Origin of the sequence: Streptomyces sp. NPDC085900 (genome assembly GCF_044540925.1) — a bacterium.
GTDB classification, from domain to species: Bacteria; Actinomycetota; Actinomycetes; order Streptomycetales; family Streptomycetaceae; genus Streptomyces; species Streptomyces gilvifuscus.
Window position 1 is genome coordinate 958,836 of record NZ_JBITSP010000002.1, and the last position, 45,059, is coordinate 1,003,894.

A 45,059-nucleotide genomic window follows, 5' to 3' on the forward strand; every position below is an offset into this window, starting at 1 on the left:
CTGCGCGAGGACATCCTCGCCGGCCGGCATCCGGCGGGCAGCTATCTGCCGCCGGAACGCCAGTTGGCCGACGGCTACGGCGTCACCCGCACCACCCTCAAGCACGCCTTCGGACGGCTCGTCCAGGCCGGACTCCTGGAGACCCGACACGGTGTCGGCACCAAAGTCCTCGACTACGCCCGGCTGGGCGGCGCGGACCTGCTGCCGATGCTCGTCCGTCACGACCCCAAGTGGGTCCACGAGATCTTCGAGGTACGGCGCTCGATCGGCGCCCTGATCGCCGAGCGGGCCGCCGCGCGAGCGACCCGATCCCAACACGCCGAACTGCGCCGCCTCTTGGAGGCCGTACGCGAAGCGGGCGACGCCGACGCCGTGCAGCTGGCCGACATCGAGGTGCACCGGGCCCTCGCCCGGGCGACCGGCAACCGCGTGTACGCGTTGCTGACCAACACCCTCTTCAAGGCCTACCTCCCCGTCCGAGCCGCCCTGCGCGGGCCCTTCACCGACGCCGAGGCCGCCCACCGTCGTTTCGTCCCGGTGGTGGACGCGGTGGTGTCCGGTGACGGCCGCCGGGCGCACGCCGCCGCCGACGCCTACCTGCGGGACACCGAGCGGATCATGCTGGAGGGACTGGGATGAGGGGCACCACGTTCACCGAGACCATGCTCGGCACGGTCCGGCTCGACGCCACCGAACCCGTCCGCCGTATCCGCCTCGACCTGCGGGCCCGGGCCGATGAGGTCCTGCGCCCCCACCGCACGGTCCGGGCCCGGCTCGACGGACGCGTCCGCGTCACCGGACTGGCCGACGACCCCGACGCCACCGGCGAATTGGAGATCTCCCCGCTCGCCGGCCGCCGCATCCGCTACCGGCTGTCGTTCACCGCGCAGGGCCGCCGCCTCACCCTGGACGGCTGGAAGTCGGTGACCGTCCGTCACCCGGTGCGGTCGATGACGGTCCTGCCGTTCACGCTGTACGAGGACGGCGCACCGGTCGGCCAGGGCACCCTCCGCTTCCCCCTCGGGACCGGCCTCGCGCCCTTCCTCCTCAGCTTCCGCTTCCCCCGGCGGGAGGACGCCGCCGACCACCTGGCACCGCGCTGGGACGGCAGACCCGGCCGCACCGAGGTCTGGTACACGACGCTCACCGACCCGGCCACCGGGACCGGTATCTGGCTGCACCACGAACTGGTCGCGCCCACCGACGGATCCGCGCCCGTGGCGCACGGCTGGGCGGCCGTCTTCCCACCGGAGGGCAAGGTCACCCACGCCCGCTTCGGCCCCCTCCCGTGGAGCGGTCCCGTACGCGGCTTCACGGCCGGTGACGTCGCGGCGGTCCCCGGGCGGCTGAGCGGCAGCGCCGGTGACCTCAGCTGGAACCTCACCGAACTGCCCGCGGCGGAGCCCCTGTTCACCTTTCCCCGCTGGTCCTGGCGGCGCCCCCTGCTCCCCGCCACCCACATGCTCCCGGCGGCCCGGGCCACCTACGACGGCACGTTCGCCGACCAGGACCGGACACTCACCCTGCGGGGCGCTCCCGGAGCCTCCGCCCGCATCAACGGCCACGGCAACGCCCGCCGCTGGGCCTGGCTGCACGCGGACCTGGGCGACGACGGCGTCCTGGAGGTGGTCGCCGCCGTGTCGACCAGACCCCTGCTGCGACGGCTGCCCCCACTGGTCTTCCTGCGCCTGAGGCACCACGGCCGCACCTGGCCGCGCCGGGCGGAGCGCTCCGCGGTGGGCCTGCTCGGCATCGGACGCTTCCGCGCCGACATCGGCCTGCCCCGCTGGACGGTGACCGGCCGCACGCTGCTGCGCCGCATCCGCGTCGACGTCACGCAGCCCGCCGAGCGCACCCTCGCCCTCGACTACCGCGACCCGGACGGAGCCCCGGCGGTGTGCCGCAACAGCGAGAGCGCCGACGCGACCGTCCTGTTGGAACGCTGGTGGGGCCGCTGGCGCACCGAGGCCTCCTGGACGCTGCGCGGCACCGCGCACGCCGAAGTGGGGGACAGGTGACGGCGCCCGGGCTGGTCGCCGCGCTGCTCGCCGACACCGGCGACGAGGAGTGGCCGGGCCGGGTGCCCGGGAGACTGGAGGCGTTCCTGTCCGCACTGCCCGCGCCCGTGCGGACCGCGGTGCGCGCGGGCGCCGGCGTCGTGGACGCCTACGCCGTCCTGCACAGCGGGCGTCGGCTGAACGCCCTGACGCCGGACGAGCGGCAGGCGGTGCTCGACTCGCTCGCCACCCGCCCCCGGCTCCTGCCGGCCCTGGACCTCCTGAAGGTCCCCGTCCTGCTCGCCGCGGCCACCGAGCGCACCCCGGCGCCACGGCCACCCGCCGCCTCCGCCGACCCGCCCCTGGACTGCGTCCCGGCCGACGAATGGCCGACCCGTGCCCGAGCCGACGCCGTCGTCGTGGGATCGGGCGCCGGCGGCGCGATCGCCGCCCGCACCCTCGCACGCGCCGGACTCGACGTCGTCGTCCTCGAGGAGGGCGAGCACCACACCACGGCGTCCTTCGGCGCCCGCGCGCCGCTGGAGCGCTTCACCGACCTGTACCGCGACGGCGGCGCGAGCGCGGCCCTGGGCGACCCGCCCCTCCTGCTGCCGGTCGGACGGGCCGTCGGCGGCACCACCGTCGTCAACTCCGGCACCTGCTACCGCACCCCGGACCACGTCGTCGGCCGCTGGAGCAGCCGCTACGGCTTCCACCTCGCCGACGGACTCCCGGCCCGGCTCGACGAGATCGAACGCACGCTGCGCGTGGCCACCCAGCCCCTCGACGTCCTCGGCGCCAACGGCCTGCTGGCCCTCGCCGGAGCCGAACGGCTCGGCTGGCGGGCCGGACCCCTGCGCCGCAACGCGCCCGGCTGCAAGGGCTCCTGCCAGTGCGTGGTGGGCTGTCCCACCGGCGCGAAGCAGAGCGTCCAGCTGTCCGTGCTGCCCGACGCGTGCGCCGCGGGAGCGCGCATCGTCACCGGCGCCCGCGTGCTGCGCGTCCTCCTCGACCGCGACAGCCCGGGTGGGCCACGGGCGGCGGGCGTCCGGGCGCGCCGGGCCGACGGCAGCGAACTCGAGATCCTCAGCCCCTTGGTCGTCACGGCCGCGGGCGCCCTGCAGACCCCACAGCTGCTGCGCCGCTCGGGTCTGGGACGCCACCCCCGCCTGGGCCGCAACCTCAGCGTGCATCCCGCCACCAGCGTCGCGGGCCGCTTCGGCGAACCGGTCGACTCCTGGACGGGCGTCCTGCAGAGCGTGGGCGTCGAGGAACTGCACGCCCGCGGAATCCTCATCGAGGCGACCGCGAGCCCGCCCGGCATGAGCAGCTTCGTCCTGCCCGGCCTGGGCCGCTCCCTGCGCCGCGAACTGGAAACCTCCGACCGGCTCGCGGTCCTCGGCGCCATGATCGCCGACCGGCCGTCGGGCCGGGTGCACGGTCGCGACCGTACGCTCGTGCGCTACCGCCTCGACCCCCGGGACGGCGCCCGGCTGATCACCGCGGTACGCGAGATGGGACGGCTCCTCTTCTCGGCCGGCGCCCAGGAGGTCCTCACCGGAATCCCACGGGCACCACGCGCCCGCACGTTCGACGGCCTGGACTCCCTGCTCAACACGGTCACCCCCCGCGACCTGCACCTGTCGGCCTTCCATCCGACCGGCACGGTCGCCGCGGGCGGTGATCCGCAGCGGGCCCCGGCCGACTCCGAGGGGCGGCTGCGGGGCGTGCGCGGCGTCCTCGTCGTGGACGCCTCCGTGCTGCCGGGCTGCCCCGAGGTGAACCCCCAGCTGAGCATCATGGCGACCGCGCTGGCCGTCACGGAGAACTACCTGGAACGGGAGGCGAGCACACGGGCCAGCACGGCGGCGTGACTGTGCTCGGGGTCCTTGGCGGAGGTCAGCAGCGTAACCGCCCCCTTCTCCGACAACTCCCGGACATGATCGAGGAGTTCGGCGGCCTCGGGAGCCTCCAGCTCCGCCTCGTACCGGCTGCCGAACTCCTCGTAGGAGCCCTCGCCCGCGTGGTACCAGCGGCGCAGTTCGGTCGACGGGGTCAGGGCCTTGGGCCACTCGTCGACCCGCGCCGCGTCCTTGGACAGGCCGCGCGGCCACAACCGGTCGACCAGGACACGGACGCCGTCCTCCGGCTCGGGCGGTTCGTAGACTCGGCGCAGACGAACGCTCACTTCGGCCTCTTCCTCCGGTGGCGGCGGATGACGTCGAGCGTAATCCGGGAACGCCCGGTGACCCTGTGTGACTTGGCCGAAAGGAGGAGGAAACCGGGCGGCCCGGCACCCTAGCCTGGGGCGGATTTGTCACTCGCCACCCCCCAAGGAGCGCATGTGAGCAAGACCCGACGACAGGCCGTCAGACGTACCTCCGTGACCCTGACGGTCCCCGTCGCCGTCGCGGCCCTGCTGGCCGGAGCCGGCACGGCCGTCGCCGACACCGCCGGCACCTCCGGTGCCGGCGACCCGTACTTCCCGCTCGCCGGCAACGGCGGCTACCACGTCGAGCACTACGACCTGACGCTCCGTTACGACACCGGAAGCCGCCGCCTGGACGGCACCGCGGTCCTCACCGCCCGTGCCACCCAGCGCCTGACCCGCTTCGACCTCGACTTCAAGGGCCTGAAGGTCACCGGCCTGACGGTCGACCGCGCGGCGGCCGGCTTCCGTCGCGACGGCCAGGAACTCGTCGTCACCCCGCGCCGAACCCTCCGACCGGGCCAGGAGTTCCGCGTCAAGGTCACCTACAGCGGCGTCCCCAAGAAGGTCACCGACCCCGACGGATCGGCGGACGGCTGGATCGCCACCGACGACGGCGCCTTCGTCGCCGGGGAGCCGCAGGGCGCGATGACCTGGTTCCCGGCGAACAACCACCCCAAGGACAAGTCGTCGTACGACATCACGATCACCGTCCCCAGGGGCCGCACCGCCGTCTCCAACGGAGCCCTGCTGAGCCGGCGCACCGCGCACGGGCGCACCACGTTCCACTGGCGCCAGACCGAACCCATGGCCGCCTACCTGGCCACCGCGACCGTCGGCAAGTTCAAGGTCGAGCAGTACACCACCCGCGACGGCCTCCACGTCTACAACGCCGTCGATCCGCGCGAGGCGGCCGCCGCCGCACCCGTGCTCAAGCAACTGCCGTCCGTCCTCAAGTGGGAGAGCAAGGTCTTCGGGCCCTACCCGTTCCGCAACGCGGGCTCGATCGTCGACAGGGCGCACGTCGGCTACGCCCTGGAGACCCAGTCGCGTCCCCTCTACGACCAGGCACCCGACCTGGGCACCCTCGTCCACGAGAACGCCCACCAGTGGTTCGGCGACTCCGTCTCCCTGACCTCCTGGAAGGACATCTGGCTCAACGAGGGCTTCGCCACCTACGCCGAATGGCTCTACAGCGAGCAGCACGGCGCCCCCACCGCCCAGAAGATCTTCGACACCCTCTACTCCCGCCCCGCGAGCGACGGCCTGTGGGCCTTCCCGCCCGGTGACCCCGGCAGCGGCAAGAACATCTTCGGCACCCCCGTCTACGCCCGCGGCGCCATGGCCCTGCACGAACTGCGCAAAGCCGTCGGCGATCCGGTCTTCTTCCGCATCCTGCGGGACTGGGCCGGCCGGCACCGAGGCGGGCACGGCACCACGGAGCAGTTCGTGAACCTCGCCCGACAGGAGTCCGGCAAGGAGCTGAACAGCCTGTTCCAGACCTGGCTGTACGCGCCGGGCAAGCCGAACAAGGCGTAGTTCCTGACCAGTTCCTTACATGTCTGCGCCAGGATGCGTTCATGATCACGCGCAGACACCATGTCGTCCTGCTCGCCGCATCCCTTCTGCTGACGGGATGCGGCGGCGGGGCCGTGGCCTCGTCGGGCCACCCCTCCGGCGCGTCCACGCCGGGGACGACATCCCCGGCCATACCGGTCCCCGAGCCCACCGGGACGACCGCCGAGTCCGCCCCGAGCGGGCTGCCCGGCCTGGGACCGAAGACACTGGCCGCGATACCCGCCGACGCCCGCCAGGCCGTCGTGGTCACCGGCAGGGGCCGCAACTCCCCGCTGTCCACACTCGTCCTGTACGAACGCACCGCCACCGGCTGGCGGGCCGACGCCACTTGGCCCGCGCACAACGCCCTGCACGGCTGGAGCGACCACCACATGGCCGGTGACCTGCGCTCACCGATCGGCGTCTACGGCCTCACCGACGCGGGCGGCCTGCGCGCCGACCCCGGCACCCGGCTGCCGTACCACCACTCCTGGGGCTTCACCTCGCCCGGCACCGGGTTCGAGGGGGAGTCGCTCGCGGGCTCCTTCGACTACGTCGTCGCCATCAACTACAACCGCAAACCCGGCACTTCGCCCCTCGACTGGACCCGTCCGCTCGGGGCGAAGCGCGGCGGCGGCGTATGGATCCACGTGGACCACGGCGGCCCCACCCACGGCTGCGTCAGCATCGCCGAGCAGCACATGAAGGAGCTGCTGCGCGCCCTCGACCCCGGCCGCCACCCCGTCGTCGTGATGGGCGACGCGGACGCCCTCGCCCGCTGAGCGCCTAGGATTCCGCCGCGTGTGCGCACATGTGCTGGTCGCCGAGGACGACGAGATGCAGGCCGAACTCATACGCCGCTCCCTGCTGGCCGAGGGACACACGGCCACCGTCGTGCACGACGGTGCGGCGGCGCTGGACGCCGCCCGGCGGCTGAGACCCGACCTGGTCGTCCTGGACCTGATGCTGCCCGTGGTCGACGGCTTCGGGGTGTGCCGGGTGCTGCGCGGCTCCGACCCCGCCGGCGACGGCATCCCGGTGCTGATGCTGACCGCCCGCTCCGAGGAGGACGACGTCCTGCTCGGCCTGGAGCTGGGTGCGGACGACTACATGACCAAGCCCTACAGCCCGCGCGAGTTGATGGCCCGGATCCGCACCGTGCTGCGGCGCAGCGGGCGTGCGGTGGGCGTGCGCGAGGACCCGGTGGTCCGCGCGGCCGGCCTGGCCGTCGACCCGGAGCGGCACGAGGTGCGCTGCGACGGCGAGCCCGTGGAGTGCACCCCGGCCGAGTTCCAGATCCTGCTGGCCATGGCCGCCGAGCCGGAACGGGTCTTCACCCGGCGGCAGTTGCTGCAGGCCACCCGCGGCTTCGACCGGTCCTCCACCGAGCGGGCCGTCGACGTGCACATCATGAACCTGCGCAAGAAGATCGAGGCCGACCCGCGCCGGCCGGTCCGGCTGCTGACGGTGTTCGGAGTCGGCTACAAGCTCAGCGGCGGCCGGCCGTGAAGCCCCGCATACCGCTGCGCAAACGCCTGCTGGTACGGCTGCTGTTCGCCTCCGCCCTCATCGCGGTGTGCTCCGTGGCGGCCACGACCTGGCTCGCGGTGGAGACCACCACGCGCGCGCTGCGCGAGGAACAGGGTCAGGACCTCGCCGACGACATGAAGATCCTGGCCGAGCTCAGCGGGTACGCCGCCACCCATCCCGACTGGAAGGGCGTGCAGTCCCTCGTCGACCGCCTCGCCACCCGGACGGGGCGGCGCATCGCCCTGACCACCACCGACCGCGTCCCCGTCGCCGACTCGGCACGCAAGGGCACCGCCCTGCCGCTCGGCGCCGCCGCCACCGTCGACCCCCTGCACACCGACACCTACACCCAGTCCGGCGCACAGCTCAGGGGCGTCGACCCGCGCGCCGTGGGACCGTACCGGCTGACGGCCCGCGAGCGCGCCCAACTGGACGCGCTGACGCGGAAACTCCGCGTCTGCTTCACCCGGTACGGCGTCGACACGAAGATCGTGCACATCCCGAGCGGCCGTGCGGTGCTGCTCGACCCGGACGGCAAGGACGCGTCCCAGTCGCTGCCGGAGGAGTGCGGCTACGGCCTGAACACCCCCGTGCGCACCGAGCGCAGGGCGCTGGACGCGCTGAACACGGCGGCCCTCGCCTGCCTGCGCGACCACGGCTGGGAGAAGGGTTCACGGCTCTACCTGTTCATCAACCCGACCGGCAGGGACCCCCTGAGCCGCTACGTCATCGGGAAGTACGCCAAGGCGGGCGACGCACCGGAGGCGAAGACCGTACAGACCTGTACCGACAACGCCCTGCGCGCCCAACTCGACCCGTACGTCGCCCCCGTGGCCGACCTGTACCTGGGCGGCGACGAGACGACCCCGCCCCGCTTCGACATGTCCCCGGCCAACAAGGCCAAGATCGTCGGTGTCGTCGGTCTGGTCCTCGCCGTCACCGTCGCGGTCACGGCGGCCGTCGCCACCCGGCTCGTCCGCCCGCTGCGAGCGCTCACGGCGGCCGCCCAGCAGCCCCCGGAGCTCCATGTACGGGTTCCGGTGACGACGCGGGACGAGACCGGCATCCTCGCGGAGGCCTTCAACGACCTCACCGAGCGCCGGGAACGGCTGGAGGAGCAGCGCAAGGCCATGGTCAGCGACATCGCGCACGAACTGCGCAGCCCGCTCACCAACATCCGCGGCTGGCTGGAGGTCACCCGGGACGGCGTCGTCGACCCCGACCCGGCCCTGCTCGGCTCCCTGCACGAGGAGTCGCTGGTGCTCCAGCGCATCATCGACGATCTGCAGGACCTCGCCGCCGCCGACGCGGGCACCCTGCGCCTGCACCGGGAGCCGGTGCGCGCCGAGGATCTGCTCGATCAGGTCGCCGCCGCCCACCGCGTCGCGGCCGTCGCGGCGGACGTCGAGGTGCACACCGACGTGGACGGCGATCCGTGGCTGGACGCCGACCCGGTGCGCATGCGGCAGGCGCTCGGCAACCTGGTCTCCAACGCGCTGCGGCACACCCCGGCCGGCGGCACGGTCACGGTGGTCGCCCGCCGCGACGGCGACGACGTCGTCTTCACCGTCACGGACACCGGCAGCGGCATCGCGGCCGAGGATCTGCCGCATGTCTTCGAGCGGTTCTGGCGCGCGGAGAAGTCACGCAGCAGGCGCACCGGAGGCAGCGGCCTGGGGTTGCCGATCGTCCGCCACCTGGTCGCCGCGCACGGCGGAACGGTCACCGCACAGAGCGAACCCGGCAGGGGAGCCGAATTCGCTCTCCGCCTGCCGGGATCCGAAACGCCCGGGCGCTGAGTACGCCCCTGGTCAGCCGTTGCGCGCGGCCGTCCGCCGACGCCTGCGCTGCAGCGCGCGCCGCTCGTTCTCGCCGGTGCCGCCCCACACACCGAGGATCTCCCCGTGCTCCAGCGCCCACTCCAGGCACTGCTCCTGCACCGGGCAGCGGGCGCACACCGCCTTGGCCTGTGCTGTCTGCATCAACGCGGGGCCGGAGGTGCCGATCGGGAAGAACAGCTCGGGGTCCTCGTCACGGCACGCGGCCTGGTCTCGCCAGTAGTCCATGTAATAGTCACCTGCGATCGAAGTCGTACGTGCCCTCGCGAATGGCTTACTCGTTTTCGGGTCACCTGTCGATGCGCATGTGAAACGAAGGAAGTTGCAGAGAAACCGTGTTCATTGCTCGCGGACGCCCCACGGCGAGCCGTACGCCGTGAGCAGATCCAGGAACGGGCGAGCGGGGAACGCCTCCGGGCCGAGGACTCCCGAGCCGGACCAGGCGCCGTCGGCGAGGAGTTCGAGGGCGACGACCGGGTTCACGGCGGTCTGCCAGACGACGGCCTGGCTGCCGTACTCCTTCATGGACCACTGGTTGTCGACCACGTGGTAGATGTACACCTCGCGGGGTGCGCCGTCCTTCGTGCCCCGGACCCAGGTGCCCGCGCAGGTCTTGCCGTGCATCCGCTCGCCGAGCGTGGCCGGGTCGGGCAGGCACGCGGCGACGACGTCCCGGGGCGACACCGCCACCGGTCCGGCCGGGCCCGGCACGGTCACCGGCGCCGTGCTGTCGAGGCCCAGCAGGTGCAGTGTCCTGAGCGTGTCGATGAACTCCTTGCCCAGGCCGTACTTGAAGGTCACGCGGCCGGCGTCGACCCAGCGCGGGACGAGCAGCACCTCCTCGTGCTCCACGTTCACGCACTCGACGGGACCGATGCCCTCGGGGAAGTCGAAGACCTCCGGCTCGCTGAACGGCTCCGTGGTGAACCAGCCGCGCCCGGCCTCGTACACGACCGGCGGGTTGAGGCACTCCTCGATCGTGGTCCAGATGCTGAAGGACGGGGCGAAGTCGTAGCCGTCGACGGTGAGGTCCGCTCCGTCGCGGACCCCGATCTCCTCGATCTCGTCGAAGAGTTCGTCGGCCGCGTAGCGCGCGAAGACGTCCGACAGACCCGGCTCCACGCCCATGCCGACCAGGGCCAGCGCGCCGGCCTTCTCCCATTCCTCGGCCCGCGCGAACTGGTCGTCGCCGAGCTTGACCCCGCACTCGGCGTACGGGCGCTCGGGGTGCGGGTGCGACAGTGACATCGCCATGTCGACATAGGTGGCGTCGGCGGCGCGGGCCGCCCGGAACAACGGCATCACGAACCGCGGGTCGGTGGCGTTGAGCAGCACGTCGCAGGCGTGCCGGCGCAGCAGTTCCGTCACCGCCGTCTCGTCGCTCGCGTCCACCTGGGCCGCGCCGAACCGGTCGTCGCCGACCGCGGCCACGGCCGCCTCGGCGCGCGCCGGGTCGTAGTCGGCCACGACCATCGCGTCGAAGAAGCGGCGGCGGGCCGCGATCCGGGTGATGGCGGTGCCGACGCCGCCGGCGCCCACGAGCAGTACACGCATGACAAGCACTCCCTGTCGATCGGGGTCGAGATAGGAGGGGCCCCGCGGCAGATACAACGCCCGGCGCTCACGTAAGGTCAATGGCGTTGGCATAAGAGCGGGAGCGAAGGGGAGCGGCGATGCCCAAGGCCGTGGTGCCCGAGGAGAAGCGGCGCAGGCGCCGGCCGACCAAGAGCGGAACCGTGCTGTCGGAGCGGCTGATCGTGGAGACGGCACTGCGGATGCTGCGCGAACACGGCAGCGCGGGCCTGACCGCCCGCCGTCTGGGCCTGGCCCTGGACGCCGACCCGAGCACGCTCTACCGGTACTTCCGCGGCATGGACGACCTCACGCTCGCCATCGGCGACGTCCTCATCGGTCAGGCCCTCGACGGGTGGCGGCCGACGGGGGAGTGGCGGGCGGACCTGCGCGCCGTCGGCCTGCGCATCCACGCCGCCTACGTCGCCCACCCGCAGGCGGCCGTGCTGACCACGAGCCGGGTCACCGGCCGGGCCAACGAACTGGCCGCCGACGAGACGGTCCTGGACATCCTGCGCACCGCGGGCTTCCCGCTCGCCGACACCGTGCGCGTCTACCACGCCTTCATCGACCAGACCCTGGCCTTCGCCGCCCTCGACGCCGCCTCCCTGACCCTGCCGAGCGCCGCGCTGCGCGCCGACGAGAACATGTGGCGCTCCACCTACGCCCGCCTGCCCGCCGCCACCCACCCGCGCATCGCGGAGGCCGCCCCGCTGCTGAGCGCACGGATGGTCGACAGCGCCTATCCGACGGCCCTGGACATGCTGCTGGACAGCGCCGCCGCGCAGCTGGAGGCGCTGCGGGCGAGGCTCACGGACGCAGCGCCTCCGCGGCCGCGGAGGTGACAGCCCCGGCCACCGTCGCGAGCGCGGGGGAGTCGAGTTTCCACTGCTGCCAGTACAGGGGGACGTCCAGCCAGCGCCCCGGCGCGAAGTCCACGAGACGCCCGGCGCGCAGCAGCGGCTCGGCCTGCACCTCGGGCACCAGGCCCCAGCCCAGGCCCGCCGCCACCGACTGCGCGAACCCCTCCGAGGTGGGCACGAAGTGCCGTACCCGACTCGCGCCCTTGGTGCCGCGCCGCAGCCGGCGGACGAAGGCGTCCTGCAGGTCGTCGCTGCGGTCGAAGGACACCGTGGGCGCGGCGGCGAGCACGTCCGGCAGCGGCCCGTCGAGGTGCTCCCGGGCGAAGTCCGGGTTGGCCACCGGCAGGTAGCGCATCCGGCCGAGGGCGCGCACCGAGCATCCCGTGACCGCCTCGGGCGAGGAGGTCACCGCCGCCATCACCAGGCCCTCCCGCAGCAGGGACGCGGTGCGCGTCTCGTCCTCGCGGCGCAGCTCGAAGCAGAGCCGCGGCTCGTGCCGTACCCGGGTGAGCGCCGGCAGCAGCCAGGTGGCCAGTGAGTCGGCGTTCACGGCGATCGACACCCGGGTCGGCTCACCCGCCCCGCTCATGCCCAGCTCGGCGCGGGCGTCGCGCTCCAGCCGGGCCAGCTGCCGGGCGAACCGCACCACGACCTCGCCCGACTCCGTCGGCCGCACCGGTTTCGTGCGCATCAGCAGCACCCGTCCGGTGCGCTGTTCCAGTGCCTTGACCCGCTGGCTGACCGCGGAGGGCGTCACGTGCAGCGCCGAGGCGGCCGCGTCGAAGGTGCCCTCGTCCACCACCGCCAGCAGCGTGCGCACCTGGTCGAGCGGAAGCTCGGTCAGCTCCGTCTTCATGGTGGCTAATGATAGGTAAGAATCTTTAGCTGTACGCCGGGAGATCGCTTCCCTAGCGTCGACGTCATGACCAACGCCCTGACCGCCGCGGCCGCAGGATTCGGTACCGGCCTCTCGCTCATCGTCGCCATCGGCGCTCAGAACGCCTTCGTCCTCAGGCAGGGCATCCGCCGTGACGCCGTTCTCGCCGTGGTGGGCATCTGCGCGCTGTCCGACGCCGCCCTCATCGCCCTGGGCGTCGGGGGCGTCGGCGCGGTCGTGGTGGCGTATCCGCAGGCGCTGACCGCGGTCGGCTGGATCGGCGGCGCCTTCCTGCTCTGCTACGGCGCCCTGGCCGCGCGCCGGGTGTTCAGGCCGCAGGGCGTTCTGCGGACGGAGGGGGAGGCGACCGGCTCCCGCAGGCGGGCCGTGCTCACCTGCCTGGCGCTGACCTGGCTCAACCCGCACGTCTACCTCGACACCGTGTTCCTGCTCGGCTCGATCGCCGCCGACCGTGGCGCGCTGCGCTGGACCTTCGGCCTCGGTGCCGCCTTCGCCAGCCTCTGCTGGTTCGCGGCGCTCGGCTTCGGCGGCCGGCTGCTCGGACGCGTGCTGGCCAGGCCCTCGGCCTGGCGGGTCCTGGACGGACTCGTTGCCGCGACGATGATCGGCATCGGCGGCATGCTCGTCGTCAGGGCCTGACCGTCCGCTCGCTGAGACCGTATGACCGTGTGTCCCGAACTCCCGTCCGGTGCTGCGATAGTGAACCCTGCACCCGATAGATGTAGCGAGCAACCAGGAAGCCCGTGGACACCAGCGAGAGCAGCACCGAACCGCAGACCCCGGACCCGGTCGCGGCCGATCCGCCCCGGCGCGGCTGGCGCCGCTGGGCCATGGACACCCGCCCACTGCGCATCCCGGCATACCGCAGGCTCTGGTCCTCCACGATCGTCACCGCCGTCGGCAGCCAGCTCACTGCGGTCGCCGTCCCGAAGCAGATCTACGACATCACCGGTTCCTCGGCGTGGGTCGGCGCCGCGAGCCTCGCCGGTCTGCTCCCGCTGATCGTGTTCGCGCTGTGGGGCGGCGCCGTCGCCGACAGCATGGACCGCCGCAAGCTGCTGCTGATCACCAACACGGGCATCGCGGTCACCTCGCTGCTGTTCTGGCTCCAGGCCGTCACGGGGCTGGAGTCGGTGGCGGTGCTGATGGCGCTGCTGGCGATGCAGCAGGCCTTCTGGGGGCTCAACGCACCCGCCCGCAACGCCTCCATCGCCCGTCTCGTGCCCGAGGGTCAGCTGCCCGCCGCCAACGCCCTCGGCTCGACCATCATGCAGACCGGCCAGGTCGTCGGCCCCCTGCTCGCCGGCGCCCTGATCCCCGTCATCGGCCTGCCGGAGCTGTACCTGATCGACGCGCTCGCGCTGTGCGTGACCGTGTGGGCGGTCTACCGGCTGCCCTCGCTGCCGCCGCTCGCGGGCGCCACGACCCGGCGTGCCGGCGTGCGCGAGATCGCGGAGGGCTTCCGCTACATCTCCATGCACAAGGTGCTGCTGCTGTCCTTCCTCGCCGACATCATCGCGATGGTCTTCGGCATGCCCCGCGCCCTGTTCCCGCAGCTGGCCGCCGAGACCTACGGCTCCTACGGCGAAGGACTCGCCCTCGGCCTGCTGTTCGCGTCGATCCCCATCGGCGCCGTGCTCGGCGGCCTGTTCTCGGGCACCTTCTCCCGGGCCCGCCGGCACGGCGTGATGGTCATCGGCGCGGTCGTGGCCTGGGGCCTGGCGATCACCGGCTTCGGACTGAGCGGCAACCTGTGGGTCGCGGCCGCCTGCCTCGCCGTGGCCGGCGTCGCCGACATGGTCTCGATGGTCTTCCGCGGCGCGATCCTGCTGTCCGCCGCCACCGACGAGATGCGCGGCCGTATGCAGGGCGTCTTCACGGTCGTCGTGGCGGGCGGACCCCGGCTGGCCGACGTCCTGCACGGCACCGCGGGCTCGGCCTTCGGCCCGCGCGCGGCCGTGGCGGGCGGCGGTCTGCTGGTCGTCGTGGTGATGCTGGCCCTGGCCGCCGCGGTGCCGGCCCTGCGCCGCTACCGCGTCTGAGGCGCTACAGGGCGCGGCGCCGCTGGCTCGTGTACTGCTCCATGAGCTTGCCGCGCGTCATCTCCAGTCGGTGCGCGAGGATCTCGGCCACGCTGCGCACCAGCACGATCCCCAGCTGCGGATCCTCCTCGCACAGCCGCAGTACCTCCGCCGCGTCGAACTCGTAGGCGCGAACGGGGCTGAACGCCTCGGCGCCGAAGTCCCACTCGTGCGGCGGGAACAGCCAGGACCAGCCGAGCAGATCGCCGGAGCCCAGGCTCGCCACGGTCACCCGGTGCAGGGAGTTGACCCGCTGGTCGAGCGAGACCGCGCCCGAGCGGATGACCCAGAACCGGTCGGCCCGGCCCCCGGCCTCGAAGATCCGGGTGTCCTCCGCGAAGGAGACCTCCTTGGCGAGTGACATCAGGCGCTGGCGTTGCGGCGGGGGAAGGGCGTTCAGCAGTTTGATGGCTTTGGTCATGGCGCGGGGCTCCTCGCCGGCGGGGGTCCGGTGTCTGCCTATGCCCATTTCAGCCGCTGCGGGCGGCGAGAGCACCTCGGCGGACGGCGGCTTTCCCGCCGATCGGTCCGAGGGCATGAAAAAGCCCTGGCTGGACGGGGGAGGCCAGCCAGGGCCGTAAGCGGTGATGTCGGAGGACGGTACGGTCCACTCCGTCACCACGTATGAATGAACCGTAAACCATTCACCACGCCTTCGCGTAGCGGAAAGCGGGTCGAGTGACCTGTTTCACTCGACGAAATCCGCGTCCGCCGCAACCACTCTGGTCGTTTTCAGCTCCGGGTCGCTCGGGTCGGGCAGGTTCATGCCAGCCTCCATGCCCGTGGTCAGGTAGCGCAGGGCGGGTTCCGTGTCCCCCGGCAGGATCGCCGGGATGTCCGGGGGATACGGCGTGATCATCTCGGCCGTCACACGGCCCGCGGCGGCCGAGACGGGCACGTCGGTACTCGGCAGGCACGGGCCCGGTCAGCTCTGCCCGTCGTGCTTTCCCGGGGTCAGGATCTCGTCCAGCACCCGTACCACCGTCTCGTACGCCAGCGCCCGCACCACGGCGTCGCGGGCCGGGTCGGGGCCGGCCGCCCCGAGGTCCTCCCGCCGGTCCCGCCACGCTCGCTCCTCCTGCTGGGCGCAGGCCCGGGCGCGCTGGAGGCGGCGCAACAGTTCGTCTGAGTCCACGACATCGGTCATTCGGACCCAGTACCCCCGTCGCGCCGCGCCATGGCCGTCTTGACAGACCCGGCGAAGAGGTTTGGCGGGGCTCATGCAGGTGAGCCGGTAGAGGAGACCCGCGTTGCCCACGCAGCGTGTGAAAGCCCTCCGCGACCGGCGCGAACCCCCCGTGCCGAACGCGGCTGGCCGAACCGGCTGCGTTCTTCACCCATTCAGGAGTCAAATCTCTCAGCCCCCAGGGAGCCAGGCGATGTGCGAGCAGCACACGACCGAATCCGCCCACGAACCGTCGGGTGCTCAGGGCTCCGGGCCGACGCGGCTGTGCCGACCGGCCGAGGCGCGCCGGGCGGTGGAGCGGGCGGTCGCCGAGCGCTGCCGTGCCACGCACACGTCGTGCGACCCGCAGGCCCTCGGCGACGCCCTCCTCGTCGCCTCGGAACTCACCAGCAACGCGATCCTGCACGGCGGCGGGGTCACGGACTTCCACGTCGACGTCGCCGGACCCTGCCTGTGCGTGTCGGTCAGCGACCGCAGCGACGAGGTCCCGGTCGCCAGGCCGCCGGTCGACCCGCGCGGCCGGTTCCGGGTCGGCGGCCGCGGCTGGCCCCTCGTGTGCCGGCTCGCCCGCGACGTGCGCGTGGCCGAGCTGCCCGCGGGCGGTAAGCGCATCACCGCCGTGGTCGCTCTGACCTGAGCCAACCGCGCCGGGCACACGTGCGCTCCGACCTGAGCGAACCGTGTCGGGCACATTTATTCGAGCAGCGGAGTTTGTTCCTCCGAGGGCAGGGCAGACGGAGGTTCGTGCTTCGGACCGGAGGCGCCCAGCGGAGCGGTATGACCGCCCCGGGCCCTCAGCCGGTCCGGGCGGCGACCGTCCCGCGGTAAGTCCCTGAAACCCCTCGTTCAGGAGCCAACCCGCATGCTCATCGACACGTCGACCAGCCGTCCCGGCACGCAGACCCCCAACAGCGCAGCAGCGCGCCGCCACGACGACGCCCCCGACACGGCGGAGCTCTTCGCCCGCCTGGCCGTCCTGGAGGACGGCCCCGAACGGGAGGCCGTACGCGACGAACTCGTCACCGCCTGGCTCCCCATGGCCCACCGCATCGCCGGCCGCTTCCGCGACCGCGGCGAGTCGGTCGAGGACCTGCGCCAGGTCGCGGCCCTCGGGCTCGTCAAGGCCATCGACCGGTTCGACCCGGAGCGCGGAGCCTTCGAGAGCTACGCCGTGCCCACCATCACCGGTGAGGTCAAGCGGCACTTCCGGGATCGGATGTGGGCGCTGCGCGTGCCCCGTCGCGTCCAGGAACTGCGCAACAAGGTCCGCGTGGCCCGCCGCGAGCTCACCCAGACGCCCGGCAGCCCCGAACCCACCGTCGCCGCCCTCGCCGCCCACACCGGGCTCACCGAGGACGAGATCACCTGCGGCCTGGAAGCCCTCGAAAGCTTCAGCACCCTGTCCCTGGACGCCGAACTCTCCGGCGACGACGGCTACAGCCTCGCGGACACCCTGGGCGCCCCCGACGCCTCGTACGACGTCGTGATCGACCGCGAGTCCGCCAAGGAGGGTCTGCGTCGCCTGCCCGAGCGTGAGCGCGCCATCCTCTACATGCGCTTCTTCGAGGACATGACACAAAGCCGGATCGCCGACCAGCTCGGCATCTCCCAGATGCACGTCTCCCGCCTCATCAGCCGCAGCTGCGCCCGGGTCCGCGCCGAAGCCATGGGCAACAGCGGCCGCAAGGGCGGCGGACGCGGGTCGAGCGCGGCCTGAAGCCCGACGCAACAGAGCCCGACGCAACCGAGAAGGAGCGAGAGAAGCATGCTGATCCCTCACCCCGCCCTTTTGCGCAAACTCGTGGACGAGTACGAGGCCCTGCTGGCCGAGGAGGCCGGGACCGGTGGCGGCTGGTCGAGTCCACGGGCGCAGGACCTGGCCTACACGCTGTGCGTGACGACCGGCACGCGTGATGTCAGACGGGCCCTGGAGACCGCCCACCGTCTCCTCGCGGCCGAGTCCATGGCGCCACCCCGCCACCGGTCCACCGCCGCACCCATGGCCGATTGACCAGCGCTCCCCGTCCGCCGGGCGGGGAGCGCAGCAGTCCGCAGCCGCGCCCGTGTGCGCTTCGAACGCGCACACGGGCGCGGCTGCGGTCGCACGACGGCGACCGAAGGGGCGAGTGCGTCCGGGCCGGTGCCGGGCCGGTGACCGGTCCGACCGGCGGGCGCACGGCCGTGGACCTGGAAGGACCGGGTCCGCGCCCCGGACACCAAGGTGCCCGGCCGCACAGGGCGTGGCCGCCCTGCGGCGGGGCATCCGGACGACGGGAGGTACACATGAACGCGAGTGCCATGGCGCGCTCCGGCCGCATCGAGGCCGAGCGGACGGCGCGGGGTTCGATGACGGAGGGCGCCGCACGGGCGGGGCTCAGCGCGAGAGGAGTGATCTATCTACTGGTCGGGGTGATCGCCCTGCAGATCGCCTTCGGCGACTCACACCAGCAGGCCGACCGCGGCGGAGCGGTCGCCGAACTGGCCCGGCAGCCGTTCGGCAAGTTCCTGCTGTGGGCGCTGGGCATCGGGCTCGTCGGCATGGCCCTGTGGCGGCTGTCCGAAGCGGTCTTCGGATCGGCGGGAGCCGACGGACGCAAGGCGCACAAGCGGCTGCTCGCGCTGGGCCGCTGCGTCTTCTACTCGTTCGTCGCCTACTCCGTGCTGTCCTTCGCGGCCGGCCCGCACGGCAGCGGCAGCGGTTCCAGCGACGCCCGGTCCCGGGACGTCACCGCGCGGGTCCTGCACCTGCCCGGCGGCCAGTGGCTCGTCGGCGTGGCCGGGGCCGGCATCGTGGTGGCCGGCATATGGGTGGGCGCGCGAGCCATACGGCGCGACTACCGGCGCAAGCTCAAGCTGGCCCAGATGCCCCGCTGGGCGACCCGGCTGGTCGACATCACCGGCGTCGCGGGCGGCACCGCGCGCGGTCTCGTCTTCGCCGTCGCCGGCGGCTTCGCCGTGCGCGCGGCCGTCGACTACCGGCCGGACCGTGCCAAGGGACTGGACGACACCCTGCGTTCCTTCGCCCACACCCCGCTGGGGCCGTGGCTGCTGGTCTGCGTCGCGGCGGGTTTCGTCCTCTTCGGAGTCTTCTCGTTCGCACTCGCCCGCTGGCGTCGGGTCTGACCCGCGCGATGCGGGGCACACGCACGAGATGAACGAATCCGAGTTCTCACCCGAGCACCGGCCCGTCGACATGTACCTCGGACTCCTGCGCAACCGGATGGACACGGACGACTACCGGCAGTTGCTCGACCTGGTCGAACCCGTCCTGCGGGCCATCGACCAGGAGCAGCTGCCCGCGCTGGACTTCGCGCTCGACGGCGAGCAGGCCGACGGTATGCCCCAGGAGGTCCGCGACGAGGCCGCCCTGGTCATCGCCGCGGCCGTCACCGGCAGGCTGGACAACGAGGTCGTCGAGATCCAGCTGGAGGAGACCGGCCCGGTCCGGGTGGTCACCGACGCGGACACCGCCTCGGACCCGGTACGGCTCGGCGAGATAGCCGACTTCATCCGGGAACGGCACCGTCAGAACGAGGAACTCCGCGGTATCGCCGAGGTCAGCGGCCTGCCCACCGACTTCTGACCGCGCTCACCGCTTCTGCGCCGCCACGGGCACCTTCAGTGGCCGGGCCAGGCCCACCACGGCCTCGTCCAGCCGCTGAAGGTGCCTGAGCACCCGGTCGGTGATCCGCCCGTACCGGGAGACGCCCGGCAGCTCGGACTCCAGCAGGGACGCGATGCTCGCGCCCGTCTCGACCTGTGCCGTGGCCCTCTCGTCCGCGGCGCGCGCGGCGATCGCCGCGATGTTGTCCAGAATGCGCTGCCCGGCCCGGCGCAGCCGCGGGTCCGCCGCGATGGAGGGATGCGTGGGCAGCAGTTCGGCCATCGCGGCCAGGGAACGCGCGTGATACGCGCAGGTCTCCAGCAGGGCGACGACGTACCGGGCGGTGTTGCGGCGGGTCCGCAGCGGCGTGACCGGGTGCGTGAGCGGCTGGGTGGCTGCTCGCAGGTCGGCCAGCGCCTGGTCCAGATCCCGTGCCCGGTCCAGCAGATCGTCGGGCGGCCCGCCGCTGAGCTGGTCGATCGCCGCCTCCGTGACCTCGGCGAGCCGGTCCAGCACGGTGCCCAGCAGGTCGTTGGTACGGCGGTCGGTGTGCACCGGCAGCACGAACGCGGCGGCGATGATCCCGCAGGCCGCCCCCAGTGCCGTCTCCTCCACCCGCAGCACCAGCACCGACAGGCTGTAGGTGTGCAGCAGCGTGTAGAGCACGCCGAGGGCCGCCGTGACGAAGAACGACATCAGCGTGTACGACAGCGGTGCCGTGTAGAACATCGCGAACACGCACAGCAGCACCAGCGCGAACGCCGTCCAGGTGTGATGGCCCACCAGACCGGCCAGGAGCAGCCCGGCCACGACGCCGAGCACCGTGCCCAGCAGTCGCCGGTAGCCCTTGACCAGGATCTCGCCCGTCGAGGCGGTGTTGATGAACACGATCCAGCAGGTCAGCACCGCCCAGTACCAGCGCTGGGCGGACAGGAACTCGCCGCCCACGATCGCCAGGGACGAGCCCACCGCGACCTGCACGGCGGCCCGCGTGGTGGGCCGCTGCCACCCCGAGGCAGGGGCCTCGGCGGCCTCCTCGCCGGCGTCGATCGCCGCGTCCTCGGCGTCCAGTTCCTCGCGTGAACGGGCCGTCGACGGCGAGTCGTCCGACTCGTCCCGCGCTCCGCCTAGCGCGATCCGCAGCCCCAGCACGGCCCGGGCCGCCTCACCGACGCCCCGGAAGACGTCCTGGACGGCGGATGAGGCCTTCGGCAGGTTCTCCTCGTCCCGGTAGCCCAGCAGCCGGTTGCGCACCTGCGCCAGACCGGTCCCGGTGTCGGCCGACACCGGACGCAGCACCAGCATGCGCAGCGCCTCGAGGGCCCGGCGCAGTGTGGTGGTCGCCTCGTCCCGCACCGGCAGCAGACCGCCCTCCGGGGCCGGCGCGCCCGGCAGATGCAGGGTGAGGGTGTCCGCCCGCTCGGCGCTGCGCGCGGTCAGCAGCAGCAGACCCAGGCGTTCGGCGGCGATCTCGGCGTCCGCGATGCGGCGCTGCACCAGCCGGGCCACGGCCTCGTCGTCGGTGCCGTCCTCCAGCCGCCCCTGGATCATCATGGCCGTCTCGTGCAGCCGCGCGGTCCCGTCACGGACGTGCGCGAGAGCCCCGTCGATCTCCTCCGGACCGGCGTCGAGCAGTTCCAGCTGCGCGGTCACCAGCTGTGCGAGCCGGGCCCGGAAGGCCGCGCGCAGCCGGGCCAGGATGCCCGCGGGCGTCTCGGGCACGAGTGCGAAACGCACCAGGGCACTGCTCGCGAACGCCACCGCGACCACCGCGTACAGCTGCGGCAGGGCCGAGACGGTGGCACCGACGAACAGGGACAGGAAGTAGACCTGGAAGCCGATCAGTCCGAGCGCGGTGCCGCGGTCGCCGAACCGGCGGGCGTAGACGGCGCTGAAGATCAGCGCGACGAAGACGACGTCACCGCCCACCCGGGAGTTCAGGAGCGCAGCCAGCGTCAGCGAGGCCAGGGCCACGGGAAGGCCCAGCGCCAGCGTCACGGCCTGCTGCGACCGCTGCTTCTCCCGGATGGCGAAGGTGGAGACCATCGCCGCGATGGCACCGGCCACCAGATGGCGTACGTCGGTTCCCACCAGGCCGAGCACGGCGAGCGTGAGGGCGATGGCCCCGACCGTCCGCAGGCCCGCCGCCAGGCGCAGCAGGCCCGGGTCGTTGGCAGCGACGAGATCGCGCAGACGCGCCCGGACCGACCCCACCGCTGCCCTCACGCCGCCGTACTCACTCCCGCTTCACATCAAGATCCGTATCCAGCATGACACGGCCCCCGGGAAGGCCGGCACCCGCCCTCACAGCTGCTCGCGGCGCGTCCCCTCGACCTGGGCCCGCACCTGCTCCGGACTCAGGTACGCGTCGGTGTACTCGAAGTCCTTGAGCTTGGCGGGCCTGCGGGCCTGGAAGCCGGTACGGACGAAGTCGTCGCCCGCGATGGCGTTGAGCGTCCAGTTGGTCGCCACGCGGACCTTCGCCACGTTGGTGCGCAGCGCCGCCCAGTGGTAGCCGCGGGCCGCGAACTGGGCGGGCAGACCGTGCAGTTCGATGCCGAGCGGCTTGGCGACGGCGTCCGTGCCGCCGAGATCGACGACCAGACCGAGGTCCTTGTGGCGGTACGGCTGCAGCGGCCGGCCCCGCAGGGTGGCGATGATGTTGTCGGCGACCTGCGGGCCCTGCCGCATGGCGTGCTGGGCGGTGGGCGGGCAGATCGCGTCGTCGCCCTGGGCGAGGTCGGGCACCGCGGCGGAGTCGCCGAGCGCGAAGACGCCGTCCTCGCCCGGCAGCTTCATCTCCGCGGTGACCGCGAGCCGCCCGCGAATCGTTTCGGCGCCGAGGGTGGCGATGAGCGGGCTGGCGACGACGCCGGCGGTCCAGATCAGGGTCCGCGTCGGCACCACCCGGCCGTCGGTGAAGGTGACCTCCTCGGGACCGGCCTTCTCGATCGACACACCCAGCGACACGTCGATGCCCCGCCGCGCCAGGATCTTCTGGGCGCTGCGGCCCAGCTTGTCGCCCAGCTCGGGCATCAGCTTCGGCGCGATGTCGATCAGGTGCCACTTGATCAGCGCCGGGTCGATGCGCGGGTAGCGCTTGACGGCGGCGTGCGTGAGCTTCTGCAGACAGGCCGCGGTCTCGGTGCCGGCGTACCCGCCGCCGACGACCACGAACTGCAGCCGGGCGGCGCGCTCGGCCGGGTCCTGGCTGGCGTCGGCCAGGTCGAGCTGCGAGATGACGTGGTCGCGGATGTAGGCGGCCTCGGCGAGGGTCTTCATGCCGAAGGCGTTGTCGGTCAGCCCCGGGATGTCGAAGGTGCGGGTGATGCTGCCGGGTGCCAGCACGATGTAGTCGTACGGCTCGTTGACGATCTGGTCGGTGATGGTGCGGATGACGCACACCTTCGCCTTCAGGTCGACGCCGATCGCGCCGCCCGGGATGATCCGGGTGCGGTAGCGCTTGCTGCGGCGCAGCGAGACGGCGATCGACTGGGGTGTCAGCACCCCGGAGGCGACCTGGGGCAGCAGGGGCAGATACAGCTGGTAGGCGAAGGGCGTCACCAGGGTGACGTCGGCCTCGTCGGGCGCGAGCTTCCGCTCCAGACGGCGCACGCACTCCACGCCGGCGAAACCTGCGCCGACCACCAGGATCCTGGGTCGTGTCACGGTTCTTCATCCCTCTCTGCGGCTCCAGGCGGTCACTTCCAACGCCCTTCGCCTGCCCTGGATCTCCGCTTGCACCACATCGATCCCACCGTGCCTTGAGCCGTACCGCCAGCCGGGCGCGGCAGGCAGACGAACGCGTCGGGACAACCCTGCCCCGACGGGAGCGGAAACGCACCGGGTGAAAAGTGAAGGAAATGGCCGGACCGTGCCTAGACGAAGCCCTCCGTGGTGTGGCACAGCAGCAGGCACACGTCGTCGTCGCGTTCGGAGTCGACCAGCAGGGGGTCGAGGATGCGGTCGGCCGAGCCGTCCAGATCCCGCTCGAGCTCCTCCGGCCGGAAACCGCCGAGCGATGTCGCCAGGCGCGCTATGCCCGGATCGATCCCCGCCGCACGGCGTTCGACCAGCCCGTCCGTGTAGAGCGCCAGCGTCGACCCGGGCGGCAGATCCACGGTGTGGTCGTCGATCCGCTGGTGCAGCGGGATGCCCAGCATGGCGCCCGGTTTGGCGTCCAGCGTGTGCACCTGTCCGTCGGGGGTGCGCAGCAGCGGCGGCGGGTGGCCCGCGGCGGCCCAGGTGAGGGTGGGCCGGCCGGGCTGGAAGCGGGCGATGACGGCGGTGGCGTACAGGTCGGGCTGGAGATGGTGCAGGAACGTGTGCAGCCGCGTCAGCAGGGTGCCGGGGCTGCCGCCGTCCACGGCGTACGCCCGCAGGGCCGTGCGCAGTTGGCTCATCATGACGGCCGCGTGCAGCCCGTGCCCGGTCACGTCCCCTATGACGGCGATCAGCGAGCCGTCGGGCTGGCGGAAGGCGTCGTACCAGTCGCCGCCGATGTTCAGCCCGTGGGTGGCCGGCAGATAGCGGGCGGCCAGGTGGAGGCCCGGTGTGGCGGGCAGGTCCGTGAGCAGGGCCCGCTGGAGCGTCTCGGCGATGTCGCGGTTGCGCTCGAAGCGCCGGGCGTTGTCGATCGCGATGCTGGCGCGGCGGGCGAACTCGATGAGCATGACCGCGTCGTCCGGCTCCCAGCGGTCGCCGGGCGGAGTCAGGGTCAGCACCCCCAGCGGCGCCCGGCGGGTGGGCAACGGCAGGCACAGCAGGGGCCGTTCGGGGTCGAGTGCCGAGGGCGGCTGGTCGTCGACGCCGGGCAGGTCGCCGGGCTCGCGGGCGGCGTACTGGGGGCGCCCGGTGCGCGCCGCCAGTACGGCGACGGCGGGGCGCGGCCCCGGGGGGCGCCGGTCGTCGTCGCCGTCGAAGAGCCAGACTTCGACGCTGCCGGCGTACTCCGGCACGAGCAGTTGTGGAAGGCGGCGCACGATCTCGTCGTGGTTGAGGGAGGAGGTCAGGGCGGCGCTGGCGTTGGCCAGGAAGGTCAGGCGCCGACGGGCGCTCTCTGCCTCCTGGCGGGCCCTTCGCTCCGCGGCGAAGGCCTTCTGCTGGGCCTGACCGGCGGCGTCCAGCTCCGCGTGCAGGGCCAGCACACCCTGGTTGGTCTGGTGCAGTTCCTCCCGGTGGAAGGCGACCAGCTGCTCCTGCTCGGTGAGCTTCTCCAGCAGCAGCGCCGTGTCCTCGTCGGCGCCCATCAGGGACTCGGCCAGATCCGCCGGGGAGCCCGCCGCGACCCCGTCGTCCGCGACCGGCTGCGCGGCGCAGGCGACGGCCGTCTGCCACGGCGCGTGCTCGGCGGGATCCGAGGAGCTGACCGTGACGTGCAGCTGCGCCTGTTCGGCGGGGGCGGCGGTGACGTGCAGCGTGAGCCGCCAGGAGCCGCCCTTGGCCAGGCACTGCCGCAGTCGCGCGCTGAGCGCCGTCGTCAGGCGGGTGCGCTCGAGCGCCGTCAGACCGTACGCCGAGGCCAGGCGGGCGGTGGCGATGCGGGCCCGGGCCGCGTCGGTGACGGTGTCGATCCGCCAGGTGCGCTTCATCGGCCCTCCTGCGGTGCCGGTGACAGGACGGCCACGGTGGTGTCGTCGCGGGGCGGTCGGGCGGCGCTGCCGCTGTCGCGGAGGATGACCGAGGCCATGACGGCCGGGTCGGCCGACAGCAGGTCCGGCGCGGACGGCGGTGTACGGCGGCCGGGGAGGCCGTCGCTGTGCAGGAGCAGCACCCGGTCGCCGCCCCAGGCCCGCGACCGGTCGGTGAAGGTCCTGGGCCGGTGGACGCCGACGATCCCGGGGCGGGACAGCAGGCAGTGCCAGGCACCGTCCTCCCACAGCCAGGCGCTCGCGTTACCGAGCCCGGCGAAGCGGAGCGTCCCGCCGGCGGTGTCGACCTGGGCCACGGCCACGGCCGCGCCCCGGGTGCCGCGCAGGGCCGCGTCGAGGCGGTCCAGGGACTCCGCCGGAGACAGGTGGGCCGACCGCCGCAGCGCCTCGACCGCGGCCGTGGAGGCGTGGGCGGCCTGAGGGCCGTGTCCCAGGCCGTCGGCCAGCATCAGCGTCACCCGGTCACCGGACCGGACGCAGGTCCAGGCGTCGCCGGAGTGCTCGGCCCCGCCGTAGGGGAGGCTCACCCCGCCGGCCCGGACCCCGCAGTCCGCGGCGGGCGCGGTGTCGCGCGTGCCGGGACCGATGTGGGCCACCGCCACGGTGCCCCGGCCCGGTTCGCTGTGCAGGGCGAAGGTGTCGGCGACGCGCCGGCAGGTGCCCAGCCCCGCGCCCAGCGAGCTGGCCGTCGTGAAGCCGTCGTCGAGGGCGGCCGGTACGTCGGCGATGCCGGGGCCGTGATCCAGGGCCGCGATCTGTACGAAGCGGGTCGGGTCGCCGCCCTCCGCCGGTGCCGGGGGAGGGACGACGTCGAGGAGCAGCCGTCCTCCGTCGGCGTGCTTGAGCAGGTTGGTGGCCAGCTCCGTGGCCACCAGCGCGGCGGCCGCCGTCCGGGCCTCGTCGAGCCCGGCCGCGGCCGCGGCCTCCGCCACGGCGAGCCGGGCGTCGCGCAGCCGGGTCGAGTCGTGCACCGGCACGTCCCAGACGCGCGCCATCACGGGCCTCCGTAGGGACGGGGCGGTGGCGTGACCCAGCAGACGACCGTGACCTTCGTGCCCGACCCGGGCGTGCTGTCGACGGCGAACTCGTGCACCAGGCGTCGTGCGCCGCCCAGCCCCATGCCCAGGCCGCCGCCCGAGGTGTAACCGTCGGCCAGGGCCCGATCCAGGTCGGCGATACCGGGTCCTTCGTCGGAGAAGACCAGTCGGAGGCCGCGCGCCTGTCCGCGCGTCACCGCCGCCGATTCCATGTGGCCGCCCCCGCCGTGCACGAGCGTGTTGCGGGCCAGTTCACTGGCGGCGGTGACCAGCTTGGTCTGCGCCACCAGCCCGAAGCCGAGCTGAGCGGCGGCCTGTCGTACATGCTGGCGAACCCAGGCCAGATCCATCTCCGACTGGATCGGCAGGCTCGCCTCGACGGCCGTGGACGAGGGCATCAACCGCGCTCCTGGGGCAACCGGCCGCGGTCGGCCGCCGAGTCGTGGTGCGTCAGCAGTTCCATGGCCGCCTCGGTGGTGAGGGCCGTGCGCAGCCCCGGCAGCGTCAGTCCCAGCTCCACCAGGGTGATCGCGACCGCCGGCCGCATGCCCGCCACCACCGTCCGGGCGGCCAGCAGCGAGGCGTTGGCCGCGATCTCGGCCAGTACCCGGCCGAGGAAGGAGTCGACGATCTCGACGCCGGAGATGTCGATCACCACTCCGGTCACCCCACTGCTCGCGACGGCCTCGCAGATGTCCTGCTGGAGCTGCTGCGCGTCGCTGTCGTGCAGGTCGCCCTGGAGGGTGACCAGGAGGACCTCGCCCAGGCGGAGCACCGGCACATGGCTCGTGACGCCGTGCTGGAGTCGGTCGCTCATCGCGCCCCCGCACCGCCGGCCGCCGGTGCGACGATGGTCACGCCCAGCTCGTGCAGGGCGTAGGCCAGCGCGTCGGCGAGGCCGGCCCGGGTGACCACCGTGCCGAGGTCCAGGCCGAGATGGACGATGGTCTGCGCGATCGCCGGGCGGATGCCCGAGACGACGCACTCCGCGCCCATCAGACGGGCGGCCGCCACCGTCTTCATCAGGTGCTGGGCGACCAGCGAGTCCACCGTCGGCACACCGGTGATGTCGAGGATCGCGAAACGCGCGTGCTGCTCGACGATGGCCTCCAGCAGCGTCTCCATCACCACCTGGCTGCGTGCGCTGTCCAGGGTCCCGATCAGGGGTACGGCCACGATGCCGTCCCACAGCCGGATCACCGGGGTCGCCACCTCCAGCAGTTGGAGCTGCTGCCGCTCTATGAGTGCCTGCCCCTCGGTCAGCGCCGTGTCCAGGACGACCAGCCGCAGCGTGCCCATCAGGACCGTCAGCGCGGTCGCGTACTCCCGGACCTCGTCGGCCGGCAGGTCCGCGCACTCCTCGACGAGCAGACTCGCCACGGGCGGGCGCAGGGCCTCCACCTCGCCCGACACCTGCGCCATCGAGGCCCCGCCGCGCGACCGCGCGGCGGCCATGCGGGCCAGCTGTTCCCGTACGGCGACGAAGCCGACGGCGTCCGTGTCGTGCACGCGCTCCGACTCGGCCACCCGGGCCAGTGCTTCGGCGACTGCCCGGGCCGCTTCCACGGCCTCGTCCCGCGAGACCGTGAACACGCTGCGGAACAGGGGTTCGTCGGCCCACCGTTGGGCGATGCGCTCGCGATGGCGGTTCAGGAACTCCCCGACCTGCCGAGCCGACGTTCCCTGACTTACTGCCGCTTGGTGTTCCGGCACCTGCTCTCTCCTCTTCCGAGTCGTCCGCGTTGCGTGGACCGGGTGGCCGCTGAACGGCCTGGGCGACGCAAACCATTGCCGGGCGACAACTGTAACGAGCCCGTCTCGTTACAGAAGTCCGGGGCTCACGTGCCCGTCGGCTGCTTGCCGAACCAGTCCAGACAGACCACCAACGCGTCGTCGTCCGGCTCCGGACGGCCGCGATGGCCGCTGAGCTCCCGCAGAACCGCGGCCGGCACATCGGCGGCCGGCAGCAGCCGCGTGGCCGTGAGGGCCCGGGCCAAGGCGCGTTCTCCGTACTGCTCACCGCCCGGAGCGGCGACCGCGTGCACCCCGTCGCTGACGAACAGCAGACGGTCGCCCGGCCGCAGCCGGAACTCCTGCGCCGTGTAGTCGGTCTCCTCGAACATGCCGAGCGGGAGCTGCGCGTCGAGCGGCACGGGCGTCACCGCGCCGTCCCGCAGCCGCAGCATCCGCGGCGATCCCGCGTCGACCACCTGCACGCGGCCGGAGGACAGTTCGAGGTCCACCAGCAGGACGGACAGGTGCGCCTCGCCGCGGTACTGGGCGTACACCGCCTGGTCGGCCAGAGCGGCCTGGTCGGCGATGGGGACGCCCGCCCGCCGCGCGTTGCGCAGGGCGTTGATCCCGAGGCTGGTCAGCAGCGCGGCGTCGATGCCCTCGCCCATGCCGTCGGTGACGTACAGCAGCAGCCGGTCGGCCGATGCCGTCCAGTCGAAGTTGTCCCCGAAGATCGCGTAGGCGGGCTCCAGTTGGGCGCCGAGGGCGTACTCCGGACCGACCGAGGAACGGGCCGGAAGCAACTGCCACTGCATCTCCGCGGCGAGCGTGAGCCGCTCCCTGCGCCGGGCCCGGTGGTAGACGTCGGTGTCGCGTTCCGCGACCGACGCCTCGTGCCCCAGGATCTGGGCCACCTCGACCAGTTCCGCCATGTCGGCCTCGGGCCGTGCGCCGGGCGGCAGTGTGACGCTGAGCACGCCCAGCCGGTCACCCCGCACTGTGACGGGCAGGTGCATCCACGCCCGGCCGTCGTCGTCCTCCAGCACGAAGGGCTGCTGCGCCCCGAACGCGCGTCCCGCGGCGCTGCCGTGCACGGGCACCGCCCGCGCGGGGTCCGTCGGCGCGGACACGGGCTGCAACACTTTCAGCCCGTAGTCCACCATGAGGAACTCCGCGTTCTCGGCGCCGTACCGACCGCACAGCACTTCGCGGACGGTCGCCGCCAGTCGGTGCGGAGCCGCGGTGCGCAGGGCGCGACCGGCGGCCACGAGTCTGTTCACGTCGTCGGTCATGCCATTCCGTGCGGGGGCGCGGCGCCGCGGCCGTGCGGACGCGACGCGGTCACCCGTTCCGTGCGGACCGCGTCCGCTCCCGTGCGCCGCGCACCCGGGCGGGCTGACAGCGACGGGCAAGCCTGAGAAGGTGTGCGGGTGACGATCTCGCACCCGCGCCCGGAGCCCCAGGAGGTGGCGCGTGTGACCTCCGAGGCGGCCGAACTTCTGGAGGTCCTGTGGGGCAGGGCCTCGACGGCACCGGTCTCCGCCTCCCAACTGCGTGTCCTGTTCATCCTGGAGCACAACGAAGGCATCAACCTGCGTACGCTCGCGGACGCGCTGGGCTCGACCCCGCCGTCGACCAGCCGGCTGTGCGACCGGCTGCAGGCCGTGGGGTTCGTCGAGCGCAGGGCCGCCAGTGCCAGCCGGCGGGAACTGGAGCTGTACCTCAGCCGCCGCGGCCGGGCCTTCCTGACCGGCCTGCGGGTCCGCCGCGAGAGCGCACTGCAGTCCGTGCTCGAACAGATGCCGACCGCCCAGCGGTCCGCCCTGCTGAAGGGGCTGGAGGCCTTCTGCGCCGCCGCGGCGGCGCAGATCCACGACGACGGCGAGTCCGCCGCCGTCACCGCCTGACCCCTTCCCATCGCCACCTCTCCCGCCCACGTGCGAATTCACTCTCTTGTCTGCGCCCATAGTTGTCAAACGGCAACAGTCGTCAGGACTGCGGCTGGTCGACCAGGGCAAGGGCCTCCTCCGTGCTCTCCGACACGGGGACCGTGATGCTGACTCCGGTGAGGTCGAGAATCCGCCGCACGGCGGGCGTCGGCGAGATGATGTGCACGCTGCCGGGCAGCTCACGGGCCTCCTGGTAGACGCGGAGAATGATGTTCATCCCGGACGAGTCCATGAACGGCACCTCCGAGAGATCGAGCAGGAAGTGCCGGCGGCCGTGATGCAGCTGGTTGGCGAGATGGTGCTGGAACTCGGTCGCGGTGTCGGCGTCCAAGTAACCCTGCACCGTGATCAGGGCCACGTCCTCACGGGGCAGGCTGACCTCGACGGACAGGGGATTCTGGGCAACGGACACGTCTACCTCCAACAACAGCGCGTACTACGGCGAGCGGTGTGCACCGCGGGACGCGGTTACCCCTGAATGCCCACGTCATGCCTCGCATGCTCATGAGCCGTTCGACGCACGGCGCCGTACATGACACGGTGGAGGTGCCCAACGGCCGTCCCGACGGCCACCAACCCCCATAGAGAGGGGGGCCCGAAACAATGGGCACTCGTATTTCACTGAGCCCCGGCGGCCGCACCGCCACCCTGACCGTGGACAGCGACATCGACGACCGTGCGCGGCCCGCCATCGAGAGCGCCGCGGCCGGGCTGCCGCTCTCTGTCCGGTATCTCACACTCGACCTCACCCGCGTCGACTTCGTCGACTCGGCGTTGCTGCACCTCGTGCGCACCGTCGACCGCTCGGTCACCGGACGCGGCGGTCTGCTGCGGATCGCAGGCCTGCGGCCCCAGCCGTCCAGGGTGCTCGCGCTCGCCGCCGACCTGTGGCCCGACGCCCGCTGGGATGCCTACGGGGCCTGCTCCGGGCTGAACTGATCTCGCGGAAGGGGACGCCGGTGGCCGCCACCGGCGTCCCCTTCCGGGTGGTTTACCCGTCGCCCCTTGCCGTCACGGTGTCACTCGGGAGAGAGTTGTCGGAAGGAAACAGTTCCTCGTCCCGGAAGGCGGTGGGCGCGCGCCGCGTGCCTTGTTTGTGGACACATCCCAGCACTCTCTCGCCGGCCCGCGCGAAGCCCCACCGGGCGGGGCCTGGGGTGCCGCGCCCTATCCCGTGCTGGTCGCCGACCCCCAGGGCGGTGTCGTCGGCCTGAATCCGGCCGCCGCCGAACTGCTGCCGGCGGCCGCGATCGGAACGCGCCTCGTGGACGTCGCGCCGGCCTGGATCGCCAGCGCCCATGAGCAACTGACTCCTGGTCCGCCCACCGCGGACGACGCCGCCGGTTCGGCGGCGCACGGCTGCCTCGGCGACCGCGTCTTCCAGGGCCGCCCCACCCGCACGGACGACGGCAACGTGATGTGGTGGCTGGTCGACGACACCGACCGCCGCAAGGCAGAGGTCAGCCTCGACGAGGAGCGCCGGCGCACCGCGTTCCTGGCCGCCGCCTCCGGCGCGCTGCTCTCCTCACTGAACCTGGAACGGTGCATGGAGGTCACCGCCTCCCTCGCCGCCGAGCACCTCGCGGACGCGGCGGTGGTGGTGGCCCCGGCCAGGGGCGGCCGGTTCCCCGTCACCCACTGCGGTGCCGACGGCCGCGTCATGCACCGGCTGGTGGAGGCCGAGCCGGCCGGCGTCCCCGGGCTCGGCGAAGCCCTCCGCGGCTTTCCCCCGGTGCCCTCGCGCTGGATAGACCCCGCCGGCATCCCCGCCTGGCTGGTGCCCGAGGACCTGCCCGGCGTCGGCTCGGCCGTGGTGACCCCGCTGCCGGGACACGGCGTGCCGGCCGGTGCGCTGATCCTCCTGCGCGCCGGCGACCGGCAGGCGTTCTCCGAGAGCGAGGAGATCTTCGCGCGGCTGTTCGCGGCCCGGGCCGGAGCGGCGATGTCCGCGGCCCGCATGTACGCGGAACAGGCGGCCATCACCAGTACCCTGATGCGCGACCTGCAAGGGCCTGGAGGCCGCCGTACTGACCGGGAAGATCCGCAACACGCTGCAGGCCCTGCTGCCGCTCGCCGATGACCACCAGCGGCTGCTGGAGCTTCTCAACGGCGCTCTGATCAACTCCCATCACACCCGGTTCGCCACCATGCTGCTGGCCTCCGTGCGCCGCCTCGGGCGGACGGTGCACCTGCGGGTCACCAGCGGCGGCCACCCGCCGCCGCTGGTCGTCCGCGCCGACGGCCGGGTGGAGCGCGTGGACACGCGCGGCTCACTGGTGGGCGTCTTCTGGAACATCACCTCGACCACCGCACACGTCGAACTCGCCCCGGGGGAGACCTGCCTGATGTTCACGGACGGGGTGACCGAGGCCCGGGGCGGCCCGCTCGGCGACGAGATGTTCGGCCACGAGCGGGTCGAGGACGCGCTCGCCCACTGCGCGGGCATGCCCGCCGAAGCCGTGGTCGACCACGTGCGGATGCTGGCCGAGCAGTGGGTCGGCCGCGGCACGCACGACGACATGGCCCTGGTGGCGGTGACCGCTCCCCGCCACGCCCACCTGAGCGCCGTGGACGGCCACACCCGGGGGAGGTACACGGCATGACCGCCGTGGACGCCACGCGCCCCGACCTCATCGCCGTCCGCGACCGACTGTGGACGGCGGTCCGGGCCGGCGACGAGTACGAGGCGTGCGCCGCCGTCCTCGACGCCGTCGGGTCCGGCCTGGACGCCGAAACGGCACTGCTGGACGTGATCGCCGCCGTCCAGCTGCGCGTGGGCGCGGAATGGGCGGCGAACCGGCTCACCGTGGCCCAGGAACACGCGGCCACGGCCATCCACGAACGGGTCGTGGCGGCCCTCGCCCACCACCCCGAGCACCGCGGCCCCGACCCGACCCGGTCCCGGATCACCGTGGCCTGCGTGGACGGGGAGTGGCACGCACTGCCGGCCAGGCTGCTGGCCGAGGTGCTGCGCCGACGCGGCTGGCGGGTCGACTTCCTCGGCGCGCAGGTGCCCACGCCCCACCTGATCGCCCATCTGCACCAGACGGGCTCCCGGGTCGTGGCCCTGTCCGCCACACTCTCGCCCCACCTGCCCACGGCCCACGCGGCGATCACGGCATGCCAGGCGGTCGGGGTGCCGGTCGTCGCGGGCGGCGCGGCCTTCGGGGCCGACGGGCGCCACGCCCGCGCCCTGGGCGCCGACGCCTGGGCACCGCACGCCCGCGAGGCGGCCCACGTCCTCGAGCAGGGACTCGCCCGGCCCGACCCCCTGGCCGTCCGGCAGACCGTCGACGACCTGCCCCATCTGACCGACCAGGAATACACCATGGTGGCCGGCACCCGGCGGGAGCTGCTCAAGGAGACCCTCGTCGAACTGGAGGACCACTTCCCGCCGATGCGCGCCTACAGCGACCGGCAGCGGCAGCGCACGGCCGAGGACATCGGCCACATCCTCGACCACCTCGCGGCGGCCCTGTACGTGGCCGACGAGGACCTCTTCCGCGACTTCATCGCCTGGACGGCCGACGTCCTGACGGCCCGCGACGTGCCCGCCCACTCGCTGGACCCGGCGCTCGAAGCGCTCGGCCACCGGCTGAAGGACTTCCCCCGCGCCACCCGCATTCTCCGAGCGGCACGCGGCACCCTTGCCACACACCTGCCGGCACCGAGGAAGCCAGGACAGCACGTATGACGAACCCTCACCCACCGCTGTTCGGCCTCGAGGTCGACCATGGACCCGACGGCGTGGTGGTGCGCGTCGCAGGCGACCTCGACTACGAGACGCCCCGCGAACTCGTGGACGCGGTCACGCCGTTGCTCGCCCCCGGCGACCCGGCGCGGCACCGCCCCGCCGGCGTGGTACGCCTGGACTTCGCCGGCCTGCACTGCGTCGACTCCTCCGGCCTCTCCGCCCTGCTGCTGCTTCGGCGCCGCGCCGACGAGGCGGGTGTCCGTCTCCTCCTGGAGGCGCGGCCCGTCGCCTTGGAGCGAGTCCTTGAGATGACCGGCACGCGCGACTATCTCACCGCCCACGAACAGGACTCCGACGGCCAGGGACGTCCGGGGACGGGCTGAGTCCGGCGCCGCCGGGAATTCGTGCCGAATGCGATCGGGCGAGCCGGGTAACTGCTGCTGTGAAGCGAGCGGCAGAGATTCCTCGCCCGTTCGGAAGGAGCAGCGTGAGCGGGAGAGGACGTCGTGTGTCCGACGATCAGAGTCCTGCCGTCGTCCAGCAGCACGTACGAGAGGGAGAACGAGACGTCACCGTCGTGAGTGTGCACGGTGACATCGACGTCGACAGCGCCCCGCGGCTCGCGGAGGCGCTGAGCGCGGCGGAGCGGGCATCGTCCGCGCGCACGGTCGTCGACCTCTCGGCCACCGAGTTCGCCGATTCCGCCATCCTGCATGTGCTGCTGGAGGCACAGCAGGCCCACCTGGCGCGCGGCAGGCCGCTGGTGGTGGCGGGACCGTTGAACGAAAGCATCGAAAGGCTGTTTGAAGTGACAGGCACCGCGAGGTTCTTCGTCCTCGCCCCGGACGTCCGGTCGGCTGTGGAGACGCCCTGGGCAGTGACGGAGCGGTGAGCCGGCCCGACCAGACGGCCGAGGGAAACGGCGGCATGCAGGGCGGGACTCTGGCCGCGCCGCACGTGACGACCGCGGCCGCGGCACGCGACTACGCCCGCTCGGTGGTGCGGCGGCAGTGGGACACGGCATCCCGCACGGCACGCGAAGAGGACGTCGTCGACCTGCTCCTCGTCGTGTCCGAGCTGGTCACCAACGCCATCCGGCACGGCGACGGACTGGCGGCCTTCGAGGTCGCCGTCACCGCCGAGGGGATCCGGCTCGTCGTGCACGACAACAGCGACGAGATTCCGGGGGTCGCCTACGGCTCCGGAGCCCTGCCGGTGGGCCACCACGGACACGGCTACGGCTGGCCGCTCATCATCCGCCTGGCGCGCGAGATCGTCATCGACCGGCGCGGCGGAGGAGGCAAGACGATCAGTGTGCTGGTGCCCCTGCGCGCCCTGCCGTAAGGCCCTCACCAGGGCAGGAAGACGTGGATGTCCTTCCCGGCGTCGTTGGTGACGACGCTGACCTGGCTGCACAGGGCATGGACCAGGTGCCAGCCGACGCCGCCGCTTCCGTCCCGGTGGAAGGGGCGCGGGGCCGGGGGAGTGCTGCTGGTGTCGTGGACGACGAGATGCACCCCGTCGAAGGTCGGGCGCAGCCGGATCTCGATGGGCCCGGGCGCGTACTGAACCGCGTTGGCCGTGAGTTCCGTGACGACCAGCAGTATGTCGTCCCAGTGCTCCGGCGCGGTCGGTGGCGTCACCTGGGCGAGATCGTCGAGGAACTGCTCCGCGTCGAGACGGGCGTCCGTCACATTGTGGAGCTCGCCCGGGTAGCGCGCGACGCGCTCCGGCATGTTGCCGGAGACCGGACTTCCGTGCCAACGGTGATCGGTTGCCATCTCGCCTTCCCGCTCGGCGGTCACGTCACTGCCCCGCCCCTGTGTCCCTGTCGTTACCTGGTTCCCGAGTGCGCGACGGCTACGCGTACCGAAACCGGCGGGCCGTGACGAACACCGTACGTCACAGCCGCTCATCGGAACACGTTGTCGGTCTCGTCCCAGCTCGACAGCTCGTCCGGCACGGTCTGCCGCCCAGGTCGCGAGCGGGCCTGGTACATGGCGTCGATCTCGAAGGCGTAGTGCCGCACGATCGCGTCCCTGCGCAGCTTCATGGACGGGGTCATCAGCCCGTTGGCCATGTCGAACTGGTCCGGCAGCACCCGGAAGACCCGGATCGACTCCGAACGCGAGACGGCACTGTTGGCGGCGGCCACGGCCCGCCCGATCTCCTCCCGCAGCGCGTTCTCCTCGCGGGCCTGGTGGCTCGGCATGTCGCTCTGCAGCGACAGAGAGCCCCGCCAGTACGCCACGAATTTCGGGTCCAGGGTGATCAGCGCTCCGACACAGGGCCGGTTGTCACCGACGACGACGGCCTGGTGGATCAGCGGATGCATCCTCAGCCGCTGCTCCAGGGCGGCCGGCGCGACGTTCTTGCCGCTGCTGGTGACGATGATGTCCTTCTTGCGGCCGGTGATCGTCAGATAACCCTCCGAGTCCAGCCGGCCCAGGTCCCCGGTGGCCAGCCAGCCGCCGCGCAGCACCGACCGGGTCGCCGCCTCGGCGTTGATGTAGCCCTGGAACACCGACGGCCCGCGCACCAGGATCTCGCCGTCGTCGGCGACGATGATGTCGGTGCCCGGCAGGGCCTGCCCGACGGTCCCCGACATCTCCCGGCCCAGCGGCTGCGCGGTGACGCCCCCGGCCGCCTCCGTGAGGCCGTAGCCGTCGTTGACGTAGATGCCGATGCCCTCGTAGAAGAGGGAGAGCTCCCGGCTGAGGGACGAGCCGCCCGACGTCGCCCGCTGCACCCGGCCGCCCAGTGCCGCGCGCAGCTTGCGGTACACGGTCCGCTCGAACAGGGCGTGCTGCAGCCGCAGGTCGAACCCCGGACCGGAACCGCCGCCCAGCCGCTGCCGCTCCAGCGCCGCGGCGAAGTCCCGCGCCGTGTCCGCGGCCCGCTCGAACAGCGCCCCGCGGCCGGCCTCCTGGGCGGCGCGCAGGAAGTTCTTGTAGATCTTCTCCAGCAGGGAGGGGACGGCGCAGAGATACGAGGGCCGGAAGCTGCGCAGCGACGCGGCCAGGGCCTCCTCGCTCATGTCCGGCTCGTGCGCCATCAGCATGCCGCCGCGCACGCACAGCGTCTGCACCAGCAGGCCGTAGACGTGGGAGAAGGGCAGGAAGGCCAGTACCGAAGCCTGCCGTTCGCCCGGCGGGACCACGGTGTGGCCCCAGCCGTTCAGCAGTGTGTCGCAAGCGCTCGCCAGGTTGCGGTGGCTCAGCGCGCAGCCCAGCGCCCGACCCGTGGTGCCGGAGGTGTAGCTGATGGCCGCCGCGGAGTCCGGCAGCACGATGCGACGCAGCGACTCGACCGTGGCCAGCGGGATGAACCGGCCGCGCTCGACCAGGTCGTCCATGGCCCCGGCGTCCAGCTGCCAGACGTGGCGCAGCCGCGGCAGCGCACCGCACACCGAACCGACGGTCATCACCGCCTGCTCGTCCTCCACCACCACGGCCACGCAGTCCGCGTCCCTGAGGACCCACTCCACCTGCTCGCGCGAGGAGGTCGGATACAACGGCACGACCTCGGCGCCCACCGTCCACAGCGCGTGGCTGAGCACCGTCCACTCGTAACGGGTCCGCGCCATGATCGCGACGCGGTGGCCAGGCGAGATCCCGGAGGCCACCAGTCCCTTGGCCAGGTCCACGACCTCGTCGCGCACCTCCACGGCGGTCACCTCCTCCCATGTGCTGGAGGCGGGGTCGGCCCGGCGGGCGAGAAGCGGAAGGGTGGGATCGAGGGCCGCCGTGTCGAAGATGCTGTCGGCCAGCCCGCCGGTCAGGGGGGAAACGGTGGGGGGAGCGATGGCGACGTCGCGCATGCGCTGCTCCTGAGCTGTACGGAGGGTGACCATGCCGACGGGTTCCGTTGTCGGCGGTGCTCGAATCTAGCTCAGGTGCGTGCGGATGGTGACCGGAACGTGCGAAGTTGCGGACCCGTGATGATCTGGTGGCGATCGGGGGACTCGGCGGGCATGAGTTACGTCAATCCCGATCCGGAACCCGAACGCACCACGGGCCTGGAACCCGGCGGGGGAGTGCCGCCCGGTGAGACCCCGCCCGCGGAGAGCAGCATGCCCGAGGCCGGGCCGCGCGAGACGCACAACCCGACCAAGGGCTGGGCGAAGGGACCGCTGACGCTGATCATCGGTCTCGTCGTGCTGGTAGCGGCCTTCTTCCTGGTGTACGCGCTGGTGCTGATCTTCTGAGGCCGCCGCGAGTCCTCACTCCTGGGTGAGACGCGCGCAGCCGGTCACGACCTCCCGCAGACTCCCGGTCCGCTCCAGCAGCTCACGCTGGATCCGCGCACCGGTGCCGCCGTCCAGCAGCGTGTCGCACGCCGCACGGGCCCGCTCGAGGTCGCCGCTCTCCCCGAGCGCCTCCTCCACGTGCTGCAACAGCGCCGCCACCACGGTCTCGGCGGGCAGTCGGCGCATGGTCGACGGGTGCAGCAGTTCCTCGCCGAGACCGGAGCGCGCGGCCCGCCAGGCCGCCAGCCGCAGAAGGCTCACACTGTGATCCATCGGCGGGTGACCGGCCCGCCACTGCCGCGCCGCCGTCTCCACCAGCCCTCGCGCCAGCATGGCGATCAGCAGGGCCGTCTCCGCCCGCAGGCAGACGTCCGCCACCCGGATCTCCACCGTCGGGTACCGCTGGGAGAGCCGGGCGTCGAAGTAGACCATCCCCTCGTCGAGGATCACCCCGCTCGAGACCATGTCCGTCACCCGCCGGTGGTAGCGCTCCGCCGAGCCGAACACCTCCGTCGGCCCGGCCGACGGCCAGCGCGACCACACCCTGCTGCGGTAGCTGTCGTAGCAGGAGTCCTTGCCCTGCCAGAACGGCGAGTTGGCGCTCAGCGCGGCCAGGACCGAGAGCCACGGCCGGATCCGGTCCAGGACCGCGACGCCCTCCTCGTCGGACTCGACCGCCACATGGACGTGACAGCCCAGCACCATCTGTTCCTGTACGGCGATGCCGTACTGCTCCGCCATCCACTGGTAGCGGCTGCCCCGCCCGACGGTCGGGCTGACGGGCAGCGGCGAGGAGGCCAGCGCCGCCACCGTGCACCCGATCTCCCCGGCGTGCCGGGCCGCCTCGCGGCGGCACCGGACGATCTCGTCGCCGAGGTCCTTCATATCGGCCTGCGGATGCGTGGCGAACTCCAGCATCTGGCCGAACAGCTCTTTCTCGAACACGCCCTCGTCCGTGCCGCTCTGCTCGGCACGAGCGAGAACGGCGCCGGACAGCGCCTTGGGTTCACCCGTCTCCGGGTCCACCAGGAGGAGTTCCTCCTCCACTCCGACAGTGCGCACGTGAGCTGCCTCCGGGACATCGCGGGGTCTACGACGTCCCCGGGTACCCCCTGACGGTCACCCCAAGGGGGCCAGCCAGACCGTCGCCAGCGGCGGCAGGGTGAGGGTGATCCTTCCGTCCTCCGGCTTGAGGTCGTCGGCGTTCACGACGTCGCCGCCGCCGTAGCACGCGGCGTCGGTGTTGAGGACCTCGCGCCAGACGGGCACGTCGTCGGGGACGCCCAGCGTGTACTCGTGCCGGACGACCGGCGAGAAGTTGGACACGGCCAGCAGGGGGCCGCCGTCGGCGGCGAACCGCAGGAACGCGAAGACGTTGTCCTCGGCCGCGTCGCCCAGCACCCACCGGAAGCCCGCCGGGTCGGTGTCCCGCTGCCACAGGGCCGGCGTGCGCCGGTAGAGGTGGTTGAGGTCGCGGACCAGGTCCCGCACCCCGCGGTGGTCGCCCTCGGCCACATAGTCCGAGTCGAGCAGCCACCACTCGGGCCCGTGCGCCTCCGACCACTCCGCGCCCTGCGCGAACTCCTGCCCCATGAACAGCAGTTGCTTGCCCGGGTGGGCCCACATGAAGCCCAGGTAGGCACGGTGGTTGGCGCGCCGCTGCCACCAGTCGCCGGGCATCTTCGACACCAGTGCCTGCTTGCCGTGGACGACCTCGTCGTGCGAGATCGGCAGCACGTAGTTCTCGCTGTAGGCGTACACCATCGAGAACGTCATCTCGTTGTGGTGGTACTTGCGATGCACCGGCTCTTTGGTCATGTACTGCAGAGAATCGTGCATCCAGCCCATGTTCCACTTCAGGCCGAACCCCAGGCCGCCGCTGTCGGTCGGCCGCGTCACGCCGTCCCAGGCGGTCGACTCCTCCGCGATGGTCACGACCCCGGGGTTGCGCCGGTAGACGGTGGCGTTCATCTCCCGCAGGAAGTCCGCCGCGGCCAGATCCTCCCGGCCGCCGAACACGTTCGGCTCCCACTGGCCGGAGTCACGCGAGTAGTCCAGGTAGAGCATGGAGGCGACGGCGTCCACCCGCAGGCCGTCGACATGGAACTCCTCGCACCAGTAAGTGGCGTTGGCGACGAGGAAGTTGCGCACCTCGGTGCGCGCGTAGTCGAACTCGTACGTCCCCCAGTCCGGGTGCTCGGCCCGCCGCGCGTCCCCGGGCTCGTACAGCGGGTCCCCGTCGAAGCGCGCCAACGCCCAGTCGTCCTTGGGGAAATGGGCCGGCACCCAGTCCACGATCACTCCGATGCCGGCCTGGTGCAAAGCGTCCACCAGGTACTTGAAGTCGTCGGGCGTACCCAGCCGAGAGGTCGGCGCGTAGAACCCGGTGACCTGATAACCCCAGGAACCGGCGAACGGGTGCTGGGCCACCGGCATGAACTCGACATGCGTGAAACCGAGATCCCTGACGTACGACGGCAGTTCCTCGGCCAGTTGACGGTAGGTCAGCCCCGGTCGCCAGGAGGGGAGGTGGACCTCGTACACCGAGAAGGGCGCCTCGTGCACCGGGACGTCACCGCGGTGCGTCATCCACTCCGCGTCGCCCCATTGATGGTGCGAGGCGTGCACGATCGACGCCGTGTCCGGCGGTACCTCCGCGCACCGCGCCATCGGATCGGCCTTGAGGAAGCGGTGGCCGTAACGGGAGGTGATCTCGAACTTGTAGCGCGCGCCCTCACCGATGCCGGGCACGAACAGCTCCCAGACACCGGAGGAACCCAGCGAGCGCATCGGCAGGGCCGTGCCGTCCCAGCAGGTGAACTCCCCGGCGACGCGCACCCCCTGGGCGTTCGGGGCCCACACCGTGAACCGGGTGCCGGCCACGCCCTCGTGGGTCATCGGCTCGGCGCCCAGCGCCTTCCACAACTGCTCGTGCCGGCCCTCGGCGATCAGATGGAGGTCGAGTTCGCCGAGGGCGGGCAGGAAGCGGTACGGATCGGCCGTCTGGTGCTCCCCGTCCTCGTACGCCACCGCCAGCTTGTACCGGCGCGGGATCGACTTGAGGGGGAGCACACCGGAGAACAGGCCGTCGCCCTCGGACGTCAGCCGGTGCCGCTTCCTGCCGATCACGACACTCACCGCGCGGGCGTACGGCCGCAGGGTCCGGAAGGCGATGCCGCCCGGGACCTTGTGGGCGCCCAGCAGCGCGTGCGGATCGTGGTGGCGGCCGGACAGCAGGCGCTCACGATCGCCGTCGTCCATGGGTGGGGCGGCCCCGGACAGGGCAGGGCCGGAGGGCTCGGGAAGTGAGGTCTCGCGCAGAGCCATGGTGTCAGCCTCCTCTTACGGCGAGACGCTCGATCGCCGCCATCGGTACGGGTAGCCAGTCGGGTCGGTGCCGGGCCTCGTAGAGGACCTCGTACACCGCCCGGTCCGTCTCATAGGCACGCAGCAGTCCGTGCTTCTTGCGCGGGTCCCAGCCGGCCCGGTCGGCATAGCCCGCGCAGTACGCCTCCCGGCAGCGGCGCGCCCACTCCGGGCGCCAGGGGCGGCGCTGCCGTGCCGCGTAGTCGAAGGAGCGCAGCATCCCCGCGATGTCCCGCACCGGGGACTGGGTGCCGCGCCGCTCGGCGAGCGGCCGGGACGGCTCGCCCTCGAAGTCGATGACGAACCAGTCCCGGCCGGCCCGCAGGACCTGACCGAGATGCAGGTCGCCGTGGACGCGCTGGGCGGGCGGCCCGGGGTCGCACGAGACCAGGGCGCCGAACGCGGTGCGCAGCCCCGGGACGTACGGGCGCAGCGCGGGGACGGCCTGGGCGGCGGCGTCCAGGCGCTCGGCCATCGCCGCCGCGGTGCGGGCCCCCTCGTCATGGGTGCCGGTGGGAAAGGCGGCACCCAGCGCGAGGTGCACCTCCGCCGTGGCCCGGCCCAGCTCACGGGCCTGCGCTGCGAAGTCGTCGCCCGTGGCCAGCGCGCGCAGCGCCAGCGTCCAGCCGTCGGAGGCACCCCGCAGGAAGGGCTGCAGCACCCCGAGCGTCGCCTCGTGCGGATACGTCGTCCGGAACCAGGCCACCGGCGCCGGCACCCGCCGGCAGCCCTCCCCGGCCAGCGCGCCCGGCACCTCCAGGTCGGGATTGACGCCCGGCTGGATGCGCCGGAAGACCTTCAGGATGAACTCCTCGCCGTACACCAGCGACGAGTTGGACTGTTCGGCCTCCAGGACACGCGGGACCAGCCCGGCGGGCACCGCCATGGAGGGCGCCGCCTCGAAGAGCAGCGGTCCCGACCTGCCGGGGCACCTCAGCCGCTCCAGCAGCAGCTGGGCCGATCGGGGGTCCTGCAGCGCGTCGTACACCGTCAGGCCGGCCAGCGGGCCGGTCTCGGCCCTGCCGATCAACGCCCGGCCCAGGCGCGGCGAGACGTGCTCCCGCACACCGAGCAGCAGCTGGTAGCAGTCCGGTCCGGCCTGCACCAGCAGATGCAGACAGCCCGGGAACACCTCGGTCAGGGACAGCAGGCGAAGTTCCGTGACCGGCCGGTCCTTGCCCGCGAACCAGCGCTGCCTGGGCAGCCACTCGCGCAGCAGCCCGTCGAGCGAGGCCATGGGATCGGCGACGACGGCCTGTCTCGGACTCAGTGATGCGGTCTTCGGCATGGTGACGCGTCCTTTCCTCGGCACACGTTCAAAGGCGTCGGCCGATGCGGGATGCGACTCGGGAGAGCCGGAACCAGTAGAAGCCGTGGCCTGCGAGGGTCAGCAGGTAGGGGAGTTCGCCGATGGCCGGGAAGCGCACGCCGCCGATGAGCTCCACCGGATGCCGGCCGTCGAACTCGCGCAGGTCGAGCTCGGTGGGCTGGGCGAACCGGGAGAAATTGTGCACGCACAGCACGAGATCGTCCTTGTACTCGCGCAGGAATGCCAGCACCGCCGGGTTCGAGGACTGCAGTTCGGTGAAGGTGCCCAGTCCGAAGGCCGGATTCTGCTTGCGGATCTCGATCATCCGGCGTGTCCAGTGCAGCAGGGAGGACGGGGAGGACATGGAGGCCTCGACGTTCGTCACCTGATAGCCGTAGACCGGGTCCATGATCGTGGGGAGGTAGAGCCGTCCCGGGTCGCAGGACGAGAACCCCGCGTTGCGGTCCGGTGTCCACTGCATGGGGGTGCGTACGGCGTCGCGGTCGCCGAGCCAGATGTTGTCGCCCATGCCGATCTCGTCGCCGTAGTACAGGATCGGCGAGCCGGGCAGGGACAGCAGCAGGGCGGTGAACAGCTCGATCTGGTTGCGGTCGTTGTCCAGCAGGGTCGCGAGGCGGCGGCGGATGCCGATGTTGGCGCGCATCCGTGGGTCCTTGGCGTACTCCGCCCACATGTAGTCGCGTTCCTCGTCGGTGACCATCTCCAGGGTCAGCTCGTCGTGGTTGCGCAGGAAGATGCCCCACTGGCAGCTGGACGGGATCGCGGGCGTCTTGGCAAGGATTTCGGACACGGGATAACGGGACTCGCGGCGTACGGCCATGAAGATGCGCGGCATGACGGGGAAGTGGAACGCCATGTGGCACTCGTCGCCGCCGGACTGGTAGTCGCCGAAGTAGTCCACGACGTCCTCGGGCCACTGGTTGGCCTCGGCCAGCAGCACGGTGTCCGGGTAGTGGGCGTCGATGTCGCGGCGGACGCGCTTCAGGAACTCGTGAGTGGCGGGCAGGTTCTCGCAGTTGGTGCCCTCTTCGGCGTAGAGGTAGGGCACGGCGTCGAGGCGGAAGCCGTCGATGCCCAGGTCCAGCCAGAACCGCAGTGCGGCCAGGATCTCCTCCTGGACGGCCGGGTTCTCGTAGTTGAGGTCCGGCTGGTGGGAGAAGAACCGGTGGAAGAAGTACTGGCCGCGCACGGGGTCGAAGGTCCAGTTGGAGGCCTCGGTGTCGACGAAGATGATCCGGGCGTCCGGATATTGCTTGTCGTCGTCGGCCCACATGTAGTAGTCGCCGTAGGGGCCGTCGGGGTTGTTGCGGGATTCCTGGAACCACGGGTGCTGGTCGCTGGTGTGGTTCATGACGAAGTCGATGATGACCCGCATGCCGCGCTGGTGGGCGGCGTCGACGAACTCGACGAAGTCGGCGAGGTCGCCGAACTCCGGCAGGACGGCCGTGTAGTCGGAGACGTCGTAGCCGCCGTCACGCAGCGGTGACTGGAAGAAGGGCGGCAGCCACAGGCAGTCCACGCCCAGCCACTGCAGGTAGTCGAGTTTGGCGGTGAGGCCCTTGAGGTCGCCGACGCCGTCGCCGTTGCTGTCCTGGAAGGAGCGGACGAGGACCTCGTAGAAGACCGCGCGCTTGAACCACTCCGGGTCCCTGTCCTTGGCGGGGGTGTCCTCGAACGTGTCCGGGACGGGCTGGTTGACAGTCATGAGGCTCTGGCCCTCCGATCGGTGACTACGCTGACGACCTCTGGATGTGGAGCACGTGTGCCGGTGCCCGCCCGGGCTCGAGCCGCACATAGTTGTCCCTGCCCCAGTGATAGGTCTCACCTGTCAGTTCGTCGTGTACGGACATGAACGTGTGCCACTCCAGGCCGAGTTGCGGCATGTCCAACGAGACCGTGGCCTCCTGGGTGTGGTGGGGGTCCAGATTGGCGACAACGAGGATCGTGTCCTGGCCCGTGGTCTTGCTGTAAGCGATGACCGCGTCGTTGTCGGTGCTGTGGAAGCGTAGATTGCGCAGGCGCTGCAACGCCGGATGACGCCGCCGGATGGTGTTGAGTTTGGTGATCAGGGGGGTGATGGTGCGGCCCTGGCGTTCGGCCGTTTCCCAGTCGCGTGGCTTGAGCTGGTACTTCTCCGAGTCGAGGTACTCCTCGCTGCCCTCGCGCAGCGGGGTGTTCTCGCACAGCTCGTAGCCGGAGTACACCCCCCAGGTCGGCGACAGGGTGGCGGCCAGCACGGCGCGGACCTCGAAGGCGGGCCGGCCGCCGTGCTGGAGGTACTCGTGCAGGATGTCGGGGGTGTTGACGAAGAAGTTCGGCCGCATGTAGGCCGCCGTCTGCCCCGACAGCTCGGTGAGGTAGTCGGTCAGCTCCTGCTTGGAGTTGCGCCAGGTGAAATACGTGTAGGACTGCTGGAAGCCGATCTGGGCCAGGGTGCGCATCATCGCCGGGCGGGTGAACGCCTCGGCCAGGAAGATCACGTCCGGGTCCGCGGCGTTGATCTCGGCGATCACCCGCTGCCAGAACACCACCGGCTTGGTGTGCGGGTTGTCCACCCGGAAGATCCGCACCCCGGCCGCCATCCACACCCGCAGCACCCGCAGCGTCTCGGCGACCAGGCCGTCCATGTCGGCGTCGAAGGCGATGGGGTAGATGTCCTGGTACTTCTTCGGCGGGTTCTCGGCGTAGGCGATGGTGCCGTCGGGCCGGTGGTG

General features: G+C 72.1%; 44 protein-coding genes and 2 pseudogenes (1 of these 46 only partly in view). 23 read left to right on the forward strand and 23 right to left on the reverse strand.

The window, feature by feature from the left end:
- The 3 genes in view from ACIGDI_RS09120 to ACIGDI_RS09130 are tightly spaced (each overlapping or abutting the next) and all read left to right on the forward strand, a layout consistent with a single transcriptional unit that may run on beyond the window.
- Window positions 1–639, forward strand: the 3' portion of a protein-coding gene (locus ACIGDI_RS09120) for a FadR/GntR family transcriptional regulator (RefSeq protein ID WP_399892792.1). The gene continues 48 nt to the left of window position 1, outside the view; 639 of the gene's 687 nt are visible here — the last part of the coding sequence; its start codon lies off the left edge, out of view; the stop codon is at window positions 637–639.
- On the forward strand, window positions 636–2,018 hold the full coding sequence (locus tag ACIGDI_RS09125; RefSeq protein ID WP_399892796.1) for a hypothetical protein: 1,383 nt from the start codon (window positions 636–638) through the stop codon (window positions 2,016–2,018). The genes ACIGDI_RS09120 and ACIGDI_RS09125 overlap by 4 nt, the downstream gene beginning before the upstream one ends.
- Window positions 2,015–3,871 carry a GMC family oxidoreductase N-terminal domain-containing protein gene (locus ACIGDI_RS09130; RefSeq protein ID WP_399892799.1) on the forward strand — a complete coding sequence of 619 codons (1,857 nt, stop codon included), beginning with the start codon at window positions 2,015–2,017 and terminating at the stop codon, window positions 3,869–3,871. The genes ACIGDI_RS09125 and ACIGDI_RS09130 overlap by 4 nt, the downstream gene beginning before the upstream one ends.
- Here the strand turns inward: ACIGDI_RS09130 and ACIGDI_RS09135 are convergent.
- On the reverse strand, window positions 3,826–4,185 hold the full coding sequence (locus ACIGDI_RS09135) for a DUF488 domain-containing protein (protein WP_399892802.1): 360 nt from the start codon (window positions 4,183–4,185) through the stop codon (window positions 3,826–3,828). The two genes, ACIGDI_RS09130 and ACIGDI_RS09135, sit on opposite strands and share 46 nt — an antisense overlap.
- Window positions 4,186–4,341: 156 nt before the next feature.
- Here ACIGDI_RS09135 and ACIGDI_RS09140 point away from each other — a divergent pair, with 156 nt between their 5' ends.
- From ACIGDI_RS09140 to ACIGDI_RS09155, 4 genes are read left to right on the forward strand one after another with little or no spacing between them, the layout of a single operon-like run.
- Window positions 4,342–5,745, forward strand: coding sequence for a M1 family metallopeptidase (locus ACIGDI_RS09140; RefSeq protein ID WP_399892806.1), 1,404 nt, complete (start codon window positions 4,342–4,344; stop codon window positions 5,743–5,745).
- 41 nt (window positions 5,746–5,786) lie between these two features.
- Window positions 5,787–6,545: a L,D-transpeptidase family protein gene (locus ACIGDI_RS09145; protein ID WP_399892809.1), complete on the forward strand. Its 759-nt coding sequence runs from the start codon at window positions 5,787–5,789 to the stop codon at window positions 6,543–6,545.
- Window positions 6,546–6,564: 19 nt separating this feature from the next.
- Window positions 6,565–7,272 carry a response regulator transcription factor gene (locus ACIGDI_RS09150; RefSeq protein ID WP_399892812.1) on the forward strand — a complete coding sequence of 236 codons (708 nt, stop codon included), beginning with the start codon at window positions 6,565–6,567 and terminating at the stop codon, window positions 7,270–7,272.
- Window positions 7,269–9,092, forward strand: a complete 1,824-nt coding sequence (locus ACIGDI_RS09155) for an ATP-binding protein (protein WP_399892815.1) — start codon at window positions 7,269–7,271, stop codon at window positions 9,090–9,092. The genes ACIGDI_RS09150 and ACIGDI_RS09155 overlap by 4 nt, the downstream gene beginning before the upstream one ends.
- A 12-nt stretch (window positions 9,093–9,104) precedes the next feature.
- Here ACIGDI_RS09155 and ACIGDI_RS09160 read toward each other — a convergent pair whose 3' ends face one another.
- Together ACIGDI_RS09160 and ACIGDI_RS09165 are read right to left on the reverse strand one after the other, a co-directional pair.
- Window positions 9,105–9,359, reverse strand: a complete 255-nt coding sequence (locus ACIGDI_RS09160) for a WhiB family transcriptional regulator (RefSeq protein ID WP_399892818.1) — start codon at window positions 9,357–9,359, stop codon at window positions 9,105–9,107.
- 111 nt (window positions 9,360–9,470) lie between these two features.
- The gene (locus ACIGDI_RS09165) at window positions 9,471–10,685 is read right to left on the reverse strand and encodes a saccharopine dehydrogenase family protein (protein WP_399892821.1); all 1,215 of its coding nucleotides are present in this window, start codon (window positions 10,683–10,685) and stop codon (window positions 9,471–9,473) included.
- Window positions 10,686–10,804: 119 nt separating this feature from the next.
- On the opposite strand from ACIGDI_RS09165, the gene ACIGDI_RS09170 reads away from it, so the two are divergent.
- Complete coding sequence (locus ACIGDI_RS09170) at window positions 10,805–11,548, forward strand: TetR/AcrR family transcriptional regulator (protein WP_399892825.1); 744 nt, start codon at window positions 10,805–10,807, stop codon at window positions 11,546–11,548.
- Here ACIGDI_RS09170 and ACIGDI_RS09175 read toward each other — a convergent pair.
- Window positions 11,514–12,422, reverse strand: coding sequence for a LysR family transcriptional regulator ArgP (locus ACIGDI_RS09175; protein ID WP_399892829.1), 909 nt, complete (start codon window positions 12,420–12,422; stop codon window positions 11,514–11,516). The two genes, ACIGDI_RS09170 and ACIGDI_RS09175, sit on opposite strands and share 35 nt — an antisense overlap.
- A gap of 66 nt (window positions 12,423–12,488) precedes the next feature.
- On the opposite strand from ACIGDI_RS09175, the gene ACIGDI_RS09180 reads away from it, so the two are divergent.
- Both ACIGDI_RS09180 and ACIGDI_RS09185 read left to right on the forward strand, forming a co-directional pair.
- Window positions 12,489–13,103 carry a LysE/ArgO family amino acid transporter gene (locus ACIGDI_RS09180; RefSeq protein WP_399892833.1) on the forward strand — a complete coding sequence of 205 codons (615 nt, stop codon included), beginning with the start codon at window positions 12,489–12,491 and terminating at the stop codon, window positions 13,101–13,103.
- A 104-nt stretch (window positions 13,104–13,207) separates the two neighbouring features.
- Window positions 13,208–14,506, forward strand: a complete 1,299-nt coding sequence (locus ACIGDI_RS09185; protein WP_399892837.1) for an MFS transporter — start codon at window positions 13,208–13,210, stop codon at window positions 14,504–14,506.
- A gap of 4 nt (window positions 14,507–14,510) precedes the next feature.
- Here ACIGDI_RS09185 and ACIGDI_RS09190 read toward each other — a convergent pair whose 3' ends face one another.
- The 3 genes and pseudogenes from ACIGDI_RS09190 to ACIGDI_RS09200 all read right to left on the reverse strand — a co-directional run bounded on the left by ACIGDI_RS09190 (window position 14,511) and on the right by ACIGDI_RS09200 (window position 15,692).
- Entirely contained in the window at window positions 14,511–14,966 is a 456-nt protein-coding gene (locus ACIGDI_RS09190) for a cyclic nucleotide-binding domain-containing protein (protein ID WP_384811979.1), read from the reverse strand.
- A gap of 267 nt (window positions 14,967–15,233) precedes the next feature.
- Window positions 15,234–15,455 (reverse strand): annotated as a pseudogene (locus ACIGDI_RS09195) (ornithine decarboxylase); the annotation flags it as partial.
- A 15-nt stretch (window positions 15,456–15,470) separates the two neighbouring features.
- A complete protein-coding gene (locus ACIGDI_RS09200; protein WP_399892841.1) occupies window positions 15,471–15,692 on the reverse strand; it encodes a hypothetical protein in 222 nt (73 codons plus the stop codon).
- 232 nt (window positions 15,693–15,924) lie between these two features.
- Here ACIGDI_RS09200 and ACIGDI_RS09205 point away from each other — a divergent pair, with 232 nt between their 5' ends.
- The 5 genes from ACIGDI_RS09205 (at window position 15,925) to ACIGDI_RS09225 (ending at window position 19,314) form a co-directional block, all read left to right on the forward strand.
- Entirely contained in the window at window positions 15,925–16,368 is a 444-nt protein-coding gene (locus tag ACIGDI_RS09205; RefSeq protein ID WP_399892844.1) for an ATP-binding protein, read from the forward strand.
- A gap of 225 nt (window positions 16,369–16,593) precedes the next feature.
- On the forward strand, window positions 16,594–17,448 hold the full coding sequence (locus ACIGDI_RS09210; protein ID WP_399892847.1) for a SigB/SigF/SigG family RNA polymerase sigma factor: 855 nt from the start codon (window positions 16,594–16,596) through the stop codon (window positions 17,446–17,448).
- Window positions 17,449–17,496: 48 nt separating this feature from the next.
- Window positions 17,497–17,742 (forward strand): DUF5133 domain-containing protein, encoded by a 246-nt coding sequence (locus ACIGDI_RS09215; protein WP_399892851.1) that lies wholly within the window; start codon window positions 17,497–17,499, stop codon window positions 17,740–17,742.
- A gap of 272 nt (window positions 17,743–18,014) precedes the next feature.
- Entirely contained in the window at window positions 18,015–18,854 is an 840-nt protein-coding gene (locus ACIGDI_RS09220) for a DUF1206 domain-containing protein (RefSeq protein ID WP_399892854.1), read from the forward strand.
- Between the two features lie 28 nt (window positions 18,855–18,882).
- Window positions 18,883–19,314 carry a hypothetical protein gene (locus ACIGDI_RS09225; protein ID WP_272174743.1) on the forward strand — a complete coding sequence of 144 codons (432 nt, stop codon included), beginning with the start codon at window positions 18,883–18,885 and terminating at the stop codon, window positions 19,312–19,314.
- Window positions 19,315–19,320: 6 nt separating this feature from the next.
- On the opposite strand, the gene ACIGDI_RS09230 is transcribed toward ACIGDI_RS09225, so the two are convergent.
- The 8 genes from ACIGDI_RS09230 to ACIGDI_RS09265 form a co-directional block, all read right to left on the reverse strand.
- Window positions 19,321–21,561: an FUSC family protein gene (locus tag ACIGDI_RS09230; protein WP_399892858.1), complete on the reverse strand. Its 2,241-nt coding sequence runs from the start codon at window positions 21,559–21,561 to the stop codon at window positions 19,321–19,323.
- 78 nt (window positions 21,562–21,639) lie between these two features.
- Complete coding sequence (locus ACIGDI_RS09235; protein ID WP_399892861.1) at window positions 21,640–23,004, reverse strand: NAD(P)/FAD-dependent oxidoreductase; 1,365 nt, start codon at window positions 23,002–23,004, stop codon at window positions 21,640–21,642.
- 209 nt (window positions 23,005–23,213) lie between these two features.
- Window positions 23,214–24,926: a PP2C family protein-serine/threonine phosphatase gene (locus ACIGDI_RS09240; protein ID WP_399892865.1), complete on the reverse strand. Its 1,713-nt coding sequence runs from the start codon at window positions 24,924–24,926 to the stop codon at window positions 23,214–23,216.
- Window positions 24,923–25,981 carry a SpoIIE family protein phosphatase gene (locus ACIGDI_RS09245; RefSeq protein ID WP_399892869.1) on the reverse strand — a complete coding sequence of 353 codons (1,059 nt, stop codon included), beginning with the start codon at window positions 25,979–25,981 and terminating at the stop codon, window positions 24,923–24,925. The genes ACIGDI_RS09240 and ACIGDI_RS09245 overlap by 4 nt, the downstream gene beginning before the upstream one ends.
- On the reverse strand, window positions 25,981–26,421 hold the full coding sequence (locus tag ACIGDI_RS09250; protein WP_399892872.1) for an anti-sigma regulatory factor: 441 nt from the start codon (window positions 26,419–26,421) through the stop codon (window positions 25,981–25,983). Before ACIGDI_RS09250 ends, ACIGDI_RS09245 begins: the two co-directional genes overlap by 1 nt.
- Window positions 26,421–26,840 (reverse strand): STAS domain-containing protein, encoded by a 420-nt coding sequence (locus ACIGDI_RS09255; RefSeq protein ID WP_399892875.1) that lies wholly within the window; start codon window positions 26,838–26,840, stop codon window positions 26,421–26,423. The genes ACIGDI_RS09250 and ACIGDI_RS09255 overlap by 1 nt, the downstream gene beginning before the upstream one ends.
- Window positions 26,837–27,736, reverse strand: coding sequence for an STAS domain-containing protein (locus ACIGDI_RS09260; RefSeq protein WP_399892880.1), 900 nt, complete (start codon window positions 27,734–27,736; stop codon window positions 26,837–26,839). The genes ACIGDI_RS09255 and ACIGDI_RS09260 overlap by 4 nt, the downstream gene beginning before the upstream one ends.
- A gap of 125 nt (window positions 27,737–27,861) precedes the next feature.
- Window positions 27,862–29,049, reverse strand: a complete 1,188-nt coding sequence (locus ACIGDI_RS09265; RefSeq protein WP_399892883.1) for a PP2C family protein-serine/threonine phosphatase — start codon at window positions 29,047–29,049, stop codon at window positions 27,862–27,864.
- Between the two features lie 132 nt (window positions 29,050–29,181).
- On the opposite strand from ACIGDI_RS09265, the gene ACIGDI_RS09270 reads away from it, so the two are divergent.
- Window positions 29,182–29,664, forward strand: a complete 483-nt coding sequence (locus tag ACIGDI_RS09270; RefSeq protein WP_272174737.1) for a MarR family winged helix-turn-helix transcriptional regulator — start codon at window positions 29,182–29,184, stop codon at window positions 29,662–29,664.
- An 82-nt stretch (window positions 29,665–29,746) separates the two neighbouring features.
- On the opposite strand, the gene ACIGDI_RS09275 is transcribed toward ACIGDI_RS09270, so the two are convergent.
- Window positions 29,747–30,118 (reverse strand): STAS domain-containing protein, encoded by a 372-nt coding sequence (locus ACIGDI_RS09275; RefSeq protein WP_142148768.1) that lies wholly within the window; start codon window positions 30,116–30,118, stop codon window positions 29,747–29,749.
- 191 nt (window positions 30,119–30,309) lie between these two features.
- On the opposite strand from ACIGDI_RS09275, the gene ACIGDI_RS09280 reads away from it, so the two are divergent.
- The 6 genes and pseudogenes from ACIGDI_RS09280 to ACIGDI_RS09305 all read left to right on the forward strand — a co-directional run bounded on the left by ACIGDI_RS09280 (window position 30,310) and on the right by ACIGDI_RS09305 (window position 34,744).
- Window positions 30,310–30,645, forward strand: a complete 336-nt coding sequence (locus tag ACIGDI_RS09280; protein ID WP_399892888.1) for an STAS domain-containing protein — start codon at window positions 30,310–30,312, stop codon at window positions 30,643–30,645.
- A gap of 157 nt (window positions 30,646–30,802) precedes the next feature.
- Window positions 30,803–32,309 (forward strand): annotated as a pseudogene (locus tag ACIGDI_RS09285) (PP2C family protein-serine/threonine phosphatase).
- A complete protein-coding gene (locus tag ACIGDI_RS09290) occupies window positions 32,306–33,400 on the forward strand; it encodes a B12-binding domain-containing protein (RefSeq protein WP_399892891.1) in 1,095 nt (364 codons plus the stop codon). The pseudogene ACIGDI_RS09285 and the gene ACIGDI_RS09290 overlap by 4 nt, the downstream one beginning before the upstream one ends.
- Complete coding sequence (locus tag ACIGDI_RS09295; RefSeq protein ID WP_399892894.1) at window positions 33,397–33,783, forward strand: STAS domain-containing protein; 387 nt, start codon at window positions 33,397–33,399, stop codon at window positions 33,781–33,783. Before ACIGDI_RS09290 ends, ACIGDI_RS09295 begins: the two co-directional genes overlap by 4 nt.
- Before the next feature lie 125 nt (window positions 33,784–33,908).
- Window positions 33,909–34,292 carry an STAS domain-containing protein gene (locus ACIGDI_RS09300; RefSeq protein WP_200700217.1) on the forward strand — a complete coding sequence of 128 codons (384 nt, stop codon included), beginning with the start codon at window positions 33,909–33,911 and terminating at the stop codon, window positions 34,290–34,292.
- Window positions 34,289–34,744, forward strand: coding sequence for an ATP-binding protein (locus ACIGDI_RS09305; protein ID WP_399892898.1), 456 nt, complete (start codon window positions 34,289–34,291; stop codon window positions 34,742–34,744). The genes ACIGDI_RS09300 and ACIGDI_RS09305 overlap by 4 nt, the downstream gene beginning before the upstream one ends.
- Before the next feature lie 5 nt (window positions 34,745–34,749).
- On the opposite strand, the gene ACIGDI_RS09310 is transcribed toward ACIGDI_RS09305, so the two are convergent.
- The gene (locus ACIGDI_RS09310; protein WP_142148757.1) at window positions 34,750–35,181 is read right to left on the reverse strand and encodes an ATP-binding protein; all 432 of its coding nucleotides are present in this window, start codon (window positions 35,179–35,181) and stop codon (window positions 34,750–34,752) included.
- 131 nt (window positions 35,182–35,312) lie between these two features.
- Window positions 35,313–37,220 carry an AMP-dependent synthetase/ligase gene (locus ACIGDI_RS09315; RefSeq protein ID WP_399892902.1) on the reverse strand — a complete coding sequence of 636 codons (1,908 nt, stop codon included), beginning with the start codon at window positions 37,218–37,220 and terminating at the stop codon, window positions 35,313–35,315.
- 153 nt (window positions 37,221–37,373) lie between these two features.
- On the opposite strand from ACIGDI_RS09315, the gene ACIGDI_RS09320 reads away from it, so the two are divergent.
- A complete protein-coding gene (locus ACIGDI_RS09320; RefSeq protein ID WP_142148753.1) occupies window positions 37,374–37,607 on the forward strand; it encodes a DUF6480 family protein in 234 nt (77 codons plus the stop codon).
- A 15-nt stretch (window positions 37,608–37,622) separates the two neighbouring features.
- Here the strand turns inward: ACIGDI_RS09320 and ACIGDI_RS09325 are convergent, their stop codons facing one another.
- The 5 genes from ACIGDI_RS09325 to ACIGDI_RS09345 all read right to left on the reverse strand — a co-directional run.
- A complete protein-coding gene (locus ACIGDI_RS09325) occupies window positions 37,623–38,711 on the reverse strand; it encodes a glutamate--cysteine ligase (protein ID WP_399892906.1) in 1,089 nt (362 codons plus the stop codon).
- 57 nt (window positions 38,712–38,768) lie between these two features.
- A complete protein-coding gene (glgB, locus tag ACIGDI_RS09330; RefSeq protein WP_399892909.1) occupies window positions 38,769–40,976 on the reverse strand; it encodes a 1,4-alpha-glucan branching enzyme in 2,208 nt (735 codons plus the stop codon).
- Window positions 40,977–40,980: 4 nt separating this feature from the next.
- Window positions 40,981–42,303: a maltokinase gene (locus ACIGDI_RS09335; protein ID WP_399892912.1), complete on the reverse strand. Its 1,323-nt coding sequence runs from the start codon at window positions 42,301–42,303 to the stop codon at window positions 40,981–40,983.
- Between the two features lie 28 nt (window positions 42,304–42,331).
- The gene (gene treS / locus ACIGDI_RS09340) at window positions 42,332–44,050 is read right to left on the reverse strand and encodes a maltose alpha-D-glucosyltransferase (RefSeq protein WP_399892915.1); all 1,719 of its coding nucleotides are present in this window, start codon (window positions 44,048–44,050) and stop codon (window positions 42,332–42,334) included.
- A 25-nt stretch (window positions 44,051–44,075) separates the two neighbouring features.
- A partial coding sequence (locus ACIGDI_RS09345) for an alpha-glucosidase C-terminal domain-containing protein (protein WP_399892919.1) occupies window positions 44,076–45,059 on the reverse strand: 984 nt, incomplete at its 5' end.

Coding starts and splice junctions, on each gene's coding strand:
- ACIGDI_RS09125 (WP_399892796.1), top strand. CDS start 636: ATGAGGGGCACCACGTTCACCGAGACCATGCTCGGCACGGTCCGGCTC.
- ACIGDI_RS09145 (WP_399892809.1), top strand. CDS start 5,787: ATGATCACGCGCAGACACCATGTCGTCCTGCTCGCCGCATCCCTTCTG.
- ACIGDI_RS09160 (WP_399892818.1), bottom strand. CDS start 9,359: ATGGACTACTGGCGAGACCAGGCCGCGTGCCGTGACGAGGACCCCGAG.
- ACIGDI_RS09165 (WP_399892821.1), bottom strand. CDS start 10,685: ATGCGTGTACTGCTCGTGGGCGCCGGCGGCGTCGGCACCGCCATCACC.
- ACIGDI_RS09170 (WP_399892825.1), top strand. CDS start 10,805: ATGCCCAAGGCCGTGGTGCCCGAGGAGAAGCGGCGCAGGCGCCGGCCG.
- ACIGDI_RS09175 (WP_399892829.1), bottom strand. CDS start 12,422: ATGAAGACGGAGCTGACCGAGCTTCCGCTCGACCAGGTGCGCACGCTG.
- ACIGDI_RS09180 (WP_399892833.1), top strand. CDS start 12,489: ATGACCAACGCCCTGACCGCCGCGGCCGCAGGATTCGGTACCGGCCTC.
- ACIGDI_RS09190 (WP_384811979.1), bottom strand. CDS start 14,966: ATGACCAAAGCCATCAAACTGCTGAACGCCCTTCCCCCGCCGCAACGC.
- ACIGDI_RS09200 (WP_399892841.1), bottom strand. CDS start 15,692: ATGACCGATGTCGTGGACTCAGACGAACTGTTGCGCCGCCTCCAGCGC.
- ACIGDI_RS09205 (WP_399892844.1), top strand. CDS start 15,925: ATGTGCGAGCAGCACACGACCGAATCCGCCCACGAACCGTCGGGTGCT.
- ACIGDI_RS09210 (WP_399892847.1), top strand. CDS start 16,594: ATGCTCATCGACACGTCGACCAGCCGTCCCGGCACGCAGACCCCCAAC.
- ACIGDI_RS09215 (WP_399892851.1), top strand. CDS start 17,497: ATGCTGATCCCTCACCCCGCCCTTTTGCGCAAACTCGTGGACGAGTAC.
- ACIGDI_RS09220 (WP_399892854.1), top strand. CDS start 18,015: ATGAACGCGAGTGCCATGGCGCGCTCCGGCCGCATCGAGGCCGAGCGG.
- ACIGDI_RS09225 (WP_272174743.1), top strand. CDS start 18,883: ATGAACGAATCCGAGTTCTCACCCGAGCACCGGCCCGTCGACATGTAC.
- ACIGDI_RS09240 (WP_399892865.1), bottom strand. CDS start 24,926: ATGAAGCGCACCTGGCGGATCGACACCGTCACCGACGCGGCCCGGGCC.
- ACIGDI_RS09245 (WP_399892869.1), bottom strand. CDS start 25,981: ATGGCGCGCGTCTGGGACGTGCCGGTGCACGACTCGACCCGGCTGCGC.
- ACIGDI_RS09250 (WP_399892872.1), bottom strand. CDS start 26,421: ATGCCCTCGTCCACGGCCGTCGAGGCGAGCCTGCCGATCCAGTCGGAG.
- ACIGDI_RS09255 (WP_399892875.1), bottom strand. CDS start 26,840: ATGAGCGACCGACTCCAGCACGGCGTCACGAGCCATGTGCCGGTGCTC.
- ACIGDI_RS09265 (WP_399892883.1), bottom strand. CDS start 29,049: ATGACCGACGACGTGAACAGACTCGTGGCCGCCGGTCGCGCCCTGCGC.
- ACIGDI_RS09280 (WP_399892888.1), top strand. CDS start 30,310: ATGGGCACTCGTATTTCACTGAGCCCCGGCGGCCGCACCGCCACCCTG.
- ACIGDI_RS09290 (WP_399892891.1), top strand. CDS start 32,306: ATGACCGCCGTGGACGCCACGCGCCCCGACCTCATCGCCGTCCGCGAC.
- ACIGDI_RS09295 (WP_399892894.1), top strand. CDS start 33,397: ATGACGAACCCTCACCCACCGCTGTTCGGCCTCGAGGTCGACCATGGA.
- ACIGDI_RS09310 (WP_142148757.1), bottom strand. CDS start 35,181: ATGGCAACCGATCACCGTTGGCACGGAAGTCCGGTCTCCGGCAACATG.
- ACIGDI_RS09315 (WP_399892902.1), bottom strand. CDS start 37,220: ATGCGCGACGTCGCCATCGCTCCCCCCACCGTTTCCCCCCTGACCGGC.
- ACIGDI_RS09320 (WP_142148753.1), top strand. CDS start 37,374: ATGAGTTACGTCAATCCCGATCCGGAACCCGAACGCACCACGGGCCTG.
- glgB (WP_399892909.1), bottom strand. CDS start 40,976: ATGGCTCTGCGCGAGACCTCACTTCCCGAGCCCTCCGGCCCTGCCCTG.
- ACIGDI_RS09335 (WP_399892912.1), bottom strand. CDS start 42,303: ATGCCGAAGACCGCATCACTGAGTCCGAGACAGGCCGTCGTCGCCGAT.
- treS (WP_399892915.1), bottom strand. CDS start 44,050: ATGACTGTCAACCAGCCCGTCCCGGACACGTTCGAGGACACCCCCGCC.